The organism is Streptomyces sp. NPDC045955, from assembly GCF_056430805.1.
Map to the genome: position 1 here is coordinate 16,345 of NZ_JBWKKY010000004.1, position 57,550 is coordinate 73,894.

Sequence of the window (57,550 nt, forward strand, 5' to 3'; positions counted from 1 at the left end):
GCGTGGTGGGAGGTCCGGCTGTCCGGCTGATCGACGAGGTCTGGCGTGGTGGGAGGTCCGGCTGTCCGGCTGATCGACGAGGTCTGGCGTGGTGGGAGGTCCGGCTGTCCGGCTGATCGACGAGGTCTGGCGTGGTGGGAGGACCGGCCGGCCTGTCGATCAACGAGCCCTGGCGCGGCGGGAGGTGAAGCCGTCCAGCAGCGGCATCAGCGACCCGTACCCCGTCGCCGACCACACGCTCCGCCCGGACGGGAGCTCGAAGTAGGGGACGATACGCCCGTTCCCGGCCCGGTCGGTGAGCACCTCCGGGGCGCGGCGGCCTCGCAGCGCGTCCGCGCAGTCCTGGCACAGCGCCACGTCGAGCCGGTCCCGGCGGCCCAGCGGACGCCAGCCGGTGCGGAGGGCGGCACGGCCGTGCAGGGGGTTGAAGAAGCACAGGGGCAGGCCCGGGGCGCCGGCGAGGGCGTCGCGGCCCTCCTGCGCCAGGGCCAGGGCGCCCGCCAGGTCCGGCACCCCCCGGGCCTCGTCGAGGACCCTGCCTGCGGCGGCGTAGGCGTCGAGGGCGTGCTGGAGACGGGGTGTCGTGGAGAGGTCGGCCGCCTGGGTCGCCTCGCCGAGGGCCAGCACCTCCGTCTCGGCCCGGCGCCGCAGCTCCGCCTCCTCGGCCGCACGGGCTGTGGCGAACACCAGCTGGGGAACGGCCGGAGCGGTCCTGCGAGAGCGGGAGCGGACGAGGGTGCGGGTCGCGAGCACGGTCAGGGCCAGGGCCGGTACGGCGGCCAGGTACCACAGCCATCCGTGCGAGTCGCCGGGCTCCGGCTCGGACACCGAAGGGCCGTCCAGGTCCTTCGTCGCTTCGGCGTACCGCTGCGTGCCCTTCCCCTCCGCCACCAGATCCACCGCCTTGGCGGTCAGGTCGGCCAGCCCCGCGTCCCGCGTCTCGTCCAGCAGACCGGCGGCGGCCACGGCGTCCCGCGTCTGGTGGGTGTCGGCGGGCCACTCGTAGCCGTTCAGGGAGTCCGGGAAGTCGCCGTCCGTCGTGATGAGGATGAGTCCACGCCGGTCCGCGAGCCGGTCGCGGACGATTCCGGCCAGGACATCGGAGTCGCCGTCGAAGGCGTCGCCCTTGGTGAGCGGCGTGAGAACGACCTTGATGGGCAGGCCGGTCCGGCGGATCCGATCCGCCAACTGCCGCTGCCGGGACGGCGGTACGGCATCGGCGTACGCCTCGTCGACGTAGACGGGCGAGGTGCGCAGGGCCTCGGTGATGCGCTGACCGGCGCTCGGGGTGTCGCCGTCCGCCGCACGCACCGGCGTGGTGGTGAGCGCCGCCAGCAGCAGGGCCGCCAGGAGCGTGATCACACGCTTGACGTCAGTGGACACCTGCGGTCTCCCTCACCTTGTCGACGAGCCGGGCGATGCCGCCGGGCAGGGCGGACAGCGGGCCGTCGGTCGCGTCGTAGTACGGCGGCCGGCCGCCGTCACCGGACGCGGAGCCGGGCAGCCTCAGCAACCTGCCCGGGATGCCGCTCGGTTGGGCGATGGCCGTGTCGCGGCAGGGCTCGCAGACGGGGAGCAGGCGCCTGCGGTTGCTCCCCGCCTCCGTCGACACGCGCACGTGGTGGCGGCTGACGGCGGGCCCGTGCAGGGGGTTGACGCCGCAGCACAGGTCGTTGGTGTCGCCCGTGAGCGCGGCCCGGCCCGCCCGGGCGAGTACGACGACGGCGGTGAGGGTCGCGGGATCCGTGTCGGGCCTGCGCGCGCGGTCCGGGTCGCCGTCCAGGAGGAGCATCGCCGCGTCGAGGCGGTCCCAGGCGCGCGGATGCCCGTCCGCGGTGGTGAACTCCCGTGTGAGGGCGCTGAGCTCCGCGTGTGCGGTGCGCCGGAGGTAGGACGCCGAGGGCTCGGTCGGGGAGGTGACGGGCAGGAGGCCGGCCGGCTCGGGCTCGGGGGAGCGCCACCGCCGCAGGCCGGTCACGATCCACGTCACCCCGGCCACGAGACCGGACAGCAGGAGCGCCAGGAGGGCGCCCACGAACAGGCCGGGCCAGAAGTCGGTGGCGAACAGGGGCGGGAGGGCCTTCTCGCCGGCGGCGCTCGGGGCGGCGGCCGGCGCGGGTTCCGATCCGGGCCGGTCCGTGCGCCGGGACTTGTCGAGGAAGGTCATCAGCTGGTCGAGGCGCTCGCCGAGGAGGTGGTCGTCGGCCTCGTCGGCCCTGCTGTCGCCGATGCTGACGGAGTCCGGCAGATCGAAGGACAGGCGGTCGGTGTCCCGGCGCAGACCGTGGTTGTAGAAGTCGATCGTGCCGTCGTCGGGATCGGCGATCACGTACAGCCCGTCCTGGCGCACCTTCGCGTGCACCGCCGCGGCGAACAGCATCGAGTCACCGGCCGACTCGCTCTCCGGGGTCTGCGGCACGAGCGCGACATACACCGGGCCGCCCCCGGCGGAGCGCCGGAAGTCCCGGATCCGGTCGTGCAGCCGGTCCAGTTGGCGGGCGTCGAGCACCCGCGGGCTCTCCGGGTCGGCGTAGACGGGGTCCTGCTTCAGGCCCGCCGCCACCCGTTCGACGCGGGCGGACAGGTCGGCGGGGGTGGGCGCGGGCGCCGCGCTCGACCTGGTCTGGTCGAAGACGGTGGGGGCGGTGAGGACGATGGCGGTGGCGGTGAGGACGGCCGCGCCGGGGGCGACCCAGCGGGGGACGCGCCGCTCGGCCCCGGAACGCCGGCGGCGGCGCCCCGCGTACCCGGCCGTCAGCAGGATCAGCAGGGGGACGCCGGTGAGCAGGATCCCCGTGAGGAACGACTGGTTCTTGCGGTCGGACGGGCCGATGTACATCTCGGCGGGTTCGTCGTCCTGGTACTTCTCACGCGCCGCCTCGGCACGGGCCGTCGCCTTCTCGCCGCCGAGGGAGACGACGTCGACGAACCGCTCGAAGCTGCGCAAGGGGCCCGCGTCGTAGGGCAGTTCGTACAGGGTGACGGTCGAGGCGGCGTCGGCCGGGGCGCCCACCCCATAGGCCGTGGCCTCCGCGACCGCCATGTCGTCGACCAGGACGTACAGCCCGTCCCGGCCGAGCCGGTCGTGCACCGCGCCGAGCAACTGCCTGCCGTCGACACTGCTCTGGGCGGGCAGGACCAGGACGTAGGTCGGGACGCCGGCCTTCTTGGCGAGCCGCTCGAAGTCGGGGGCCGTGGACCGGGGGATCTCGCGCGGGAGCTGGTCGGTGACGTAGACCGGGTTCTCGCGGAGGCGGTCGGCCAGGTAGGCGGCCTGGGTGGCGGGGGCGCTGTCCGCCGCTCGGGCCGGCGTGGCGGTTGCGAAGAGGGCCGTCAGTGAGCAGAGGGCGAGGAGAAGCAGAGGGAGGACGCGGGTCCGGTGGGGGCTCGATGCCCCCAATACCTCTGCCTTTACCGCGCGTTCCTCGCTCGCCGTGACTGCTCTCACCGGTGTGCCCCCCGACGGTCCGATCGCTTTCCGGGCGGCACTCTACTCGGGGCTTCGCGAGTGCTACAGATCACCGGTTGCGCATCGGGCACCCCGCGGTTCAGCCCAGCTTCTTGTTCTGGGCCTTCACCACCGCCGGCGGGAGCTTCGCGTCGCCCGGCCGGTCCTGGACCATGGCCATGCCGTCCACGGAGACGTAGACGGCGACGACATCGCCCTTGCGGACGGCCTGGGCGTGCAGGGTGTGGGTGAGGCCCTGGAACGGCATCGTGGCGCGGAAGGCGAGTGACTCGTCACCGGCCTTCGCCACCGGCTCCTCGGCGGTGACCGAGTCGTACGTCGTCGTGCCGTTCGCCTTCGCCGTGAAGCCGCCGCCGCACACGTCGACGCCCTCGGCCAGCCCGGCGAACGCGGATGCGGCCTTGCCGGGTGCGTACGTCGTGAGCGTGATGTACGTGAACTTGCTGTTCTGCGGGACGTAGTGGGTCAGGTCGCCCTGCGGCTCGCCGAGGGGCAGTTGGTTCAGCGCGTAGGCCGGCGGGGCACAGGCCGGCTTGTCGACCGTGACGTCGTCCGGGGACTTGGCGAAGACGTACTTGTCGTCCCCCTTGTCCCTGGAGGTGGCCTTCACGTCCAGCCCCGGCACGTCCGCCTTCGTGATCATGAGCTTCGCGAGCCGCTCGGCCGGGGTCGCCTGCTTCGCCCGGGTCGCGGTGGGCCGGGGCTCCCCGGTCGCCGAGTCCGGGTCGGCGCTGCCGCCGCACGCGGTGAGGGACAGCAGGGACAGGGTGGAGACGGCGAGCGCGGCTCGCTTCATGGGGGCACTCCTCGTGGGGGGACAAAACGAAGATCATGGCACGGCGATTCCCGCTGTCACGTGACTGAATGGTGTGGGCCTCGTGGCCGATGCGTGACGAAGACCTCGGTCGCCGGACTCCCGTCCACCCGTGCCGGATTCGCTCCCGCACAGCCAAAGGCCTGTCCACGTGCCGCTGGCAACGGGTGTGTCCAGCCCGGAAGTTGCAGATGGATAACGGTGCGCGGGGTGAGGTGCGTGACGCCGGACGCGCCTTGAGGGGCTTATGTGCGGCTGATACGGTGCGATGGCTTGACACTCACCCCCAGCGCTGGCTATTCGCCCAGGTCGGGCGGGTGCGTCCGGCCCGTCCTGTGTCTCTTCGTACGGGAAGGCTCGGGTGAAGTGTCCATATTTGAAGGCAAATTGACAGACATAATCTTGGGTGTACGGGGAGCGGTTGCGTGAAGATCCAAGAGCGTACGGGGGCGGGCGCCGGTCGTTCCGCCGCTCCGGCTCAGCCGTCGGTCGGTGACCGGCTTCCCACACCACCTCGCGAGCGCAAACCGGCACTGGCGGCGCTCGCCGTGCTGCTCATCCTGGTGGGTGCGCTGGGGGCGACGATGCTCGTGCTCCAGGCCGGTGACCGGATCGAGGTCGTCAAGGTGACGGACGAGATCCAGGCCGGGGAGTCCGTCGGTGACAACGTGACCTCGGTGATGGTCGCGGCCGACGACAACATCAACTACATCAAGTGGTCGCAGCTGGCCACGCTGAAGACCCTCAAGGCCAAGTCCACGATCTACAAGGACACGGTCGTGATGGGCCAGATGTTCGCCAAGAAGGCCAGTCTCCCCGCCGGCAAGGCCGCAGTCGGCCTCGCCCTCAAGGAGGGCCAGTACCCGTCGGACATCAAGGCCGGTGACGTCGTCTCCGCCTACCGCGTCGGCACCACCGGCTCCAGCTCGAACAACTCCGACGACAGCACCGGCTCGAGCAGCACTTCGTCCTCCGGCGGCGGCATCGTCGACAACGCCCGCGTGAACACCGTCGAGGACGACAGCGACGCCACCGTGAGCACGGGCAACCTCTCGCTCACCCTCCTCGTCGACCAGGCCGACGCGGCCGCGCTCGCCTCCGCGGCGGCCGCGAACGAGGTCGCCATCGTGCACGTCCCCGGCAACTAGAAGGCGGCACCCGACCCATGGCGCTCATCGCTCTCGCCGCCGACAAGGGTTCCCCCGGCGTCACCACCGCGGCCGTCGCCCTCGCGGCGGTCTGGCCGCGGCGCGTCCTGCTCGCCGAGACGGACCCGGCGGGCGGTGACCTCGTCTACCGCAGTGCCGCCGCGCACGGCGGACCGCTCAACCCCAACACCGGCATGCTGTCCATCGCCGCCACCGCGCGCCGCGGACTCGTACCGGACCAGCTCTGGGACCATGTCCAGCCGCTCAGCGGGGGACTTGAGGTGCTCGTCGGGCTCGGCATCGCCGAGCAGGCCGCCGGGCTCGCGGGGCTGTGGCCCACCCTCGGGCACGCCTTCGCCTCCCTCGCCGACTCCCCGAACGCCGCCGCCGACGTCATCGCCGACTGCGGACGCATCAGCGGGGACACCCCCGCCGTCGAGCTGTTCCCGCACGCCTCCCTCGTGCTGCTGCTCTCCCGCACCGAGCCGGAGGCGATCGCACGGGTGCGTGACCGTGCCGCGGCGCTCGCCGGCAAGCTGCACGGCGGACCGCGGGGTGCCGCGAGCCTCGCCAACCCGGTGATCGGCGTCGTCCTGATCGCCGACACCGGCAACGCCGGCAAGCTCGCCTCGCAGGTCAACGACATGCTCGTGCACGCCCAGACCGGCGCCCGCGTGGTCGGCACCATCGCCGACGACCCGGCCGGCGCCGACCAGCTGGCCGGCCGCAGGCGCGGCCGTCTCGACAAGTCGCTGCTGATCCGCTCGGCCCGCAAGGTCGCCGCCGACCTCTACCAGCAGTACGGCGCCGCCTGGGCCGCCTCCGCCCAGGCGAACCAGGCCCACCACGTTCAGCAGGCCCACCACGTCCAGCACGACCACCCGGGCCAGATGCAGGGCCACGCGGGGGCCGGCACATGACCGCTGTCGACCACCAGTTGGTCAAGCGGTTCCGCCAGGACGCCGGCGACCGCATCGCCGAACAGCGCCGACAGGACCAGATCAACAACGTCACTCCGATGTCCACGGAGGACGAACGGCAGTACGCCCGCGCCGTCATAGCCCAGATCCTGGAGGAGTACGCCCGCGCCGAGATCAACGCGGGCCGTACGCCGCTGGACGCCGAGACCGAGGAGCAGTACGCGGCCGCCGTGCACGCGGCGCTGTTCGGCGTCGGCCGGCTCCAGCCGCTGCTGGACAACCCCGAGGTCGAGAACATCGACATCAACGGCTGCGACCAGGTGTTCGTCGGCTACGCCGACGGGCGCGAGGTCAAGGGCGACCCCGTCGCCGAGACCGACGAGGAGCTCATCGAGCTCATCCAGGTCCTCGGCGCCTACTCGGGTCTGTCCTCGCGTCCCTTCGACTCCGCCAACCCGCAGCTCGACCTGCGGTTGCCCGACGGTTCGCGACTGTCGGCCGTCATGGACGTGGCGAGGCGCCCCGCGTTGTCCATCCGCCGCGCGCGCATGGGCAAGGTCTTCATCTCGGACCTCGTCGGCAACGGCACGCTGACCCCCGAGGTCGCCCACTTCCTGGCCTGCGCGGTCCGCGCCCGCAAGAACATCATGATCGCCGGCGCCACCAACGCCGGTAAGACGACGCTGCTGCGCGCCCTCGCCAACGAGATCCCGCCGCACGAGCGCCTCATCACCGTCGAGCGCGCCCTGGAGCTCGGGCTCGACACCTTCCCCGACCTGCACCCCAACGTCGTCGCCTTCGAGGAGCGCCTGCCCAACTCCGAGGGCCAAGGCGCCATCTCCATGGCGGAACTGGTACGCCGCTCGCTGCGTATGAACCCCTCCCGCGTCATCGTCGGTGAGGTCCTCGGCGACGAGATCGTCACCATGCTCAACGCGATGTCGCAGGGCAACGACGGCTCGCTGTCCACGATCCACGCCAACAGCTCCAGCGAGGTCTTCAACCGTATTTCCACCTACGCGTTGCAGGCCTCCGAGCGGCTGCCCATCGAGGCCAGCCAGATGCTGATCGCCGGCGCGGTGAACTTCGTCGTCTTCATCCAGCGGCGCAACAACTTCGGCAACGGCGGCCGCCTCCAGCGCATGGTCACCTCCGTCCGCGAGGTCAACGGCGTCGACGGGCGCGTCCTGTCCAGCGAGGTGTTCGCGGAGGCCCCCGACGGCCGGGTCGTGCCGCACGCCCCCCTAGCCTGCCTGGAGGAACTGATGGCACACGGCTACCGGCCGTCCGGGACCTGGGGGTGAGCCGGGGATGAACACCACTCTCGCAGCAATCGGCTCCCTCGGTTCCATGGGCGGCCTGTTCTCCACCACCGTCCTGTACTCGATCGGAAGCGGCGTCGCCGTCGGCGGCGGCCTCGCCCTCCTCCTCGTCGCCGTACGCGGACTGCCCGTCAAGCCCGACCACGAGAAGCAGAAGGCCGCTCAGCGGGCGAGCGAACTCATCCGCTTCGCCGGCCAGCGCGGCTCGCTCGCCGCCATCGTCGGCCTGGTCGTCCTCGTCCTCACCCGCTGGGCCGTCGCGGGCATCGCGGCCGGCGTCCTCGTCTTCTTCTGGGACCGCCTGTTCGGCGGCGCCGGTGAGGAGCGGGCCGCCATGCGCCGCGTGGAGGCCCTGGCCTCCTGGACCGAGTCCCTGCGCGACACCATCGCCGGCGCGGTGGGCCTGGAACAGGCCATCCCGGCCTCCGCCCGCGCCGCCGCCCCGGTCCTGCGCCCTCACCTCGACGCCCTCGTCGACCGCCTGCGCGCCCGCACCCCGCTGCCGGAGGCGCTCCAGCACCTCGCCGACGAGATCGACGACGCCTCCGCCGACATCATCGTCGCGGCCCTGATCCTCAACGCCCGTCTGCGCGGACCCGGTCTGCGCCAGGTGCTGGGCGCGCTGGCCAAGTCGGCCCGCGAGGAAGTGGACATGCGCCAGCGGGTCATGGCCCAGCGCGCGTCGACCCGCCGCTCGGTGCAGATCGTCGTGGCGGTCTCCATCGCCTTCGTCCTCGGCCTGTCGATCTTCAACCGTGACTTCGTCGAGCCGTACGGCACCGCCGTCGGCCAGCTCGTCCTGGCCTGTGTCTGCGGCCTGTTCGCGCTCGGCTTCTGGTGGCTGCGCAAGCTGTCCACCATCGAGACGCCCGAACGCTTCCTGGTCCGCGACGAGGCAGCCGTCCAGTTCGTGCGTCCCAGGACGCCGTCGCAGCAGCAGCCCCAGCAGCAGCTGCCGCAGGAAGAGGGGGCACGCCGGTGAACCTCACGATGCCGCTCGTCGTCGGCGCCGTCATCGGCCTCGGCGTCTACGCTCTCGTACGCGCCCTCATGCCCAGCAAGCGCAGCCCGATCTCGCAGGTCGCGCGGATCGACGCGATGCGGGCCCGAGGCTCGGCCTACGAGTCGGCGCGCACCACACGGGACAAGGGCCGCTTCGGCTCGCTGCGGGCCGAAGTCGGCCTGCGCGTCTCCGAGTTCTACCTCCAGCAGGGCTGGGAGCAGCGCTCGCTGCGCGCCGACCTGGCGGTCCTGGACCGCAGCTGGGAGAAGTTCCTGGCGACGAAGGTGCTGCTGGGTGTGGCCGGCCTGTTCTTCGGCCCGTTCCTGTTCGCCATCGTCTACACGCTCGGTGTCGGCCGAAGCCCGATCATCCCGGTGTGGCTGGCGCTGCTCTTCGCGGTGATCTTCTTCTTCCTGCCCGACCTGGAGGTACGGCGGGACGCGGCCGAGAAGCGGCGCGATCTGCGGCGTGTGATCGGCGCGTACCTCGACCTGGTGTCGATGAGCCTGGCCGGCGGACGCGGTCTGCCCGAGGCCCTGATGGCGGCGGCCGAGATCTCCGACGGCTGGGCCAACCAGCGCATCCGCAACGCCCTCTCCGACGCCCGCATCACCGGCCTCAGCCAATGGCAGGCGCTCGGCCAGCTCGGCGAGGAGATCGGCGTCGAGGAACTCAAGGACCTCTCCGCGTCCTTGGCCCTGGTCGCGGACGACGGTGCGAAGGTGCGCGAGTCCCTCGCGTCCCGGGCCGAGACCATGCGGCACCGGGAGCTCGCGGAGATCGAGGGCAGCGCGGGCGAGAAGTCCCAGTCGATGCTCGTGGCGCAGCTGCTGCTGTGCGCCGGGTTCCTGGTGTTCCTGATCTTTCCGGCAGCGATGCGGGTGTTCCAGGTGCAGTGAGCCGTGCAGTGAGCGGTGCAGTGCGCCGTGCAGTGAGCCGACCTTCACAACTCCAGAACTTCCCGGACTGATTCGACCGGACTGATTTCGAAAGGACAAGTCGTCATGATCGGACGCAACTTCCACACGGGCATCCCGGCGGTGGACTTCCTGGTCACCTTCCTCCAGGCCCGTACCGAGCGCGCCCGCTCCGGCGAGCTGGACCGCGGTGCCTCAGCGGTCGAGTGGGTCATCATCTCGGCGGTCGTCGTGGCGATCGTCGGTGTCGTGGCCGCCATCATCAACGCCGCGCTGAGCGAGGGCGCCAACAAGGTCGGCGACTGCATCAAGGGCGCGGACGCGGGCAAGACCTGCTGATCCGTCAAAGGGACGGTCGCAGGGGCCCTGCTGATCCGTCACAGAGGCGGTCGCAGGGGCAGTCACAGGGACAGTCGTACGGACAACGGGATTCACGGGGATGCCGGCAGACGTGAGCAGACGGATACGCCGCAGGGTGCGGGCCGCGCGGAGAGCGGCGGCCGCCCGCGGTGACTCCGGCATGACAGCTATCGAGTTCGTGCTGCTCACTCCCGTACTGTTCTTCATGATCTTCGCGACCGTGCAGTTCGCCCTGTACTTCTTCGCGGACCACGTCGCCCAGGCCGCGGCTCAGGCGGGAGCGCGCAAGGCGCGTGCCACGGCCGACGAACAGCCGGGCGCGTGGCGGGGTGAGGCCCAGGACGTGGTGGACAGCTACATCCAGCAGCTGGGCCCGCAACTGGTGCTTGGGCCGGACGTGAAGATGCTCCAGCCGGACCAGAACACGGTCGGTGTGGAGATCGCGGCGCGGGTGCCGACGGTGTTCCCGGGCCTGGACCTGACGGTGCACGCGCAGTCGGCCGGCCCGGTGGAGCGGTTCGTGCAGGAGGAGAACTGATGACTCTCTCTCCTCCGGCTTGCCGGAAGGACAACCGGCCTTCCTGGAAGGACAACTGGCCTTCCTGGAAGGACAACCAGCCTTCCTGGATGGACAACCGACGGGCGGACGACCGGGGCCTGTCCACGATCGAGGTCGTGATCCTCGCCCCGGTGATGATCCTGTTCATCCTCGTCCTGGTGGCCTTCGGCCAGCTCGTCGACGGCCGCGGGGCGCTCGACGGAGCGGCCCGGGACGCGGCCCGCGCGGGCTCGATCCAGAAGGACCACGCCACCGCCATGGCCGAGGCCAAGAAGGCCGCCGAGGCGAACCTGGGGGACGTCTGCTCCGGCCCCGTGTCGGTCGTCCAGACGAGCCAGGGCTTCGAGCCCGACACCATCTTCACGGTCGAGGTGAGCTGCCAGGTGCGGGGCCTCGCCACGCTCGGCCTCGACGTCCCGACGACGCTGTCGTCGAGCTTCAGCTCCCCGCTCGACCCGTTCAGGAGGTCGGCGTGAGACACCTCCTGCCCTACGGGCGGTCGTGGTGGGCGTCCCGTCGCGCACACCTGGACGACCGGGGCTCCGGCGCCGGCGCGGTCATCATCTTCGCGCTGGTCTTCCTCTCCCTCTCCGCGTTCGTGATCGACGGCGGCCTGTCCATCTCCAAGCGGGAACGGGCGGCCGACATCGCGGAACAGGCGGCCCGCTACGCCGCGCAGGACATCGACCGCGAAGCCCTCTACGACAACGAGGGCGGCCCCGCCCCGATCAACTACGAGAACTGCAACGCCCGCGTGAAGACCTTCGCCCGCGAGATGGACATGACGGGCGCGGACATCGCGGCGACCCACTGCGTGGCGGCGGACGCCCAGCAGGTGCAGGTCGAGGTGCAGCTCACCTACTCCCCGGTCTTCACGGGGATGTTCTACGGCGGCGACGTGGTGGTCCACGGGCAGGCGGTGGCGGAGAACGAGGTCGGGTGATGCCCGCCGCCCGCCGCCCGTCGGTAAATCGGTGACCCGGTGACCCGGTGATCCGGAACATTCGAGGGATCTGCACACGGTTCACCGCGAGGTCGTGAGAAAGCGCGGCGGGTGCCGAACATCCGGCACTCACCCCGCCGCGCATTGCACTCGGGTACCGCACCGTGGCAGAACCTGTGAAGACGACGGGTGTTGAGGTGACCGAATGGCCACACCCGTGAATTCGCCCGTCGAAATCCGTCGCACGCCGTCGACCGCTGACTGGCCGCCCCTTCTTCCGACGTGCTTTGATCGGTCGCGCTCCAGCACTTCGAATAAATGAAACGAAGGGAACCGCCTTCCATGGCCTTCACCCCGCAGATCGACACCGCCCACATGTCCGACGCCGAGCTGGACACCATCGCCGGCGGCCAGGCGGGCGGCACCGCGGGTGCCGGCGCCGCGGCCGGTCTCTACGTCGAGACGTCGGCCGCCGGTGTCACCACCGGTGTCGGCGGCGGCGTGGGCCTCGCCGTCTCGCCCGAGGGCATCGCGGCGGACCTGCACCTCAACGCCGCGGTCGCTTCCTGACCCCAGGCGCACGAAAGGCCCCGGATCTCCGTATCCGGGGCATTTCCACGTCTCAGGGGGTCGCGGCCTTACTTACCCCCGCCCCCGCCCCCTTTACCGCCTTTCCCGCCCCGCTTGTCCTCCGTCTTCATGGCATCGTTGACCTTCTTGGCGAGCTCGTCATCAAGCTTCTTGAACTCACGGACGACGGCATCGGACATACTCGCCAGCGCATCGAGCTGCTGCGTGATGTCCTCGCGCCCGTCCTCCCAGTTGGACTCGAAATCCCCGAGCGCGTCATTGACACTGCCGTCGCCGATGTCATCCTGGTAGGACTCGAAGAGCTTCTTGGTGTGATTCAGCCGGGTCTTGATGGAGCGAAGCCGGCGCCCGTAGCTCTCCAACTCGGTCAGCGGGAGCGCGAGGTCGCTCTTGCCCTTGCCCATATGGAGTCCCCCAGCAGGTTCAGACGGTGCAATGAAACGTAACGTACTCCGTACTCGTCACACCGTCGAAGGTGTCATGGCGTCGTCTTCGGCGCCTACCAGCCCATGTCCTTGGCCACCTCTTCCTGGGCCGCGGCGATCTCTTGCTCGGACTTCGATGACGATGATCAAGCTTCACTGCCACAGGACGTCGGACAGGCGTCCCGGTAGCGGTCCCGGATCTCGGGGAGTTGCTGGAAGCCAGCTGACTTGTACGTAGCGACGGCGCCGGCATTGGAGCTCGGGGTGCAGACTATCGCGCTGGACGCCCCCAGCTCCTGGAGCGTGGCCGCCGCGGCGACGCTGATGGCCTTGCCGTAGCCGTGACCGCGATGCTTCCGGTGCACGCCCATCGGTTCGAGCAACCCGGGCTTACCCGGACCGGCGGACCACACCGTCACCGCCGCCACCGCGTTGCCCTGGCCGTCGTACGCGACCAGACACCGTGCGTCGGCGTACGGCAGTCCGGCCGCCATCGCGTGCCAGCGCTCGCTGGTGAGCCTCGACCCGTCCCACGCTGCCCGATGGACGGCCACAAACTCGTGCGCCTGCTTCGGCCCGACCGCCACGATCCGCACGCCTGGGTCCTGCACCGGCTCCGTGAGGTCACGGCGTAGAGGCGTCCAGGGCTCGTCGGTGTTCCAGCCGTCCTCGGACAGCAGATCCTGGAGCAGCGCACCCATCGGCGCCTCGATGTTCACGTTCCCCTCGGGCAGTACGCCGCGCTCCGGTTCGGTCACGTCTCGAACCAACTGCCGCGCCAGTTCCTCGTCCTGCTGAGCGTCCGGCGCGATCGTCAGCCGCAACAGCCCTGGACCGTCCAGCAGTCCCACGGCGAGGATCCGTCCGTCCCGGCTCCACGTCCGCACCGCGGCGGCGGTCGCTTCCGCACCGGACCGCCAGAACCAGCCCAGGTCCCCCGGATGCAGTTGCGTCGGCGCCCCCTCGTACTGCCAGTCGCGCAGCACGCCCACGGCCTCGCTCAGACCGTCAACTCCCGGCTTGCCCAACACAATCGCCATGCCCTGATCACACAGCACCGCAGAGACAGTCCGCATCCGGGTTTCGGCCGGCGGGTGGTCACCTGGAGCATGCCCCTCGCTCGGAGTGCACCGACGCGTTCTGCCACACGCCCTGCTCGTTCTTCGCCAGGGAGACCGAGTAGAGGACGTAGGGGTCCGTGCCTGCCGGGTTCCCCTCGACCTTGCCGGTCTTGCGGCTCCTGGTCTTCGCCGCGCTCTCGTCCGTGCAGTAACTGAGCGATGCGCCCTTGCCGTTCTTCGCCAGGTCGACCTTGGGGTTGAACGCGGGCAGTTTGCCGATGACGGTGACGTTCTTGTCCGTGTAGGACTTGATCCACTCCTTGGTCAGCCCGCGCACCCCTTCTGTGTCGTAGAAGGCGACGGCCTCGCTGTCGGGGGCGTTCTCGATGATCGCCGCGTACCCGGCCCGGATTTCCTCCCTGCCGTCGCTGAGCACGGCCTGCTCGACGGGGTCGCTGCTCGTCCAGTTCTCGAAGGTCAGCTGGAAGCTGCTGGGAAGTTTGATCACGGGGCGCTTGACCTCGGGTGCCGCAGACGACAACGAAGCGCGGGCCGACGGGCTGCTCGACCCGCTGCCCGCTCCCTTGATGTCGTGCGATGGCGAATCGCCACCACCGCATGCGGTGAGAAGCAGCGCCGCCGTCACGGTCAGCATGGCGGCGGTGGTGGTCAGAGCGCGGCGTGCCACGGTTCGTCTTCCCCAGTGTTCGATCGTTTCGGATGCGTGCGGTGCGGCGGCGCGTCAGCGGTTGATGGACTGGATCTCCTGGACGTTCATGTCCTGGGTGGTCTCGAAGGTGCCGTCGGGGAGGTCGCCGCCGGTGCCGTCGGAGCCTTCCCAGGTGATCTGCCAGGTGACGCTGGCGGAGAGTTGGTAGGGGGTGCCGTTGGTGGCGCGGAGGTAGCGGATGCCGCAGGGTGGTGTCTTGTCGGCGTCGCCCTTGGTGTAGGGCGTGCCGATGGATCCGTCGTCGTTGATCTCGCAGTCGCCGGAGGCGGGGAAGGTCTCGGCATCGTCCGTGCCCGGTTCCAGGTGGAGGGCGACCGGCTTGGCCGTCGTCTCGGCCCACAGGCCCGTGTTGGGAAGCTCGGCGCGGACCTTGACGTCCTTGAAGGTGCCCTTGTCCAGCCAGACCCAGGTCGGCAGGTTCACCGTGGACTTGGTCTCCGGCTTCAGGCCGATCTCCGTGTCCGGCACCTTGACCTTGTCGTAGGCGTACTCGGCGAGCGTCTTCGGAGTGGGCGTGTTCGGGTCGTCCGGGACCTTTCCGGCGTCCACCCAGAACATGATGCGGCCGCAGTCCCAGGACTCCGAGTCGTTGGGGTCGGGGGCTACACCTCGCCAGAAATAGCCGTCCTTGCCGAGGTTGTAGTTCTTGTAGCCCTCGGCGGTGCTGTTCGTCGGCGCGTGCATGTCGAAGTTGTCCGCCGGCTTGCCGTCTCGGTAGTGGTCGGTCCAGAGCCCTTTGCCCCACCAGGACTCGTGGATTCCGACGTCACCGCCGCTGTCCGTGTCCACGAAGTGCTTCAACTGCTCAGGAGTGAAGGCGGGTTCGTACCAACAGGCGGGCGGCTTCCAGTTGGGATCGACCGTGCCGAGGTTGCCCTCCTTGCCATCGCCGCCTCCATCGCTCGGATACGTGAGCTGGATGTTGGAGACGGAAGCCGACAGGCCGCCTTTGCCGTCGGCTCCGCCTTGCGCGCCGGGGGGCGTCGCCTGGCCGGAGACCGGTTTGTCGGCGTAAGCCGGGCCGGCGGTGCAGACGAGGGATCCCGCGACCAGGGCCACGATCAGCTGCGTTCGCCTGGTGCCGGTCAGCCTCGGCATTCCTCCGCCTTCCCCTCGACGGTGACCTGCTGGGCGCGCCACACCGGATTGCCCTTCACGGACGCCATGAGGATGGTGAACTTCTGGAAGCTGGCCAGACTTTCCTTCGTGCGGTGGACCTTCTCGGTCTTGACTTCCTTTCCGTAGACCTTGGACTGGTCCTCACAGAAGGTGACGCTGACCGTCTTGACCTTCTCCGACGCGTCGCCCGGGCTGGTTTCGGCCTGGTAGTACCGGTCCTTGCCCGTGAGCGTCCAGCCGCCGTCCACGTACTCCTTGATCTGCGAGTGCGCGTACTGGGCAGCCTGGCCCGACGAGTAGAACTGGAAGGCAGGGTCTCCCGGATCTTGCTTCGTGATGCCGTGGTTCAGCGCTCGGATGTAGTTGGCGGCGTCATCGAGGGCTGCAGCACTGTCCTGATCCGACGGCTTCTCGAAGTCGAAGACCACGTCGAGGTCCTTCGGAAGACTCACGTCAGGCCGGTCGACGTCCGTCGACGCCGAGCCGGAGGCGGAAGCGGAAGGACTGCTCGCTCCCTTGTCGGCTCCCTTGATGTCCGACGAGTCGTCTCCACCCCCGCCGCATGCGGTGAGCAGCAGTGCCGCCGTCACGGTCAGTGTGGCGGCTGTCGTTTTCAGAGCGCGGCGGGCCACTGGCCTTCTCCCCCGGGGTTCGATCGTCGTTCGATGTGTGCGGCAGAGAACGAAGCTATCAGGGGCGGGTAATGGGCCCTTGAGAAGTAGTGGTGGATTGTGTGGGGGAGGTGAGGAGTGTGGCGTGGCGATTGCGAACGACGTGGGAGCGCGTCAGCGGTTGATCGACTGGATCTCCTGGACGTTCATGTCCTGGGTGGTCTCGAAGGTGCCGTCGGGGAGGTCGCCACCGGAGCCGTCGGAGCCTTCCCAGGTGATCTGCCAGGTGACGCTGGCGGAGAGTTGGTAGGGGGTGCCGTTGGTGGCGCGGAGGTAGCGGATGCCGCAGGGTGGTGTCTTGTCGGCGTCGCCCTTGGTGTAGGGCGTGCCGATGGATCCGTCGTCGTTGATCTCGCAGTCGCCGGAGGCGGGGAAGGTCTCGGCATCGTCCGTGCCCGGTTCCAGGTGGAGGGCGACCGGCTTGGCCGTCGTCTCGGCCCACAGGCCCGTGTTGGGAAGCTCGGCGCGGACCTTGACGTCCTTGAAGGTGCCCTTGTCCAGCCAGACCCAGGTCGGCAGGTTCACCGTGGACTTGGTCTCCGGCTTCAGGCCGATCTCCGTGTCCGGCACCTTGACCTTGTCGTAGGCGTACTCGGCGAGCGTCTTCGGAGTGGGGGCGTTCAGTACGTCGGGGATCTCGCCGGCGTCCTGCCAGAACATCACGCGTTCACAGCCGTACGAGTTCGGGTCGTCGGGATTGCGGGCCACGCCGCGCCAGAAGTAGCCGTCCTTGCTGAGGTTGTAGTTCTTGTAGCCCTCGCGGGGGATCAGGGACTGTTCCTTGTCGTTGTAGTTGTAGGCGTCCTTACCGTCCCGGTAGTGATCCGTCCACAGCTTCTGGCCGCCCCAGGACGCGTGGGGGCTGACATACCCGAGGGCGAGACCCGTCTCCGAGAACTTCTTGAGCTGCTCCGGCGTGTAGACGGGCTCGTACCAGCAGGGCGGGGGCTCCCAGTTCACGTCCGTCGAAGAGAGGTTGCCGCTGTTGCCGCCGGTGGGGCCACTCTCCTGGGTGACCTTGATCCGGGACTGCGTGACGGAAGCTGACAGCTCTCCGTTGTTCGCGTTGCCCGAAGGACTGGAGGAAGCCGGGGGTGCGGTCGTGTTTGCCAAAGGAGCCGTCGGCATGAGCCACGCCACCCGTCCACAGCACCCCGCCGACGGCGACGGCAGCGCTCCAGCGCATCAACCGTCGTGAGATCACCGCCGGCACTCCTTCGCCTCGCCGATGACCTCGATGTTCCAGGTCTTCAAGACCTTGGAGGAGCCGGAGGACGGGTGGACCATGCGCAGCCTGAATTTCTGGTAGCTGCTCAGGCTCTCCTTGGTGTAGAGGATCTTCTCCGTCTTGATTTCCTTGCTGAAGAACTTGGCTTGGTTCCTGCAGAACGAGACGAGGATGCCCTGGCCGTCGTTCAGCGTGGTGACGTCTTCGTCGTAGTACTTGTCCGTCCCGGTGACGGTCAGCCCTCGCTTCGTCCAGCCCTCGATCTGCGACTTGGCGTACTGCGCGGCCTGTCCACCGGGAATGGAATAGAACTGGTAGGCCGGGTCGTTCGGGTCCTGCTTGGCGATGCCATGGTCCAGCGCCCGGATGTAGTTCTGTGCGCCGGTGAGCGCGGCTGCGTGCTTCGCGTCGGACGGCTTGTCGAAGTCGAAGACCAGGTGAAGATCCGTCGGCACGCCGATGTCGGGACCGGCACCCCCTTCAGGCGCAGACGCCGAAGCCGACGGACTTGTTGCCCCTGTCTCCGCCCCCTTGATGTCCTCCGGCGATTTGTCGTCACCTCCGCCACAGGCTGTGAGGAGCAGAGCAGCCGCCGTGGTGAGTGCGGCGGCGGTGGTGGTCAGAGCGCGGCGGGTCACGGGCGTTCTCCCCCGGTGATCGATCGACGTCGTGCGCGTGTGCGGCAGGGAACGAAGCTATCAGGGGCTGATCACGCCCCCCGGGGCCACCATGGTGGATTGCGTGCCCAACGTGAGGAGTCTGCGTGGCAGTTGCGAAGGACGTCATTCCGTTGGCTTGGCCGCACGGCCGGGTGCATGCGACTGGCGGGGCAAAACGGACGTCAACGCCGTTCATTCCCCGTCCCCTTCGACGACCCCAATGAGAGTCCATAAGATCTCTGTAGGCTCAGCACATCTCTCGGCCCGCAGTTCGCCTCACCGCGCTCACACACGACCCCAGGACACCCGCCATGCCGCGACGCCGCATCTCCAGCTCGTCAAGCTCGACGGGAAGTACGACGGGAACGACGGCCCCGACGACGACTCCGAGGAACCGGACGCCGCAGCCGGTGAGGGTGCGGCGGCGGTCGTTCGGGGACTTCGTCAAGGCGTTCCTCGCCTTCGTCGCCCTGGCCGTGCTCCTCGTCGGCGTGCCCGGCGCGCTGGCCACGCAGATCGGGTGGCCGTTGCCGAGCGGGGTGCCGAGCCTCGACTGGCTTCAGCAAGAGATCACCGTCGACACGTTCCTGAACATCCTCACCGTCGTGGTGTGGCTGGCGTGGGCCCAGTTCACCGCCTGCGTGCTGGTGGAGATGAAGGCCGCGCTGTCCGGTGTCGGGGTGCCGGGGCGGGTGCCCGGCGCCGGGCCCAGTCAGTTGCTCGCCCGGCAGCTCGTCGCCGCGCTGCTGCTCGTCGGCGCCACCGCGGCCAGCTTCACGCCCGGCCTGTCGCAGCTCGGGCAGAGCGGCTACGACGCCCACCAGAAGCCGACCGTCGCCTCGGCCCAGCAGACCCCCGGTTTCTTCGCCCAGCAGCAGGAGCAGGCCGCCGACACCGCGGCCGCCCTCGCCGAGCAGGCCTCGCACGCCGCCTCGCACGCCGACGCCGGCGGCAGCACCGCCCAGCAGGGCGACACGAAGTACTACCGGATCCAGCCGCCCGAGGGACGTCACCACGACTCCCTGTGGGAGATAGCGGAACGGCACCTCGGTGACGGGCGCCGCTACAAGGAGATCTTCGAGCTCAACAAGGACCGCATCCAGCCGGACGGTTCCAAGCTCTCCGAAGCCAGTCTCATCCGGCCCGGATGGATCATGGAGATGCCGGGCGACGCGCGCGGCGGCGAACTCGTCGAGATGCCCGACGAGGCTCCCAACGTGTCGCCGGACGTGCAGCAGCAGATCGCCGACTACGCCCAGACAGGGGACCACGCCCAAGGCGGAGGCAGCGGTGCCCAGGGCGGCGGGCACGAGCACGCCGGTGGTGCTCCCGCCACCTCCCAGGTCTCCCTGCCCGAGCAGCGGCCCGCCCCCGACTCCGGTCACCAGCAGGCCACCGGCGTCGACGCCGAGTCCGGTAGCTCCTTCGGGTTGCCCGAGGCCCTACTCACCGCACCCCTCCTCGCCGCCGGTCTCCTCGGCGCCCTGGGGCGGCGGCGCCGGCAGGCCTTGTGGCAGTCGGCGTTCGGGGCTGTCGGTGGGCGGCGCGGCATGGAACCGCCCACGCCGAGCGGGGACGCGCAGGACGTCCAGGACGCGCTGCTCGTCGGCGCCGACCCCGAGGGCGTGCGGCTGCTCGACCGGAGCCTGCGCGGTCTCGCCGCCTCCCTCGCCGAGGAGTCGCGCGCGCTGCCCGTCGTGTACGCCGCCTGGCTGAGCAACGGCGATCTGCACCTCCAACTCGCCCAGCCCGCCGGGAAGCCGCCCGCCCCCTGGCGGCAGGGGCAGGACCAGACCTTCTGGATGCTGGCCCGGACCGACGCCGAGCGCTACGAGGACGTCGACACGGCCGCGCCCTACCCGGGGCTCGTCAGCCTCGGCACCATGGACGACTCGCGGCTGCTGCTCAACCTGGAGGCTGTGCCCGGCATCGTGTCGCTGAGCGGCCGCGAGGCCGACCGGGCCGCCGTCTTCGCGTCCGTCGCCGCCGAGCTGGCGACCAACGGCTGGTCCGACCGTATGACCATCACGCTCGTCGGCTTCGGGCAGGACCTCACCCCCCTCGCCCCGAACCGGATCCGGCACCTGGAGGACGTCGAGGCGCTCGTCGAGACCATGGAGGCCGAGACACGGCAGCGGCGGGGCGCTCTGGGCGCCGCCGGGCACGACTCCGTCCTCACCGGGCGCACCGGGCCCGCCCAGCACACCCGTTGGGCCCCGCACCTGGTCCTGCTCGCCGCCCAGCCGTCCGCCGAGGACGCCGTCAAGCTCGCCGAACTCGCCGCCGACGCCAGCCGGCTCGGCATCGGCTACCTCGTCGGCACCGAGACCGGCGACCTGCCGGGCGCCGCCTGGGAGATGGAGATCACCGCTCAGGGCAAGCTGCTGGCGCCCCTCCTCGGGCTCGAACTCGACGCCCAGCTGCTGCCCGCCGCCCAACAGCAGGCCGTCGTCGAGCTGTTCGTCGACGCGGACCCGGAGAACCGGCCCGAGGGCGACCCGGCCAACAGGCCGCCGTTCCTCGTCGACATCAGCGAGCAGGGCCGGCCGGCCGTCTACGCCCGGCTCGTGGGGCCCTACGAGATCATCGGCCTCGACACCCCGGACGGGGAGCGCAGCGCCCTCCTGCACGAGGCGCTCGCCCTGCTGCTCCTGCACCGCGAGGGCGTGCACCCGCGCGTGCTGTCCTCGGCGCTGTGGCCGCGCGGCGTCACCGACGACGTGCGCAACGCGCTGCTGGACCGGCTGCGCGACTGGCTCGGTGCCGACCCCGACGGCACTCCCCGCCTCGGCACCGACGGCAGCGGCCGGCTCACCCTCGCCAAGTCCGTCGTCTCCGACCTGGACGTGCTGCGGTCCCTCTACCACGAGGCCACGCAGGGCAAGGGCGTCGGCAGCCGGGCCGTGCGCGGGCGGCTGCTCACCGACGCGCTCGTGCTGGTGCGCGGGCCGCTGCTCGCCGACCGGCCCGAGGGCCGCTACCGGTGGCTCACCCACGAGATCGTCGACGCCCAGCTGCCGCTGCTCGTCGCGGACACCGGGCTCGCGCTGTGCGAGTTCCACATGGAGAAGAACCGCGCCGAGAAGGCCATCGAGGCCCTCAACGCGGCCCTGCGCACCGCCCCGGCCGACGAGCGACTGTGGCACGAGCTGCTGCGCGCCACCCACGCCACCGGCGACACGTCCCGGCTGACCTCGCTGGCCACCGATCTCATCGGCCGCAGCGGGGCCCGCGGCCTGCCGCCGCGTACCGAGGCACTGCTCGACGAGCTGCTGCCGACGTGGCGCGACGCGATCGCCGCGGTGGGATGAACACCGGGGTCCTGGTCATCGCCGCCGCGCTGTGGGGCGCGGCGGCGGGCGCGTTCCTGCCGCGCGCGGCCTACCGGTTCTCGGCCCCCTCGGGGGAGCCGTGGCGGGAGCGGTGCCCCGGCGGGCACGCCCTCAAGGGCCGGATCACGGGCTGGCTGGGACGGGCCGCGTGCCCGGAGTGCCCGGAGTCCGACGAGGCCGGATACGGGCCGCGTACGACACCCCTGGTGATCGCCACCGCCCTCGTCTGCGCCGCCCTCGCCGCCGCCACCGGCACCCGGCCCGAGCTCGGCGTCTGGCTGCTGCTCGCGCCCGTCGGGGTGCTGCTGACGACCGTCGACTTCCGGGTGCGGCGGCTGCCCGACCCGCTCACGCTGCCGTTCGCCGCGGCCGCGCTCGTGCTGCTCGGCCTCACCGCGCTCGTGCCCGAGCACGCGGGGGAGTGGACGAACGCCCTGCTCGGCTCTCTCGCGCTGGGCGGCGGCTACTTCGTGCTGTTCCTCATCAACCCCGCGGGGATGGGCTTCGGCGACGTCAAGCTCGCCCTGGGCGCGGGGGCGGTGCTCGGCTGGTACGGCTGGCCGACGGTGATGCTCGGCACCTTCGCCGGGTTCCTGCTGGGCGCGCTGTACGGCGCGGCCCTCGTGGTCGCGCGGCGGGCCGGGCGCAAGACGGCCATCCCCTTCGGGCCGTTCCTGATCTCCGGCGCCTTCCTCGGACTCCTGGCCGGGGCCTACGCGGCCTGACGACATCAAGGTACGAATGCCCGCAGGCCCGAAGCCTGACGTCCAGCGGCCCGAACGGCTGGCGTACGCTGGGCTGGTCCGTCCACAACCCTTACGAAAGGGACGCCCGGTGACCGAGAAGGCCGACCTTCAGCCCATCCTCGACCGTGCAGCCGCCGGTGGGCGGATCACCCCCGACGAGGCGCTCGCGCTGTACCGGGACGCCCCGCTGCACGCGCTGGGCGCCGCGGCGGACACCGTACGCCGCCGCAGGTACGCCGGCACCGAGCACATCGCGACGTACATCATCGAGCGCAACATCAACTACACGAACGTCTGCGTCACGGCGTGCCGCTTCTGCGCCTTCTACGCCGCCCCCAAGGACACCGCCAAGGGCTGGACCCGCGACCTGGACGACATCCTGCGCCGGTGCGCCGAGACGGTCGAGCTGGGCGGCACTCAGATCATGTTCCAGGGCGGACACCACCCGGACTACGGCGTCGAGTACTACGAGAAGCACTTCGCGGCGATCAAGAAGGAGTTCCCGCAGCTGGTCATCCACAGCCTGGGGGCGTCCGAGGTCGAGCACATGGCCCGGATCTCCAAGGTGAGCGTCGAGGAGGCCATCCGGCGCATCCACGCCGCCGGGCTCGACTCCTTCGCCGGTGCCGGTGCCGAACTGCTGCCCGAGCGGCCCCGCAAGGCCATCGCCCCGCTGAAGGAGTCCGGCGAGCGCTGGCTGGAGATCATGGAGATCGCGCACAACCTGGGCGTCGAGTCCACCTCCACCATGCTCATGGGGACCGGCGAGACCAACGCCGAGCGCATCGAGCACCTGCGGATGATCCGGGACGTCCAGGACCGCACGGGCGGCTTCCGCGCCTTCATCCCGTACACCTACCAGCCCGAGAACAACCACCTGAAGGGCCGGACGCAGGCGACCCTGTTCGAGTACCTGCGGATGATCGCGATCGCCCGGCTGTTCATGGACAACATCGCCCACATCCAGGGCTCGTGGCTGACCACGGGCAAGGAGGTCGGGCAGCTCTCCCTGCACTACGGCGCCGACGACCTCGGCTCGATCATGCTGGAGGAGAACGTCGTCTCCTCCGCGGGCGCCAAGCACCGGTCCAACCGGATGGAGATCATCGACCTGATCCGCAAGGCCGGGCGGGTGCCGGCGCAGCGGTCGACCACGTACGAGCACCTCGTCGTGCACGACGACCCGGCGAACGACCCCGTCGACGACCGCGTGGTCTCGCACATCTCGTCCACGGCCATCGAGGGCGGCACGGCTCACCCCGAGCTGAAGCTGCTCGCCTCCAACTGAGCGGCGCCGGAGAGGTAGTTGGAAACCATTCACACGGCCGACGCCGTCCGCGTCACCTGGGACTCCGAGCCCGTCAAGGGCGGTGCCGTGGCCGTCGGGCGGGGCCGGATCGGTGCCGTCGGCACACTCGACGACGTACGTGAGGCGTTCCCCCGGGCCCGGGTCCGCAGGTGGCCCGGGACCCTCGGCCCCGCCCGGGTCCACGAGGGCCCGCTCCCGGACGCCCCGAGCCCGCGTGAACGCGTCCACGAGGTGCTGAAGCTCGGCGCGGTCGCGGTCCTGGAGGAGTACGTCGACTCGCCGGAACTGCGGTCCGCCGCCGAGCGCAACGACGTCGTCGTCCTGCCGCGTGCGCGCAACACCGCGATCGTCCCGACCGGCCGCGCCGACCTCGCCGTCTTCGACGACGCGGGGGAGTGCGTCGCGACGGTGTGCGCGGGGCGGCTCGTACACCGCCGGCGCTGATCAGCGCCCTTGCTGATCAGCGCTCCCCTTTGCTGATCAGACCCTTTGATCCGTCAGCCCCTTTGATCGTCAGCCTCTTTGATCCGTCAGCCCGCGAACGCTTCCGCGAACGCCCCAGAACTCTGCCGGACACCACTGCAATCGGTCGCCGGCCGGTCCGGCTTCGAGTCGTCCGCGCACTGCCGGTCCCGCGCGGCCGACCACATGGACACCCAGCCGATGCCCTTCTCCTCGGCGAAGGCCCGGACCTCGGCCGCGTCCGCGAGCGTGAAGGTCTCGCCGTCGACGTCATTGACGCCGATCATCGAGGTGAGCGCCATGCCCTGCCAGGCCGCCGCGTCCGAGGTGCCGAAGACCTTCTTCAGCTGGGTGTGCGCCGCCCTGGCGGCCGTGAGCGCGTAGCCGCCCATGTCGCCGTCGAACGACGTGCCGTAGTTCATCGTCATCAGGTTGACCGTGGCGACCTGGACGCCGTCGTCGTCGGCGGAGCCGAGCAGCGCCAGGCTGTCCTTGCCCAGGCCCGAGGGCATGACGGGGAGCGTGAACGAGACCTCCAGATTCGTACGTTCCTTCTGGAGCAGCGCGATCGCCTTCGAACGCAGGGCGACGGAAGCGGAGTCGGCCAGCTCGTCGCCCTCGACGTCGAAGTCGGCCCGGGTGGCACCGGCCGCGTCGAGGGCCGCGCCGTACGCCGCCGCCAGTTCCGTCGCGCTGTCGCACACGGCCGCCAGCTCCTTGCCGGAAGCGCCGCCGAAGGAGACCCGGACCTGGCCGCCGTTCTTCGTCAGCCGCGCTATCCGGGACTTCACCGCGGAATCGCCGATCGCGTGGCCGCCGTCCCAGCGTGGGGTGCAGTCGTCGCCGTCGGCCAGGACGAAGGCCAGGTTGTACGTCGTCGGGGAGCCGGCCGAGTCGGTGCCGGCGGCATCCGTGGCGCTGACGTACGGCGCGTACGCGGTGCCGGCCTCGGCAGGGGGCGAGGTGCCGGGAGTGGCTGTCGCCGAGGGGGCCGGGCGTGCCCGGTCGACCGGTTCGGCCTGTTCGGAGCACCCCGTGGTGACCAGGGCGATCAGGCAGCCCAGACCGACCGCCGCAGGCTTCCGGTAACTCCTCATGACGCGTGCTCCCGTTCTCGTGAGACCTCAGGGGTACACACACTCAGTACGTTTCCCGGCGGCGAACGTCTCCCGAGGCAGGGAACACCGTGTCACGGCCGAAGCCGCGCCTTCTCCCGGGCGGGCGTACTGCAACAATGGGCCCGTGACCCGCGCATCCCTGGACAAGCAGCCGCACGAAGTCGCCTCGATGTTCGACGACGTGGCGGAACGGTACGACCTGACCAACGACGTGCTGTCCCTCGGCCAGGACCGGCGATGGCGCAAGGAGGTCGCCAAAGCGGTCGACGCGCGCCCCGCGCAGAAGGTCCTCGACCTGGCGGCGGGCACGGGCACGTCCTCGCTGCCCTTCGCCCGCACCGGCGCGTACGTCGTCCCGTGCGACTTCTCCCAGGGCATGCTCCGGGTCGGCAAGCAGCGGCAGCCCTGGCTGCCCTACACCGCCGGGGACGCGACCCGGCTCCCCTTCAAGGACGACACCTTCGACGCCGTCACCATCTCCTTCGGGCTGCGCAACGTGCAGGACACGAACGCCGCCCTGCGTGAGATGTACCGGGTGACCCGGCCCGGCGGGCGGGTCGTGATCTGCGAGTTCTCGCACCCCACCTGGGCACCGCTGCGCACCGTCTACACCGAGTACCTGATGCGCGCCCTGCCGCCGGTGGCGCGGGCCGTGTCCTCCAGCCCCGACGCCTACGTCTACCTCGCCGAGTCCATCCGGGCCTGGCCCGACCAGCCCGCGCTGGCCGAGCGGCTGGGCAAGGCCGGCTGGTCGCGGGTGGCCTGGCGCAACCTCAGCGGCGGCATCGTCGCCCTGCACCGGGGCTTCAAGGAGAGCTGATCCCTACGGGGAGATGAGGGTCATGCTCGGGTCGCCGGGCTCGTCCAGTTCGCGCTGGAGCCCGCCCCTGGGCGGCCTCGGGATCCGCGGCTCGTGCACGCCCCCGCCGCCCTCGCCGGGGCCGAAGTCGAACCACACGTAGATCATCGAGTCCCGCGGCACCTCGGCACCGGGCTGCGGGTACTGGCGTACGACGTAGTCGACGACGGCGAGGGCGAGGTCCGGCCGGTCCGGTGCGTTGAGCAGCAAACCCTGCGCCCGGGCCGTCTCCCGCGCGTCCACGGCCATGAGGCCCACCAGACGCGGCACTACACGCTCTCCGGGTGTTTTGCGGGACATGTACACAGATGTCACCCCCAGCGGTAGAGGAAGGGTAACTCCCGCTCCATACCGACCGGAAGCGCCAGGTGTCTTTCTGTGACAGTCGACTACGGAACGTCACTGATCGAGTGGCGGCGTGGCAGCCCTTCAGCCGGGTGATCAAGAGCGCTGAATAGACTGCCCCTGTCCAGTGCCGGTCGGCACGCAGATTTCGAACCTTGGGGAGATCCCGCCGTGACCGAGCCCCTCTCCGAAAACACCGCCGATGTCATCGTCGTCGGCGCGGGGCCAGCCGGCTCCACCACCGCGTACCACCTCGCCAAGGCCGGACTCGACGTACTGCTCCTGGAGAAGACCGAGTTCCCGCGCGAGAAGGTCTGCGGCGACGGCCTCACCCCCCGTGCCGTCAAGCAGCTGGTGGCGATGGGCATCGACATCTCGGAGGAGGCGGGCTGGCTGCGCAACAAGGGCCTGCGCATCATCGGCGGCGGGGTGCGGCTCCAGCTCGACTGGCCGGATCTCGCCTCCTTCCCCGACTACGGCCTCGTCCGCAAGCGTGACGACTTCGACGAGCAGCTCGCCCGGCAGGCACAGAAGGCGGGCGCCCGGCTGTTCGAGCGCTGCAACGTGGGCGCGCCGATCCTGGACGACCGCACGGGCCGGATCACCGGCGTACACGCCAAGCTCGGCGAGGAGAAGCGCGAGGTCACCTTCCGCGCCCCGCTCGTCGTGGCCGCCGACGGCAACTCCACGCGCCTGTCCCTCGCCATGGGCCTGCACCGCCGCGAGGACCGCCCGATGGGCGTGGCCGTACGGACGTACTTCACCAGCCCGCGCCACGAGGACGACTACCTGGAGTCCTGGCTGGAACTGTGGGACCGCCGCGGCCCCGTGGACCGTCTCCTGCCCGGCTACGGCTGGATCTTCGGCATGGGCGACGGCACGTCCAACGTCGGTCTGGGCGTCCTCAACACCTCCGACTCCTTCAAGGAGCTGGACTGGCGCGAGGTCCTGAAGGCCTGGTGCGCGTCCATGCCGGAGGACTGGGGCTACACCCCCGACAACATGACCGGGCCCATCCGCGGCGCAGCCCTCCCCATGGCCTTCAACCGCCAGCCCCATTACACCAAGGGGCTGTTGCTGGTGGGCGACGCCGGCGGCCTGGTGAACCCCTTCAACGGCGAGGGCATCGCCTACGCCATGGAGTCCGGCCAGCTCGCCGCCGACGTCATCGTGCAGGCGCACGCGCGGGCGACGCCGGCCGGCCGTGAGATGGCCCTCCAGCGCTACCCGCGCGTCCTCAAGGACACCTACGGCGGCTACTACACGCTCGGCCGGGCCTTCGTGAAGCTCATCGGCAACCCGAAGGTCATGCAGATCGCGGCCCAGCGCGGACTCACGCACCCGATGCTGATGAGGTTCACGCTGAAGCTCCTCGCGAACCTCACCGACCCGACCGGCGGCGACGCGATGGACCGCATCATCAACGGCCTGAGCAAGGTGGCGCCGAAGGCCTGATCGGGCGCCCGGGCACCCCGGGTGCCCGAGCGCCGGTGCACCCGGGCCTTCGGCACCGAAGGCTCGGTCAGCCTCTCAGCCTCTCAGCCTCTCAGCCGCTCAGCGCCGCGATGTTGGCGGCCCGGCGCGCGAACACCGCCTCGCGCCGGTCCGCCATCTGCCGCAGCGCGTCCTTGCGTTCCCGCCCGGACAGCCGGTCCAGGTACACCTGTCCGTTCACATGGTCGGTCTCGTGCGCCAGGCAGCGGGCGAAGTAGCCCGTGCCCTCGATCACGAGCGGTTCGCCCTCCCGGTCGTACCCGCGCACCACGGCCCGGTCCGGACGCGGTACGGCCATCGTGGCGCCCGGCACCGACAGGCACCCCTCGCCCTCGTCGAGCAGCCTGCGGTGCGCGGCGTCCAGCGGCTCCAGCACCGGGTTGACGATGTGCCCGACGTGCCGCACCCCCTCGTCGTCCGGGCAGTCGTACACGAACAGCCGCAGGTCGACCCCGACCTGGTTCGCCGCGAGTCCGGCACCGTCCGCGGTGTACATCGTCAGGAACATGTCGTCGATCAGCGCGGCGAGGTCCGGACCGAACTCGGTGACGTCCCGGCACGGCTTGTGCAGGACCCCCTCACCGACCTCGGTGATCCGCCGGACCTGCCCGCGCCGGGCCTCGGGCGCGAGCCTCGGGTACGAGTCGACGGGCCGTCCTTGCACGAAGACGCTTGGCATCTGTCTCTCCCTGTCTGCATGAGGATGCTGGGCGGCAGGAAGGGGCGTCCGGCCTCGGACGCCCCTTCCTGCTCTCAGGGAGTCATCACAGCAGATCTGCCGCAGCGGTCCCAGGCGTCATCCGGCCGCACCCGCAGACGCCTCTCACGGCCACCAGGCCCGCAGACGCCTCTCACGGCCACCAGGAGAGCCGCCGGGGCCGGTGCCCAGGGGCCGGGGCTTCGCGAGGGCCGCGGCGGCCTCCTGGGGCCTCCAGGCGCGTCGCTTCTCCTTCCGGACATGCCGGGAGGGCCGCTGCCCCCGAGTGGCAGCGGCCCTCAAGCCCGTATGCGTGCGGTCAGAGGACGCGCACGGCGCCCGACGCCGGGTAGCCCGACAGGTCCTGGATGACGACACCCTTGGACGGGTTGGCCGCGTCCAGGTACTGGCCGTCGCCGATGTAGACACCCACGTGGTACGCGGAGCCCTTGCCGCCCCAGTACAGGATGTCGCCGACCTGGACGTCGGACAGCGGCACGTCCGTGCCGGCCATCGACTGGTCCTGCGAGACGCGCGGCAGGTCCACACCAACCTGCTTGTAAGCGGCCTGCACGAGGGAGGAGCAGTCCCAGGCGTTGGGACCGGTGGCGCCCATGACGTAGGCGTCGCCCACCTGAGCCTTCAGGAAGGCGATGACGGTCGCGACGCTGCCGCTGGAGGGCGCCGACACCGACGTGGAGGCGGACGCGGAGGTGGAGAGCGTGGCGCGCTCGGCGCTGCGCGCGGCGCGCTCGGCGGCGGCCTTGCGGGCGGCCTCGGCGGCCTTCTTCTTGGCCTCCGCCTTCTTCTTGGCCTCGGCGAGGTCCTTCTTGGCCTCCGCGGCGGCCTTGGCCGCGGCGGCGTCACGCTCGGCGCGCAGTTCGTAGTTCGCGGCCGCCTGCTGGGTGGCGGCGGCGGACTGGGCGACCTGAGCGGACATATCGGCCGTCAGGGTGGGCAGTTCGATGGTCTGGGTGACCGGCTCGGCGGCGTTCGCCGAGGCCGACGCACCCGCCGCTGCCATGCTGAGAACGCCACCGGCAACTCCGGCACGCAGGGCGATCGAAGAGGTCGCGCTGCGGCGGGGCTTCCGGTGGCTGCGTATGTGAGCGGTGTGGGACATGGGAACAACCGGTACCAGGGGCTCCTTCATATCTTCAAGAAACGTGTGCTGCGCCACAGTTGTTCAATCAGGCCCCCAGAACCCCCTCACGGGGCCCTTTATTGACGCCGTAACGGACATTGCGGGCGCACCGTAACCGGCCTGTGATCACGGCCTTTGATCAATACGCCCGAATTGCCCCGCACCTACCATCGGTTGGGCTGATTGGCCAAGCCCCGTTCTCGTGGATCTCTCACGTGTGTGATGGAGGTCACGGAACGGCTGCCGGGACGGGCGCGTCCGACGCGGAAGATCACGACCGGATCACGGCCCCGCGAAGATCGTGAACGGATGCACGCGTCCACACCCCGCCCCGGACGCCCTCAGATGTGTGAACGCGCCTCTATCAAGAGATCGACTCCCTCGCCAATTTGCATGCAAGGGAACTCTCTTGATATTGAGACGCCCCCTCCGGCCTGCGCTGACGAGCCAAAATGTCACCTCTCGTGATCACTCGGACGCTTCGGGTGTGAAGATCACCGCTCATCCGACTTCATGATCGAACGTCAGGTGGTGGAGATCACAAAGCTTGTGCAATACCCCGTGTCGCAGATCACAGAGCGTCGGGCATAAGATGCACGCGGTTGGGCTTGTGACCTGCTTCACATGTTCCCGATCTTCGCCGGGGCAGGCGGGGTTCGAGGGATCGCTGGGGCGGATGTGAGCCCGATGCAAACCGCCAGCAGTCAGTGCCGACTGAGAGGAGCGAGGAGCGGTGAACGCTTATGCGCCCATCCTCGTACTGGGAGCCCTCGGGGCAGGCTTTGCGATCTTCTCCGTGGTCATGGCCACGTTGATCGGGCCCAAGCGGTACAACCGGGCCAAGCTCGAGGCCTACGAATGCGGGATCGAGCCGACCCCCACGCCGGCCGGCGGCGGGCGCTTCCCGATCAAGTACTACCTGACGGCGATGCTCTTCATCATTTTCGATATCGAGATCGTCTTCCTCTACCCCTGGGCCGTCACCTTCGACGCCCTGGGGATTTTCGGGCTCGTGGAGATGCTGCTCTTCGTGCTCACCGTCTTCGTCGCGTACGCGTACGTATGGCGGCGCGGCGGCCTGGAATGGGACTGAGGGGCCACAAGTCATGGGACTCGAAGAAAAGCTGCCGAGCGGCTTCCTGCTGACCACCGTCGAGCAGGCCGCGGGCTGGGTGCGCAAGTCGTCCGTCTTCCCCGCCACGTTCGGCCTCGCCTGCTGCGCCATCGAGATGATGACCACCGGCGCCGGCCGCTACGACCTTGCGCGCTTCGGCATGGAGGTCTTCCGGGGCTCGCCGCGCCAGGCGGACCTGATGATCGTCGCCGGCCGGGTGAGCCAGAAGATGGCGCCGGTGCTGCGGCAGGTCTACGACCAGATGCCGAACCCCAAGTGGGTGATCTCCATGGGGGTCTGCGCCTCCTCCGGCGGCATGTTCAACAACTACGCCATCGTCCAGGGCGTCGACCACATCGTGCCGGTCGACATCTATCTCCCCGGCTGCCCGCCACGGCCGGAGATGCTGATGGACGCCATCCTCAAGCTCCACCAGAAGATCCAGAGCTCCAAGCTCGGGGTGAACGCCGAGGAGGCGGCCCGCGAGGCCGAGGAGGCGGCGCTCAGGGCCCTGCCCACGATCGAGATGAAGGGGCTGCTGCGGTGAGCGACGTCAGCGACAACGGGGTCAACCCCGAGAAGGACCTCAGCGCGTCGAACCTCCCGGGCCAGCGCGGCCAGGGCGGCGAGGAGATCCGCGTCCAGCGCGGCATGTTCGGCGCGAACAACGGCGGCGACACCTCCGGCTACGGCGGCCTGGTCCGCTCGGTCCGTCTCCCGGGACCGGCGACCCGCCCCTACGGCGGCTGGTTCGACGAGGTCGCCGACGAGCTGGAGGGCGCCCTGGAGGAGCAGGGCCTGCTTCCCGAGAACGCGATCGAGAAGACGGTCGTCGACCGCGACGAGCTGACCTTCCACATCGAGCGCGAGCACCTGGTCCGCGTCGCCCGCACCCTGCGCGACGACCCGGCCCTGCGCTTCGAGCTGTGCACCGGCGTCAGCGGCGTCCACTACCCGAACGACAAGGGCCGTGAGCTGCACGCCGTCTACCACCTGCGGTCGATCACCCACAACCGGCTGATCCGCCTGGAGGTCAGCTGCCCCGACAGCGACCCGCACATCCCCTCGCTGTACTCGGTCTATCCGACGAACGACTGGCACGAGCGCGAGACGTACGACTTCTTCGGCATCGTCTTCGACGGTCACCCGGCCCTGACGCGGATCATGATGCCGGACGACTGGCAGGGCTTTCCGCAGCGCAAGGACTATCCCCTCGGCGGCATCCCCGTCGAGTACAAGGGCGCCCAGATCCCGGCTCCGGACCAGCGGAGGTCGTACTCATGAGCACTTCGCACGCCTCTCCTCGGGAGACCACTGAGGGCACCGTATATACGGTCACCGGCGGCGACTGGGACGAGGTCGTCCAGTCCGCGGCCCGCGCCGACGACGAGCGCATCGTCGTCAACATGGGGCCGCAGCACCCGTCCACGCACGGCGTGCTCCGCCTGATCCTGGAGATCGAGGGCGAGACCGTCACCGAGGCCCGCTGCGGAATCGGTTATCTGCACACCGGCATCGAGAAGAACCTCGAGTACCGGACGTGGACGCAGGGCACCACGTTCGTGACGCGCATGGACTACCTGACGCCGTTCTTCAACGAGACGGCGTACTGCCTCGGCGTCGAGAAGCTCCTCGGCATCGAGGACCAGATCCCGGACCGGGCCTCGATCGTCCGCGTGCTCCTGATGGAGCTGAACCGGCTCTCCTCGCACCTGGTGTGCATCGCCACCGGCGGCATGGAGCTCGGCGCCACCACGATCATGATCTACGGATTCCGTGATCGTGAACTCATTCTCGATATCTACGAGCTGATCACCGGCCTGCGGATGAACCACGCGTACATCCGCCCCGGCGGACTCGCCCAGGACCTGCCGCCCGGCGCGGTGGACCAGATCCGCGAGTTCGTGAAGAAGATGAAGAAGAACCTCCCGGAGTACGACAAGCTCGCCACCGGGAACCCCATCTTCAAGGCCCGCATGCAGGACGTCGGCTACCTCGACCTGGCCGGCTGCATGGCCCTCGGCGCCACCGGCCCGATCCTGCGCTCCACCGGCCTGCCCCACGACCTGCGCAAGGCGCAGCCGTACTGCGGCTACGAGACGTACGACTTCGACATCCCGACCGCGGACACCTGCGACTCCTACGGCCGCTTCCTGATCCGGCTGGAGGAGATGCGCCAGTCGCTGAGGATCATCGAGCAGTGCCTGGACCGGCTCCAGCCCGGCCCGGTCATGGTCGCCGACAAGAAGATCGCCTGGCCGGCCCAGCTCGCCCTGGGGCCCGACGGGCTCGGCAACTCCCTCGACCACATCAAGAAGATCATGGGCACCTCCATGGAGGCCCTGATCCACCACTTCAAGCTGGTCACCGAGGGCTTCCGCGTCCCGCCGGGCCAGGCGTACGCGGCGGTCGAGTCGCCCAAGGGCGAACTCGGGGTGCACGTCGTGTCCGACGGCGGCACGCGCCCCTACCGGGTCCACTTCCGCGACCCGTCCTTCACCAACCTGCAGGCCATGGCGGCGATGTGCGAGGGCGGCCAGGTCGCCGACGTCATCGTCGCCGTCGCGTCCATCGACCCCGTGATGGGAGGCGTCGACCGGTGACCACCTCTTCTTCCGAGCGGGGCGTCAGCCTGGGCATGCCCGAACTGCCCGCACCCGCCTACCCGGACGACGTCCGGGCCCGCCTGGAGACCGACGCGCGCGAGATCATCGCCCGCTACCCGGACTCCCGGTCCGCCCTCCTGCCGCTGCTGCACCTCGTGCAGTCCGAGGAAGGCCACGTCACGCGCACGGGCATGCGGTTCTGCGCGGACATGCTCGGCCTCACCACGGCGGAGGTCACCGCGGTCGCCACCTTCTACACCATGTACCGGCGCAAGCCGAGCGGTGACTACCAGGTCGGGGTGTGCACCAACACCCTGTGCGCCGTCATGGGCGGGGACGCGATCTTCGAGGAGCTCCAGGAACACCTGGGCGTCGGCAACGGCGAGACCACCGACGACGGCAAGGTCACCCTGGAGCACATCGAGTGCAACGCCGCCTGCGACTTCGCGCCGGTCGTGATGGTCAACTGGGAGTTCTTCGACAACCAGACCCCGGCGAGCGCCAAACGCCTCGTCGACGACCTGCGCGCGGGCCGGCCGGTCACCCCCACACGCGGGGCACCGATGTGCACCTTCAAGGAGACCGCCCGGGTCCTGGCCGGTTTCACCGACGAGCGGGACGGGGCCGTCGAGTCCGGGGGAAGCGCGGGACCCGCCTCCCTGGTCGGCCTGAAGCTCGCCAAGGGCGAGTCCGCCCCCGCGCGCGTCGTGCATCCGCGCGGCGAGGCGCCCCGGGACGACAAGCCGCACGAGCCGTCACCGACGGAGCACTTGAGCTCGCACGACGCGCCGCAGGACACGTCGGCCTCCGACCCGGCCCACCCGGCCGGGCCCACCGCCGAGGAGGGGGAGTGATGACCTTGGCACCCGAGCTGAAAGACATGAGCCCCGAGAAGCTGCTCGCACCGGTGCTGTCGGCCTTCTGGGACGAGGACAGGTCCTGGACGCTGGACGTGTACCGGCGGCACGACGGCTACGAAGGGCTTCGCAAGGCGCTCGCCATGTCGCCGGACGACGTGATCGCGTACGTCAAGGACTCCGGCCTGCGCGGGCGCGGCGGCGCGGGCTTCCCCACGGGCATGAAGTGGCAGTTCATTCCCCAGGGGGATGGAAAGCCGCACTATCTGGTGGTCAACGCCGACGAGTCGGAGCCCGGGACGTGCAAGGACATCCCGCTCCTCTTCGCGAACCCGCACAGCCTCATCGAGGGCATGATCATCGCGTGTTACGCCATCAGGTCTTCGCATGCGTTCATCTATCTGCGTGGTGAAGTCGTACCAGTGCTGCGGCGGTTGCACTCGGCCGTCCGCGAGGCCTACGAGGCGGGCTTCCTCGGCGAGAACATCCTGGGCAGCGGACTCGACCTCGACATCACCGTGCACGCGGGCGCGGGCGCGTACATCTGCGGTGAGGAGACCGCACTGCTGGACTCGCTCGAAGGCCGCCGGGGTCAACCGCGGCTTCGTCCCCCCTTCCCTGCCGTCGCGGGCCTCTATGCCTGCCCGACTGTGGTGAACAACGTCGAGTCGATCGCGTCGGTTCCCGCGATCATGCATCGGGGCAAGGAATGGTTCCGGTCGATGGGGAGCGAGAAGTCGCCCGGCTTCACGCTCTACTCCCTGTCCGGCCATGTCGCCAGCCCCGGCCAGTACGAGGCGCCGCTCGGGATCACGCTCCGCCAGCTCCTCGACATGAGCGGCGGAATGCGCCCCGGGCACCGCCTCAAGTTCTGGACGCCGGGCGGTTCCTCGACCCCGATGTTCACCGACGAGCATCTCGACGTCCCTCTTGATTACGAAGGAGTGGGCGCCGCGGGTTCCATGCTCGGCACCAAAGCCCTCCAGTGCTTCGACGAGACGACCTGCGTGGTGCGGGCCGTGACGCGCTGGACGGAGTTCTACGCCCACGAGTCCTGCGGCAAGTGCACGCCCTGCCGCGAAGGGACCTACTGGCTCGTGCAGTTGCTGCGCGACATCGAGGCCGGCAAGGGACGGATGTCCGACCTCGACAAGCTGAACGACATCGCCGACAACATCAACGGCAAGTCCTTCTGCGCCCTCGGCGACGGCGCCGCCTCGCCGATCTTCTCCTCGCTCAAGTACTTCCGCGAGGAGTACGAGCAGCACATCACGGGCCGGGGCTGCCCCTTCGACCCGGCCAAGTCGACGGCCTGGGCCGACCGCACGGAGGTGAACGCATGACCGTGACCACCAACGCTCCCTCAGGCGGGGGAGAGGCGGCGGTCCCGCCGGAGGACCTCGTGTCGCTGACGATCGACGGCGTGGAGATCAGCGTGCCCAAGGGCACCCTGGTCATCCGGGCCGCCGAACAGCTCGGCATCGAGATCCCCCGGTTCTGCGACCACCCCCTCCTCGACCCGGCCGGCGCCTGCCGCCAGTGCATCGTCGAAGTCGAGGGCCAGCGCAAGCCCATGGCGTCATGCACCATCACCTGCACCGACGGGATGGTGGTGAAGACCCACCTCACCTCGCCGGTCGCCGAGAAGGCCCAGAAGGGTGTGATGGAGCTCCTGCTCATCAACCACCCGCTGGACTGCCCGGTCTGCGACAAGGGCGGCGAGTGCCCGCTGCAGAACCAGGCCATGTCGCACGGCGACGCCGAGTCCCGCTTCGAGGGCCGCAAGCGGACCTACGAGAAGCCCGTCCCGATCTCCACGCAGGTGCTGCTCGACCGCGAGCGGTGCGTGCTGTGCGCCCGTTGCACCCGGTTCTCCAACCAGGTCGCGGGCGACCCGATGATCGAGCTGATCGAGCGGGGCGCGCTCCAGCAGGTCGGCACCGGCGAGGGCGACCCGTTCGAGTCGTACTTCTCCGGCAACACCATCCAGATCTGCCCGGTCGGCGCGCTGACCTCGGCGGCGTACCGATTCCGCTCCCGCCCCTTCGACCTGGTCTCGTCCCCGTCGGTGTGCGAACACTGCTCCGGCGGCTGTGCCACGCGCACCGACCACCGGCGCGGCAAGGTCATGCGGCGGCTCGCCGCGAACGACCCCGAGGTCAACGAGGAGTGGATCTGCGACAAGGGGCGGTTCGCGTTCCGGTATGCGCAGCAGCGGGACCGTCTGGACACGCCCCTGGTGCGCAACGCCGAGGGCGAACTGGAACCGGCCTCGTGGCCGGAGGCGCTCCAGATCGCGGCCCAGGGGCTGCTGGCCTCCCGGGGCCGCACCGGCGTCCTGACCGGCGGCCGGCTCACCATCGAGGACGCCTACGCGTACAGCAAGTTCGCGCGCGTGGCGCTCGACACCAACGACATCGACTTCCGCGCGCGCGTGCACAGCGGCGAGGAGGCCGACTTCCTCGCCGCCCAGGTCGCCGGACGCGGCCGGGACCTCGACGGCACGGGCGTCACGTACACCGCTCTGGAGAAGGCCCCGGCCGTCCTGCTGGTCGGTTTCGAGGCGGAGGAGGAGGCGCCCGGCGTCTTCCTGCGGCTGCGCAAGGCCTGGCGCACACACGGGCAGAAGGTCTTCGCCCTGGCCACGCACGCCACGCGCGGTCTGGAGAAGGCCGGCGGGACGCTGCTGCCGGCCGCCCCCGGCACCGAGACCGAGTGGCTGGACGCACTCGCGAGCAACGTCGGCCTGGAGGGCGACGGCGCAGCGGCCGCCGAGGCGCTGCGCGCCGAGGGCGCCGTGATCGTCGTCGGTGAGCGGCTGGCCGCGGTGGCCGGCGGTCTCACCGCGGCCGTGCGCATCTCCTCCGCGACCGGTGCCCGGCTGGCGTGGATCCCGCGCCGGGCCGGGGAACGCGGCGCCGTCGAGGCGGGCGCGCTGCCGTCGCTGCTGCCGGGCGGACGTCCGGCCACCGATCCACGCGCGCGTGACGAGGTCGCCACCGTCTGGGGCGTGGCAGGCCTTCCGCACCGCTACGGCCGTGACACCGGCCAGATCGTGGAGGCCGCCGCGACCGGCGAACTTCAGGCCCTGCTGGTGGCGGGCGTCGAGATCGCCGACCTGCCCGACCCGGCACGCGCGCGTGCGGCACTCGACGAGGCCGGCTTCGTGGTCTCGCTCGAACTGCGGCCCAGCGAGATCACCCGCAAGGCCGATGTCGTCCTGCCGGTCGCCGCGGTCGCCGAGAAGGCCGGCACCTTCCTCAACTGGGAAGGCCGGGTCCGCTTCTTCGAGGCCGCGCTCAAGCCCGACCACATGACCCGCCGCCTCGCGCCCACCGACGCGCGCGTGCTGCAGATGCTGGCCGACGCCATGGACGTCCACCTCGGACTGCCCGATCTGCGCACCGTACGGGCCGAGATCGACCGGCTCGGCGCCTGGGACGGCCCGCGGGCCACCGAACCCCTGGAGACCGCGGGCGCCCTGCCCCGTCCGGCCGCCGGGGAGGCCGTGCTCGCCGGACACCGGCTGCTGCTCGACCAGGGCGTCCTCCAGCAGGGCGACGAGGCACTCGCCGGCACCCGGCACGCCGCACGCGCGCGTGTGTCGGCCGCGACGGCCGCCGAGGCGGGCGTCGAGGACGGCGACCTCCTCGCGGTCACCGGCCCCCGGGGAGTCGTCGAACTTCCGCTCCAGATCAGTGAGATGCCCGACCGGGTGGTGTGGCTCCCGCTGAACTCCGCCGGCGGCGGAGTCGCCTCCGACACCGGGGCGCGGCCCGGATCCCTCGTCCGCATCGGACCGGCGACGCTCGCCGGCGAGGCCCCCAAGGAGGTGGAGGCATGAGCCCGTACTTCGCCGCTGAAGACCTCTCGATGTTCGGCCACGACCCGTGGTGGCTGGTCGTCATCAAGGCGGTGTTCTGCTTCGCCTTCCTGATGGTGACCGTGCTGATCTCCATCGTCATGGAGCGCAAGGTCGTCGCCTGGATGCAGCTGCGCATCGGCCCCAACCGGCACGGCCCCTGGGGCATGCTCCAGTCGCTCGCCGACGGCATCAAGCTGATGCTCAAGGAAGACGTCATCGTCAAGCGCGCGGACAAGGTGGTGTACGTCCTCGCGCCGATCGTCGCGGCCATCCCGGCCTTCATGGCGATCGCCGTGATCCCCTTCGGCCCGGCGGGCAACGAGATCTCGATCTTCGGCCACCGCACCACGATGCAGCTCACCGACCTGCCGATCGCGATGCTCTACATCCTCGCGGTCGCCTCCGTCGGCATCTACGGCATCGTGCTGGCGGGCTGGAGCTCCGGATCCACCTACCCGCTGCTGGGCGGTCTGCGCTCCTGCGCGCAGATGATCTCGTACGAGATCGCGATGGGCGCCGCCTTCGCCTCCGTGTTCCTCTACTCGGGGTCGATGTCGACGTCGGCGATCGTCGAGCAGCAGACCGACCGCTGGTACATCCTGCTGCTGCCGCTCTCCTTCGTCCTCTACATCGTGACGATGGTCGGCGAGACCAACCGCGCCCCGTTCGACATGCCGGAGTCCGAGGGCGACCTGGTCGGCGGCTTCAACACCGAGTACTCGTCGATCAAGTTCGCGATGTTCATGCTCGCCGAGTACGTCAACATGGTGACCGTCTCGGCCGTCGCCACGACGCTGTTCCTCGGCGGCTGGCGGGCTCCCTGGCCGATCAGCACCTTCTGGGAGGGCGCGAACCACGGCTGGTGGCCGATGCTCTGGTTCACGGTCAAGGTCCAGTTGCTGCTGTTCATGTTCGTCTGGATCCGCGGCACGCTCCCACGCGTCCGCTACGACCAGTTGATGAAGCTCGGCTGGAAGGTCCTCATCCCGGTCTCGCTGGTGTGGCTGATGCTCGTCGCGACCGTGCGGGCCTTCAGGAACGAGGGCTACGACTTCGCCGACATCGCCCTCTACGTCGGCGGCGGCGTGCTGGCCCTGCTGGTGCTCTCCTTCGTCGTCGACATGTTCCGCGAGAAGGCGAAGGGGGCCGAGCAGCCGGCCGAGACCCCGGCCGCCTTCGACCCGATGGCGGGCGGATTCCCCGTACCGCCCTTGCCGGGGCAGGAACTCCCACCGGTCCCGCGGCGCCGCTCGCGCGGTGAGCGGGAGCTGATTGTCAGTGGTGGGCCCGATACTCAGAGTGACGGATCTCTGGGCGGAACTACGGATGGAAAGGAGGCGTCCGATGGCTGAGGAACCGAAGGACACCAAGCCCGGGTTCCAGAACCCGGTGGCCGGCTTCGGCGTGACCTTCAAGGCCATGTTCAAGAAGCGGCTGACCGAGCAGTACCCGGAGCAGCAGAAGACCACGGCTCCGCGCTTCCACGGACGGCACCAGCTCAACCGCCATCCCGACGGCCTGGAGAAGTGCGTCGGCTGCGAACTGTGCGCGTGGGCCTGCCCCGCCGACGCGATCTACGTGGAGGGCGCGGACAACACCGACGAGGAGCGCTACTCGCCGGGTGAGCGGTACGGCCGCGTCTACCAGATCAACTACGCCCGCTGCATCCTGTGCGGCCTGTGCATCGAGGCGTGCCCCACGCGCGCGCTGACGATGACGAACGAGTTCGAGCTCGCCGACTCCAGCCGGGCCAACCTCATCTACACCAAGGAGCAGCTGCTCGCCGGTCTGGAGGAGGGCATGGTCGACACGCCTCACGCGATCTACCCGGGGACGGACGAACAGGACTACTACCGGGGCCTGGTCACCGAGGCCGCGCCCGGTACGGAGCGGCAGGTCGCCCACTCCAAGGGCGAGGTCGTCCAGGAGGCCGACTCGACCTTCGGCGGGACGGAACCGGCGTCGAAGAAGGTGATCGGCCGATGACCACCCAGCTCGCCGCCTACTCCACCTCCATGGGAGAGGCCGTCCAGTTCTGGGTCCTCGGCACGATCGCGGTGATCGGCGCCCTGTGCACCATCCTCATGAAGAGGGCCGTGCACAGCGCGCTCTGCCTCGCCGGGACCATGATCATCCTGGCGGTGTTCTACCTCGCCAACGGCGCCTACTTCCTGGGCGTCGTGCAGATCGTCGTCTACACCGGCGCGATCATGATGCTGTTCCTGTTCGTGGTGATGCTCGTCGGCGTCACCGCGGCGGACTCCCTGAAGGAGACCATCAAGGGCCAGCGCTGGCTGGCCCTGCTGTGCGGGCTCGGCTTCGGCGTCCTGCTGATCGCCGGCATCGGCAACGCCTCTCTCAGCGAGTTCAGCGGCATCGGCCAGGCGAACGCCGGGGGCAATGTGGAGGGCATCGCCGCCCTCCTGTTCACCCGGTACGTGTTCGCGTTCGAGATCACCGGCGCCCTGCTCATCACGGCCGCCGTCGGCGCCATGGTGCTCACGCACCGCGAGCGCACCGAGCGTGCCAAGACGCAGCGCGAACTCTCCGAGGAGCGGGTCCGCGAAGGCCGGCAGCTGCCGCCCCTGCCGGCCCCCGGTGTGTACGCCCGGCACAACGCGGTCGACATCGCGGGCCTGCTGCCCGACGGCACACCGTCCGAACTCACCGTCAGCAAGACGCTGCGTGAGCGGGGCCAGATCCGGGACGTGTCGCAGGAGGCGCTCAACGACCTGCGGGCCCTGGAGCAGCGTGCCGAGGAGCGCCTGGAGCGGAAGGCCATCGAACCGGCCACGTTCAAGCGGCCCGAGGAGGCATCGAAGTGAACCCGGTCAACTATCTCTATCTCGCGGCCCTGTTGTTCACGATCGGTGCCACCGGCGTGCTGATCCGGCGCAACGCGATCGTGGTGTTCATGTGCATCGAGCTCATGCTCAACGCCTGCAACCTCGCGTTCGTCGCCTTCTCCCGGATGCACGGCAACCTCGACGGCCAGATCATCGCCTTCTTCACGATGGTCGTCGCCGCCGCGGAGGTCGTGGTCGGGCTCGCGATCATCGTGTCCCTGTTCCGCGCCCGCCACTCGGCCTCGGTCGACGACGCCAGCCTGATGAAGCTGTAAGGGGTCGGAAGAATCGTGGAGAACCTCATTGCGCTGCTGGTGGCGGCGCCCCTGCTCGGAGCGGCGGTCCTGCTGTGTGGCGGACGCCGGCTGGACGCCGTGGGCCACTGGCTCGGCACGCTGCTCGCGGCCGCCTCCTTCGTGCTCGGCCTGGTGCTGTTCAGCGACATGCTGGGTCAAGACCCCGAGCACCGCGTCATGTCCCAGCACCTGTTCAGCTGGATCCCGGTCGAGGGCTTCCAGGCGGACGTCGCCTTCCAGCTCGACCAGCTGTCCATGACGTTCGTGCTGCTGATCACGGGCGTCGGATCGCTGATCCACCTCTACTCCGTCGGGTACATGGAGCACGACGAGCGGCGTCGCCGCTTCTTCGGCTACCTGAACCTGTTCCTCGCGGCGATGCTGCTGCTCGTCCTCGCCGACAACTACCTGCTGCTGTACGTCGGCTGGGAGGGTGTCGGTCTGGCCTCCTACCTGCTGATCGGCTTCTGGCAGCACAAGCCCAGCGCCGCGACGGCCGCGAAGAAGGCCTTCCTGGTCAACCGCGTCGGCGACATGGGCCTGTCGATCGCGATCATGCTGATGTTCCTGTGGTTCGGCACCTTCGCCTTCGGGCCGGTGCTCGGCGACCACGCGGAGGCCGGGCTCGCCGGTGCCGCCGGTGAGGACAAGCTGACCGCGATCGCGCTGATGCTGCTGCTCGCCGCCTGCGGCAAGTCCGCCCAGGTGCCGCTGCAGTCCTGGCTCGGGGACGCGATGGAGGGCCCGACCCCGGTCTCCGCCCTCATCCACGCCGCGACCATGGTGACGGCGGGCGTCTACCTGATCGTCCGCTCCGGGGCCGTCTTCAACGGCGCTCCGGACGCGCAGCTCGTCGTCACGATCGTCGGCGCGGTCACGCTCCTCTTCGGTGCGATCGTCGGTTGCGCGAAGGACGACATCAAGAAGGCCCTGGCCGGTTCGACCATGTCGCAGATCGGCTACATGATCCTCGCCGCGGGCCTCGGCCCCATCGGCTACGTCTTCGCGATCATGCACCTGGTGACGCACGGCTTCTTCAAGGCCGGGCTGTTCCTCGGCGCCGGTTCGGTCATGCACGGCATGAACGACGAGGTGGACATGAGGAGGTACGGCGGCCTGAGGAAGTACATGCCGGTCACCTTCGTCACCTTCGGCCTCGGCTACCTGGCCATCATCGGCTTCCCAGGCCTGTCCGGCTTCTTCTCCAAGGACAAGATCATTGAGGCGGCGTTCGCCAAGGGCGGCACCGAGGGGTGGATCCTCGGCGCCTGCGCCCTGCTCGGCGCCGCCATCACCGCGTACTACATGACGCGCGTGATGCTGATGACGTTCTTCGGCGAGGAGCGCTGGCGCAACGCCCCGACGCCGTCGCCGGCCGAACCGGACGTGGAGCCCGCCGCCGAGACCCGCGGCGAGTACACCCCGCCGCACCCGCACGAGTCGCCCAAGGTCATGACGATCCCCATGATCGTGCTGGCTGTCGGGTCGGTGGCCGGCGGAGCGTTCTTCAGCATCGGCGACCGCTTCCTGCACTGGCTGGAGCCGATCACCGGGCACAGTCACGGCAACCCGCCGATCAGCGCGGGTGTGGTCACCGGTGCGACCGTCGCGTGCATGATCATCGGTGTCGCCCTCGCGTGGGCGCAGTACGGCCGCCGCCCGGTCCCGGCCGTCGCCCCGCGGGGCTCGCTACTCACCCGGGCCGCCCGGCGCGACCTGCTCCAGGACGACTTCAACCACGTCGTCCTGGTCCGCGGCGGCGAGCACCTCACGCGGTCCCTGGTCTACGTCGACCACACCCTGGTCGACGGTGTCGTCAACGGCACGGCGGCCTCGTTCGGCGGCCTCTCCGGGCGGATGCGCAGGCTGCAGAACGGCTTCGCCCGCTCCTACGCGGTCTCGATGTTCGGCGGCGCGGCGGTCATCGTCGCCGCGACCCTGCTGATGAGGGCGGTCTGATACCGATGTCCTTTCCTCTGCTGACAGTGACAGCGGCGCTCCCGGCCGTCGGGGCGATCGCCACGGCCGCCGTACCGGCCGCGAAGCGCACCGCCGCCAAGTGGCTGGCGCTGCTCTTCTCGCTCGCCACACTCGTCCTGGCGATCACCGTCCTGGTGCGCTTCGACCCGGACGGCGACCGCTACCAGCTCACCGAGTCCCACGCCTGGATCGCGGACTTCGGTGTCCGCTACGAGCTGGGCGTGGACGGCATCGCGGTGGCGCTGATCGCGCTGACCGCCCTGCTGATCCCGTTCATCATCCTCGCGGGCTGGCACGACGCCGACCCGCTGGAGACCGGCAGCACCCGGTGGCGGCCGACGCAGGGCTTCTTCGCCCTGATCCTGGCCGTCGAGGCGATGGTGATCCTCTCCTTCGAGGCCACCGACGTCTTCCTGTTCTACATTTTCTTCGAAGCCATGCTGATCCCGATGTACTTCCTCATCGGCGGCTTCGGGGACCGTGCCCACGAGCACGGCGAGAAGACGGCGGCGACGCAGCGGTCGTACGCGGCCGTGAAGTTCCTCCTCTACAACCTGGTCGGCGGTCTGATCATGCTGGCCGCGGTGATCGGCCTGTACGTGGTCGCCGGGAACTTCTCCCTCCAGGAGATCGCCGCCGCCCGCGCCGACGGCTCGCTCGACATGGCGACCAACACCGAACGCTGGCTGTTCCTGGGCTTCTTCTTCGCCTTCGCGGTGAAGGCGCCGCTGTGGCCGCTGCACACCTGGCTGCCCAACGCGATGCAGGAGTCCACCGCCCCGGTCGCCGTACTGATCACGGCGGTCGTCGACAAGGTCGGCACCTTCGCGATGCTCCGCTTCTGCCTCCAGCTGTTCCCGGAGGCCAGCAAGTGGGCGACGCCCGCGATCCTCGTCCTGGCCCTGATCAGCATCATCTACGGGGCGCTGCTCGCGGTCGGCCAGCGGGACATCAAGCGGCTGATCGCCTACGCGTCGATCTCCCACTTCGGCTTCATCATCATGGGCATCTTCGCGATGACCAGCCAGGGCCAGTCCGGCGCGACGCTCTACATGGTCAACCACGGCATCTCGACCGCCGCGCTGATGCTGGTGGCGGGCTTCCTGATCTCCCGGCGCGGCTCGCGGCTCATCGCCGACTACGGCGGAGTGCAGAAGGTCGCTCCGGTGCTGGCCGGCACATTCCTGATCGGCAGCCTCGCGACCCTCTCCCTGCCGGGACTGGCGCCGTTCGTGAGCGAGTTCCTGGTCCTGGTCGGCACGTTCACGCGCTACCCGGTGATCGGCGTCATCGCCACCTTCGGCATCGTCCTCGCCGCGCTCTACACCCTAGTCCTCTACCAGCGGACGATGACCGGGCCGGTGAAACCCGAGGTCAGCGCGATGCCGGACCTCAGGGTGCGGGAACTCGTGGTCGTCGCCCCGCTGGTCGTACTGCTGATCTTCCTGGGCGTCTACCCGAAGCCCGTCACGGACATCGTCAACCCTGCGGTGAAACAGACCATGTCCGACGTACAGAAGAAGGACCCCCAGCCCGAGGTGGAGGCGGCCAAGTGAACGCAACAGCCGTCCACAGCCTGTGGACAACCGCGGCCGAGCCGATCACCAAGATCGACGCGCCGAAGTTCGAGTACGGACAGTTGGCGCCCACCCTGATCGTCGTCGGAGCGGCGATCGTCGGGATCCTGGTCGAGGCGTTCGTACCGCGCACATCGCGTTATTACGTCCAGATGTTCGTGTCCGTCGTCGCGCTCGCGGCCGCCTTCGCCGCGGTCGTCGCGCTCGCAGCCGACGGATACGGCACGACCAAGGCGCGCATCGCGGCGATGGGCGCGATCGCCGTCGACGGACCGGCCCTCTTCCTCCAGGGCACGATCCTGCTGGCGGCCCTGGTGGGCCTGTTCACCTTCGCCGAGCGGCGGCTCGACCCAGTGGTGCACGGCAACCGGGTCGACTCCTTCGCCGCGCAGGCGGCGTCCGTGCCGGGCAGCGAGAGCGAGAAGGCGGCGGTCAAGGCCGGGTTCACCACCACCGAGGTTTTCCCGCTGCTGCTGTTCGCCGTCGCCGGCATGCTGATCTTCCCGGCGGCCAACGACCTGCTGACGCTTTTCGTGGCGCTGGAGGTCCTCTCGCTCCCGCTGTACCTGCTGTGCGCGCTGGCCCGCCGCAAGCGGCTGATGTCGCAGGAGGCGGCGGTCAAGTACTTCCTGCTCGGCGCGTTCGCCTCGGCGTTCACCCTGTTCGGCATCGCCCTGCTGTACGGCTACGCGGGCTCGATGTCGTACGCGACGATCGCGCAGGTCGTCGACGGTACGGTCGCGGACGTCACCCCGGCGCTCGCGGACACCATGGGCAACGACGCGCTGCTGCTGATCGGTGCCGCGCTGGTGGTGATGGGCCTGCTGTTCAAGGTGGGCGCGGTGCCGTTCCACATGTGGACGCCGGACGTGTACCAGGGCGCGCCGACGCCGGTGACCGGCTTCATGGCGGCGGCGACGAAGGTGGCGGCGTTCGGCGCGCTGCTGCGGTTGCTGTACGTCGTCCTGCCGGGCCTGCGCTGGGACTGGCGGCCGGTGATGTGGGCCGTGGCGATCGTCACCATGCTGGGCGGCGCCATCGTCGCGATCACACAGACCGACATCAAGCGGCTCCTGGCGTACTCGTCGATCGCGCACGCCGGATTCATCCTGGCGGGTGTCATCGCGACCACGCCCGACGGTGTGTCGTCCGTCCTCTTCTACCTGGCCGCGTACTCGTTCGTGACGATCGGCGCCTTCGCGGTGGTCACGCTCGTGCGCGACGCGGGCGGCGAGGCCACGCACCTGTCGAAGTGGGCGGGGCTCGGCCGGCGTTCGCCGCTGGTGGCGGCCGTGTTCGCGGTGTTCCTGCTGGCCTTCGCGGGCATTCCGCTGACCTCCGGCTTCGCCGGGAAGTTCGCCGTGTTCAAGGCGGCGGCGGAGGGCGGGGCCGCCCCGCTCGTCGTGATCGGTGTGATCTCCTCGGCGATCGCGGCGTTCTTCTACATCCGCGTCATCGTCCTGATGTTCTTCAGCGAGCCGCGGCCGGAGGGCCCGACGGTGGCCGTGCCGTCGCCGCTGACGATGACGGCGATCGGGGTGGGTGTGGCGGTCACGCTGGTGCTGGGTGTGGCGCCGCAGTACTTCCTGGATCTGGCGGGGCAGGCGGGGGTGTTCGTGCGCTGACGCTCCGCTTGGTGCGGGGCTGCGGCCCGGTTCCCCTGACGGGGAGCCGGGCCGCTGTCTGGCATGGGGCCGGGTTACTCGCTCTGCTCGTGCCGCGTTTTGATCTTGGTCAGGTCCAGGTCCAGCGGGAAGGGGGCGTCGACCTTCATCCGTTCGCGGAAGATGCCCACGCTGGTGTAGGCGCCCGTGGTCGGTTCCAGCTCGAAGGCGTGGACCGCAGCGCGCCCCTTCTCGCTCTCGACGCGCCAGTAGTGCGGGATCTTGGCTCGCGCGTACTTGAGGGGCTTGGTCTCGCGGTCACGCGACACGGAGTCGTCCGATACGACCTCGATGGCCAGAAGAACGGCCTCCGCCGGGAACCGGGTCTGGTCCGGCTCCTTCACCACGTTCCCGCGCACCACGACCACGTCCGGCTCGGGCCTGTTCTGGCGGTCGATGTCGATGGTGAACTCCCGGAAGACCTCGAATTCCGTTGGTGCCAGAGATTGGAGCTGCCACTTGAAGAAGTCAATGGCGCGCTCGTGAAAGATGGTCTGCGGACTCACGAAGACCAGGCTCCCGTCGATCAGTTCCGTGTGCGGAGGCAGATTCGGGAGGCGGTCCAGGTCGTCGGCGGTCCAGCCGCCTTCCGGCGGGGTCGGCCAGGTGGGCTTGGACGCCTTCGGTGCGACGCTCATCAGTGCTCCCATGGGGACGGAGTCTCGCCGGTGCATTCAGACTATCCGCCGGAAACGGGCAGGTCTCCCGCGAACGTGTGAACGACGATCGTGTCCTGACTCAGGCGTTCGGGGCGGCCTGTGGATAACTCCGGGGCTGTCGGTGCGGGCGCCTATGGTGGACGCAGTGGTCGAGGGGCGACGTACGGGGGACGGAACGATGGGCGCTACGGGCGGGACGGGTGTGATGACGGAACTGGACGCGGTGACCGGGGGCGGGAGCGGTGCGGGCAGCGGCCCCGCCGGGCCCCTCGGCGCCGACGCGAGCGAGGCGCTGGCCGCGCTGCACCGGGTCTTCGGCTACGGGGCCTTCCGCGGTGAGCAGGAAGCCGTCATCGACCACGTCGTGGCGGGCGGCGACGCTGTCGTGCTCATGCCGACCGGCGGCGGCAAGTCGTTGTGCTACCAGATCCCGTCCCTGGTCAGGCCGGGTACGGGTGTGGTCGTCTCCCCGCTCATCGCCCTGATGCAGGACCAGGTGAACGCGCTGCGGGCGCTCGGCGTGCGGGCTGGCTTCATGAACTCCACGCAGGACTTCGACGAGCGGCGGATGGTCGAGGCCGAGTTCCTCGCCGGCGAGCTGGACCTGCTGTATCTGGCACCGGAGCGGCTGCGGCTGGAGAACACGCTCGACCTGCTCTCACGCGGGAAGATCTCCGTCTTCGCGATCGACGAGGCGCACTGCGTGTCCCAGTGGGGCCACGACTTCCGGCCGGACTACCTGACGCTGTCGCTGCTCGGGGAGCGCTGGCCGGACGTACCGCGGATCGCGCTCACGGCGACGGCCACGCGGGCGACGCACCGGGAGATCACCGAGCGGCTGAACATGCCGGCGGCCCGGCACTTCGTGGCCAGTTTCGACCGGCCCAACATCCAGTACCGGATCGTGCCGAAGGCGGACCCGAAGAAGCAGCTGCTGAGCTTCCTGCGCGAGGAGCACGCGGGCGACGCGGGCATCGTCTACTGCCTGTCGCGCAACTCGGTCGACAAGACCGCCGAGTTCCTCAGCCGCAACGGCATCGAGGCGGTGCCGTACCACGCGGGGCTGGACGCGGGTACGCGCGCGGCCCACCAGTCCCGCTTCCTGCGGGAGGACGGCCTGGTCGTGGTGGCGACCATCGCCTTCGGAATGGGCATCGACAAGCCGGACGTCCGCTTCGTCGCCCACCTCGACCTGCCGAAGTCGGTCGAGGGCTACTACCAGGAGACGGGCCGGGCCGGGCGTGACGGGCTGCCGTCGACGGCCTGGATGGCGTACGGGCTGAACGACGTCATACAGCAGCGCAAGCTGATCCAGTCGGGCGAGGGTGACGAGGCGTTCCGGCGACGGGCCCAGGCCCATCTGGACTCGATGCTGGCGCTGTGCGAGACGGCCCAGTGCCGCCGGGGCCAGCTCCTCGCCTACTTCGGCCAGGACCCGGACCAGCCTGCCTGCGGCAACTGCGACACGTGCCTGACCCCGCCGGAGACCTGGGACGGCACGGTCGCGGCGCAGAAGGTGCTGTCGACGGTGGTGCGGCTGCAGCGGGAGCGCGGGCAGAAGTTCGGCGCGGTGCAGATCGTCGACATCCTGCTGGGGAAGCGGACCGGCAAGGTCATCCAGTTCGACCACGACCAGCTGTCGGTGTTCGGCATCGGTGACGATCTGAGCGAGGGCGAATGGCGCGGCGTCATCCGGCAGTTGCTGGCTCAGGGGCTCCTCGCGGTGGAGGGCGAGTACGGCACGCTGGTGCTGACCGAGGCGAGCGGGGCGGTGCTGCGGCGGGAGCGGGAGGTGCCGCTGCGCAAGGAGCCGAAGAAGCCGGTGACCTCCCGGTCGGGGACGTCGGGGTCGTCGGGCTCCGGGCGGGGCGAGCGCAAGGGCAAGGCGGTTGCCGCCGAGCTGCCCGAGGAACTGCTGCCGGCCTTCGAGGCACTGCGCGCCTGGCGGGCCGAGCAGGCTCGCGAGCAGGGCGTCCCGGCGTACGTCATCTTCCACGACGCCACGCTGAGGGAGATCGCCACGGTGTGGCCGGGCTCGGTGGCCGAACTGGGCGGGATCAGCGGCGTGGGCGAGAAGAAGCTCGCGACGTACGGGGAGGGTGTGCTGGAGGTCCTCGCGTCGCTGGGCGGCCCGCCCGGCCCGGCTCCGGCTGAGGCCTCCGACCCGGCTCCGGGACATGCCCCCGGCCCCGGCCAGGACGCCGGTGAGCCGCACGAGTGGCCGGAGCTGCATGGGGAGCCGGAGCCCGACTGGATATAGGGCCGAGCTCCGATAGGGGCAGGGGCAGGTCGTCGGCAGAGCTGGGCGTCGGAAAGGCTGGGTGCCGGCCCGGCACGGGCGTCCGTCTGCGCTCCCCGGCAGCGCCGCGCAGCGCGCCCCCGGCAGCATGACGGAGCGGAGGATCGTCACCGCCCGCCCAGGGCCCGTACGGCTACGACAGGGCGGTCAGACCCGGCGCGAACAGGATCAGCAGGGGCAGCAGCGGCACCAGCGCGGCCGTGGTGGTCGTCAGGGCCCGGTGCCGGCGGCCCAGCCGGGGCGGCGGTTCCAGGAGCCGGTCGACCCGCTCGCCCAGCAGGCGGTGGCTGGAGGCGCAGGACAGGACGCCGCGGTGCTGGTTGAGCTCGATCAGTGCCAGGGCCGTGGTCAGGTGGCCGCAGCGGCGGGATGCGGTGTCGTCGGCGGCCAGTTCGATCAGGCGGTGGGTCTGGTCGCAGAAGTGGGCGAACAGCGGGATGCGGGGGAAGCCGGTGGCCAGGGCGGTGGACAGGTGCAGCAGCCAGTCGTGGCGGGCGCGGGCGTGACCGCGCTCGTGGGTGAGGACGGCGTCGAGCTGATGGTCCGTGAGGCGGTGCAGGGCGCCCGTGGTGACGATCAGCTGGGGCGGGTTGCCGGGCATCCACCAGGCGTCGGGGTACTCGTCCTCCAGGACCAGGAGCGGGCCGCGGGCGGCGGGCAGTCCGGCCGGCAGGTCTGGGGCGCGTTCGCGGAGGTGGGCGCGGGCCTGCGCGCGCCGCCGGCGCGCCTCGACGAGTTCCCGCGCGAGCATGGCGGTCGTCCAGGCGGCGCCGCAGGCCAGCAGCAGGGTGAGGGTGGCGGCCCACGACGGGGCGGTGGACAGGTCGTACGCGGCCGTCACCGCGGGCGGAGCCGGGGCGAAGAGCTGGGCGCGGACCGTGCCGAACACGGCGGCGGTGCCCAGGGCGAGTGCCGTCACGCAGCACAGCAGGACGGTGGCGACCAGGCACTGCCACACCCACAGCCCGACCACCGGTTCCCGCTCCGGCCAGGCGGCCCGGGTCAGCGCACGGGGAACGGGTACGGCGGCCGTCACGGCGACAACGCTCAGCAGGAGCAGGCAGACGGTCATGGCCACGGGCTCCGGTTGGTCGGAAGAGGGGCGGCTACGGATCGTGCGGGGGAGGGCGGCTGCCGAGCGCACCGGTGACGCGGCTCAAGTGCACAGCGGCGAGCGCCCCGAACGTGCCGTGCACCGCGCACGTGCGGGCACACCGCCCGAGACCAGTATGACGGTGCCGGGCGTTGTGAGTCAGGAGCCGAGCGGCATCACAAGCGCCGGGAGGGGCGACTGTCGGCCAGATCCGGGCGGCCTCGCGGGCGCACGACGGGACGTCGCGGACGCCCCCTGGAACGCCGTCAGGCCGGTACCACCCGCCCCGTCACCTCGCCCAGCCCCACCCGCACCCCGTCCGGCCCCGGAGCCCAGGCGGACAGGGTCACCACGTCGCCGTCGTCCAGGAACGTCCGCTTGCCGTCGGGCAGTTCGAGCGGGTCGCGGCCGTTCCAGGTCAGTTCGAGGAGGGAGCCGCGCTCGCGGTCCGCCGGGCCGCTGACCGTGCCCGAGCCGTACAGGTCGCCGGTGCGCAGGGAGGCGCCGTTGACGGTCATGTGGGCCAGTTGCTGGGCGGCCGTCCAGTACATCGTGGAGAAGGGCGGCTCGGAGACGACGTGGCCATTGACGGCGACGCTGATCCGCAGGTCGTAGCCGCCGGGTTCCTCGTCGCTGTCGTCCAGGTAGGGCAGCAGCTCGTGCGTCCGGGCCGGCGGGGTCACCCGGGCCTCCTCCAGGGCGTCCAGCGGGGTGATCCACGCCGACACCGACGTGGCGAAGGACTTGCCGAGGAACGGGCCGAGCGGGACGTACTCCCAGGCCTGGATGTCGCGCGCGGACCAGTCGTTGAGGAGGCAGAGGCCGAAGACGTGCTCACGGAAGCCGTCGAGGGACACCGGCGCGCCCATCCGGGACGGCACGCCGACCACGAAGCCGACCTCCGCCTCGATGTCCAGGCGCAGGGACGGGCCGAAGACCGGAGCCGGGTCCGCCGGCGCCTTGCGCTGGCCCGAGGGGCGTACGACGTCCGTGCCCGAGACGACGACCGTGCCGGAGCGGCCGTGGTAGCCGATCGGCAGGTGCTTCCAGTTGGGAGTCAGGGAGTCCTCGGCGTCGGGGCGGAAGATCCGGCCGACGTTCCGGGCGTGGTTCTCGGACGCGTAGAAGTCGACGTAGTCCGCGACCTCGAAGGGAAGGTGCAGCGTCACCGAGGACAGGGGGTGGAACATCGGTGCGACGGTCTCGCGGTGGGACGGCACGGTCACCCACGCCGTCAGCGCCCGGCGGACGTCCGACCAGGCCGTGCGGCCCGCGGCCAGCAGCGCGTTGAGGTTCGGCCGCGCGAGCAGGGAGGCGTACGGGGAGCCGAGCGCGTGGGCCGCCGCGCCGGCGTCCAGGACGTGATCGCCGAGCCGGACGCCCACGGTCCGGTGGGAGGAGCCGGGGAGGGAGAACACGCCGTACGGCAGGTTGTGCGGGCCGAAGGGGTCGCCCTCGGGGACATCGAAGGGGGGCATCGGGTGCTGCCTCGCTTTCGGGTGTGCCGTGTCGTCGCCACGTGTTCGTGGTCCTGCCACACGTTACGGGTGGCAGGCCCGTCCTGGGCAGTGCCCAAGGAGGCGGATACGGGCAAACGGGGCAGGTGGGCCCGGGTGGGGCCGGGCGGCGCGACTCGGGCGCGGCGGACGGGACGTCACATCCGTACGAGCCGGAAGTTATCCACAGGACGCGACGCAATCTTGACGGAGCGGTGCGAACGGGGCGACTCTGGGCGGGTGCCGGAAGGCCTCGGGGAGGGGGCGTTCCGATGGCACACCAGGGGGGCGGATGGCCATTGGGGAGGCCGGTCCGGGCTCGGTGCGGCATGGCGTGCAGCCGAAGCGGCTGGAAGCGGCCATGCGCGTGCGGCTCGGCCGGGAATGCGTGTACGTACCGTCGTGCCGTTTCGGGCTGTATGTGGCCCTGCGCCACTGGTGTCCGCCCGGCGGACGGGTGCTGATGTCGCCGGTCAACGACGACGTCATCTTCTTCGTCGTGCTCGCGGCCGGACTGCGCCCGGTGCAGGCGCCGTTGAACCCGCTCGACGCGTCCATCGACATCGATGCCGTGCCGGACGAGACGTGGAGATCGGTGTCCGCCGTGCTCACGACGAACCTGTACGGAAACCCTGACCCGGCACCGGGCCTCAGGCAGAAGTGCGACGCGCTGGGGATCCCGCTGTTCGAGGACGCGGCGCACGCCATCGGCAGCCGGGTGGGGGGCCGACCGGTCGGGGCCTGGGGCGAGGCCTCCGCGTTCAGCCTGTCCAAGCATGTCGGGGCCAAGGCCGGGGGCATGCTCTCCCTGGCCGACCCGGGGCTGCGGGACGCGGTGGAGAAGACCTGCGCGGGGCTGCTCACGCCGCGCCGGCCGAGCTCCGAACTGGCCTATGCGATCCGGCCGTACGCGGAGGCGGCGGTGCGCGGGCTGCGGCTGCGTCGCGCCGCCTGGGCCGCGATCCGGCTGCTGGGGCTGGCGGACCGCGAGGAGATCCGGATGCCGCTGCGCCCGGACGAACTCGCGCGGGCCGCCCGCCACGCGCCGGGGCTCGAGGCCCACCACCCCTGGGTACGCGTCGACATGCACGACTACCGCCAGGAGTCCGGCCGGCTGCGGCTGCGGCGCGTCGGGCGCAAGCTCGACCGGCTGGACGAGGTGCTGGAGGCCTGCCGGGTGGGCACGGAGCTGCTGCTGTCCACACCCTGGGCCAGGCCCCGTGACGGGCACGGCACCCAGCCGCTGTTCCGCGTCCCGTTGTTCGTGGCGGACCGCGACGCGGCGATCGCGGCACTGGCACGGCAGGGCATCGTCGTCGGCTACCTCTACGACCCGCCCCTGGACGACTACGCCGGCGAGCGGTTCACCGACCTCTCACCGGCCCCCGAGGCGGCCCGCTGGTTCGCGCGGCACGCGCTGCCCGTGGACCCGCTGCGGGCCCGGACGGTCGTGGAGGTGCTGGAGCGGTCCGGGGCACGGCCGGCCGAAGCACCGGGAGAACCACCCCACGGCAGGCCGGCACCGGGAGGGCTGGGTCAATTCCGTGGCTGAGATCCAGGTGCACGAGCCCGCCACCACGCGTGCCGACGGCGGCGGACCGAAGCCTGCCGCCGACGAGCACACGCACGACTCGCTGTTCAAGAACGCCTACTTCCTCATGCTCAGCACCGGCGTGTCCGCCGTCCTGGGTCTGGGCTTCTGGCTGGTGGCCGCCCGCTACTACTCCGAGGAGGCCGTCGGCCAGGGCTCCGCCGCCATCGCCGCGATGCGGCTGCTCGCCAGCATCACGGCGACGACGATGATCGGCGCCGTGGTGCGTTTCGTCCCGCGCGCGGGCCGGGAGACCGGGCGCCTGGTGTGGGGCACGTACGCGGCCAGTTCGCTGGTCGTGGCGCTCGCCGCCGCCGTCTTCCTGCTCACCATCGACGCGTGGGGAGCGTCGTACGCCCCGCTGGGCACGCCCCTGGCGGGCGCGGTGTTCGTCGCGGCGTCCGTGGCCTGGGCGCTGCTCACCCTCCAGGACGGGGTGCTCACCGGCTTGCGCAAGGCGGAGTGGGTGCCGGCCGGGAACGCGGTGTTCTCGGTCGGGAAACTGGGCCTGCTGGCCGTCTTCGCCGGCACGCTGCCCGTCCTCGGCATCTTCGTCTCCTGGGCGGTGGCGATCGCGTTCTCCACCCTGCCGCTGGGCTGGCTGATCTTTCGCCGGCTCATCCCGCGCCAGGCCGAGCTCGACCGCGAGAAGGAGCCCCCGAAACTCCGCGACATGGGCCGCTTCCTGGCCGGGGACTCGCTGGGCGCGCTGTTCAGCCTGGCGATGATCAACCTGCTGCCGGTGATGGTCGCGGTCCGCTTCAGCGCCGCGGAGAACGGCTACTTCTACGTGGCGTACACCGTCGGCGGCACGATGGAGTTCATGGCCATCAACATGGCCTCCTCCCTCACCGCGCACGCCTCCCACGACCCCCGGCAGCTCGCCGACGGCGTCCGCGGTGCCCTGCGGCGCATGACGCTGCTGCTGGTCCCGGTCGTGCTGGTGCTGGTCCTCTTCGCCCCGTACATCCTCACGCCGTTCAGCCCGGACTACGCCGAGCACGGCTCGACCGTGCTGCGGCTGCTCGCCCTCGGCGCGCTGCCGCGGGTCGTGGTGGAGCTGTACATCGGCGTACTGCGCGTGCAGGGGCGCACGGGTGTGCTCGCCGCGCTCCAAGGCGCCATGTGCGCCCTGGTGCTGGGCAGCGCGGCCATGCTGTTCACCCCGGCCGGCATCGCGGGCGCGGGCTGGGCCGTGCTGCTGAGCATGACGCTGATCGCCGTCGTCTCCACGGTCGGGCTGCGAGCGGCACTGCGCCACAACGACGGCGCACCCGCGGCCCGTACGCCCGCCGACCCCTCCCACCCCTCCTACGGCACCCGTTGGGCGAAGCTGAACGCCACCGCCGGATACGGCACGACCTGGGCCCGCCGGGCCGCCTACCAGCCCCAGGACGGCGACCAGGACACGGTCACGCTGTTCATAGGGCGTCCCGGATACGAACGGGAGGCGCTCCAGGCGGACACGCTGGCGCTGATCGTGCGGCCGGAAGGGCCGACCAGGGAACCACCGCGCCAGGAGTGCGCGGAGCCGGACCGGGAGCCGCGGGAGCGGCGGCTGAGAGGAGCCCTCTGGAGCCTGCTCGGCGTCGCCACCGTCTTCTTCTGGGTGCCGTTGCGCGATCTGCCCTGGCTCGACCACGCCACCGAAGCGGCACTGACAGGGCGCCAGTTGCTGGAGGGCCTGCCGCTGCCGTCGCTCACCGCGGGAGGCCTGCTGCTCGTGGTGTTCGCCGCCGCCGTGACGCTGTGCGCCCGGCGCGACCCGTGGCTGCCCGGTACGGCGCTGTACGCCGCCCTGCTCGCCCTGTACACCGCACCGGCCGCCCTCGGGCGGGAACCGCGGCCGGTGGACGGGGCGTTGTATGAGAAGACGGGCGGCTTCCTCGCGGACGCGGTCGGGCTCGACGGGCCCGAGCCCCTGCTTCGCTGGGCGCCGCCGATCTGCCAGCTGCTGTGTCTCGTGCCTCTGTGGCTGCTGCTCGCGAGCGCGGGCGGACGGCTGCCGTGGCCGGGGCGCTGGGGGGTTTTGTATCTCGTCGCGGTCGGCGGCTGGGTGTGGCGTGAGGCGCTCGCACCGGTCGCGCCGCCCCTGCTCGCCGTACTCGTCGTACTCGTCCTGCTCCTGCCGCTCTGCCGTGCCGCGTCGGCCCTGGGGCCACCCCGCAGAAGTCCGAACGGCCGGCCCAGCGCCTGATCAAGCTCAAGAGCCGAACAGAGCCGAACCGCCAGGGGGGAACCACCGTGCGTCCGCCAGTCACTCCGAGGGAGAGATCCACGCCAGAACCCACACCGGCACGGGACGGCGCGCGCACCCCCGGCAGCGGCCCCGAGACCGCCGGCCAGTCCTCCGGCTCCTCGTCCTCGGAGTCGTCGAGCCCGGCCCATGAGCCCGTGACGGACCTGTCCGACCTGCCCCCCGCCTGGTCCGGGCGGCGCGCACTGGCCTGGCCCGGCGTTCCGCTGCTCGTCGCGCTCGCCCTGTGGGCGTACGCCGTGCGGCACACCGACGTCTCGCGGCTCGACGACTACGGGCTGGTCACGGCGCTGCACCCGGCCTTCTGGGCCGGCCTCGTGGTGCTCACCACCGGCTTCTGGTTCACGGTCCGCGATCCGCGCCGGCCGGGGGCCTGGGCGTTGGCGTACGTCCTCGGGCTGCTGGTGATGGAGCGGGTCACGCAGGCCGTGGTCTACCCGACCCCGCTGTACGCGTGGGCGTGGAAACACGAGGCGGTCATCGACCACCTGCTGACGGCGGGCGGTCTGCAGACGGCCGACCAGGTCGGAGACATGGCGGTGTACGACCAGTGGCCCGGCTTCTTCGCCGCACAGGCCGCCCTGATGCGGCTGCTGGGCGTGGACTCGGCGGCGATGTTCATGGCCTGGTGGCCCGTGGTCTCCAGCCTGATGCTGTTGCTCCCGCTGCTGCTGATCTACCGCACCTTCACGGAGGACCGGCGGCTGATCTGGACCGCGGTCTGGCTCTTCTACGTCGCCAACTGGGTCGGGCAGGACTACTTCTCCCCCCAGTCCGTGGCCTACGCGCTGCATGTCGGCGTCCTGGCCCTGGTCCTGCGCCGCTTCGGCCGGTCCGCCGTGCGGGGCGGGCGGCCCCGGCAGGCCGTGTGGACGGTGATGCTCGTCGTCATGGTCGTGGCGATCGTCATCTCCCACCAGCTCACACCGGGCATGCTGGTCGTCTGCCTGCTCGCCCTGTGCCTGAGCCGCCGCTACCGCGACTGGGTCCCGGTGGTCACGACCGTCGTGATCTTCCTGGCCTGGTGTCTCACGGCGGCGCTGCCCTTCCTGTCCGCGGCGATGCCGGACATGATCCGCTCCGTCGGCGACATCGGCGCCAACGTGGAGACCGGGTACGGCGCCACCCCGACCGGCACCGGAGCGATCGCCACCTCCTGGGCGGCCCGGCTGCTGTCCGCCTCCGTCCTGCTGCTCGCGGCCGTCGGCGTCCTGCGCCAGCGTGTGCTGCGGCACCGGGCCCGGCCCCTGCTGCTGCTCGCGGCGGCCCCGCTGCCGATGTTCGCGGCGAGCAGCTACGGCAGCGAGATGATCTTCCGGGTGCTGCTGTTCATGCTGCCCGGCGCCGCGTTCTTCGCGGCCGCCGCGCTGCTGCCCAAGGTCCGCACGCTGGCCGCCGACGCCGCCGCGAAGGAGGCCGGCAACCGGCAGGCCGCCCCCGTGCGGGCCCGCAGACGTGGAATCGGCACGTGGGTGGGGCTGGTCGCACTGCTCGGCGGGACCCTGGCGTTCGTCCCGGCCTACTCGGGCAAGGACCGGATCAACTACTTCCCCCCGCAGGAAGTGGCCCTGGTACGGCAGCTCTTCGACCAGGCGCCCGACGGCTCGCTCGTCGTGGCCGCCAACCGCAACTACCCGCTCGCGTACGCCTCCTACTGGAGCGTCGACCACTACTGGTTCCTGGACGACGCCCGCAGCCACGTCGACCGGATCGTCGAGAACCCGGCCGGCACCCTCGCCGGTGACATGGCCGGGGTGGAGCGGCCGGCCCGGGCCTACTTCCTGCTCACCCAGGGGCAGCTGGCCAACTCCGAGATGAACGGACAGCTCGACGAGGCGCAGCTGGACCGGATCCAGAGGTCCGTCGCCGCCTCACCACGTTTCCAGCTCGTGGCGGAGAACAGCG

At 70.4% G+C, this 57,550-nt stretch carries 51 protein-coding genes (1 of these 51 cut by a window edge); 34 read left to right on the top strand and 17 right to left on the bottom strand.

The genetic code is table 11. From position 1 onward, the window contains the following. Positions 1 to 159 precede the first annotated feature (159 nt). The 3 genes from AC07F0_RS09170 to AC07F0_RS09180 form a co-directional block, all read right to left on the bottom strand. A complete protein-coding gene (locus tag AC07F0_RS09170) occupies positions 160 to 1,383 on the bottom strand; it encodes a PIN domain-containing protein (protein WP_478976326.1) in 1,224 nt (407 codons plus the stop codon). After that, the gene (locus tag AC07F0_RS09175; protein ID WP_478976329.1) at positions 1,373 to 3,400 is read right to left on the bottom strand and encodes a hypothetical protein; all 2,028 of its coding nucleotides are present in this window, start codon (positions 3,398 to 3,400) and stop codon (positions 1,373 to 1,375) included. The genes AC07F0_RS09170 and AC07F0_RS09175 overlap by 11 nt, the downstream gene beginning before the upstream one ends. Before the next feature lie 148 nt (positions 3,401 to 3,548). Next, positions 3,549 to 4,265, bottom strand: a complete 717-nt coding sequence (locus AC07F0_RS09180; protein WP_478976332.1) for a hypothetical protein — start codon at positions 4,263 to 4,265, stop codon at positions 3,549 to 3,551. A 443-nt stretch (positions 4,266 to 4,708) separates the two neighbouring features. Between AC07F0_RS09180 and AC07F0_RS09185 the strand changes: the two genes are divergently transcribed. From AC07F0_RS09185 to AC07F0_RS09230, 10 genes are all read left to right on the top strand, one after another. After that, the gene (locus tag AC07F0_RS09185; RefSeq protein WP_436731157.1) at positions 4,709 to 5,431 is read left to right on the top strand and encodes a hypothetical protein; all 723 of its coding nucleotides are present in this window, start codon (positions 4,709 to 4,711) and stop codon (positions 5,429 to 5,431) included. Positions 5,432 to 5,448: 17 nt separating this feature from the next. Then, complete coding sequence (locus AC07F0_RS09190) at positions 5,449 to 6,351, top strand: hypothetical protein (RefSeq protein ID WP_478976335.1); 903 nt, start codon at positions 5,449 to 5,451, stop codon at positions 6,349 to 6,351. Beyond that, complete coding sequence (locus AC07F0_RS09195) at positions 6,348 to 7,655, top strand: TadA family conjugal transfer-associated ATPase (RefSeq protein ID WP_010041612.1); 1,308 nt, start codon at positions 6,348 to 6,350, stop codon at positions 7,653 to 7,655. The genes AC07F0_RS09190 and AC07F0_RS09195 overlap by 4 nt, the downstream gene beginning before the upstream one ends. 46 nt (positions 7,656 to 7,701) lie before the next feature. Then, positions 7,702 to 8,655, top strand: a complete 954-nt coding sequence (locus tag AC07F0_RS09200) for a type II secretion system F family protein (protein WP_436731163.1) — start codon at positions 7,702 to 7,704, stop codon at positions 8,653 to 8,655. Beyond that, positions 8,652 to 9,575 (top strand): type II secretion system F family protein, encoded by a 924-nt coding sequence (locus tag AC07F0_RS09205; protein WP_478976338.1) that lies wholly within the window; start codon positions 8,652 to 8,654, stop codon positions 9,573 to 9,575. The genes AC07F0_RS09200 and AC07F0_RS09205 overlap by 4 nt, the downstream gene beginning before the upstream one ends. 105 nt (positions 9,576 to 9,680) lie before the next feature. Next, the gene (locus tag AC07F0_RS09210) at positions 9,681 to 9,932 is read left to right on the top strand and encodes a hypothetical protein (RefSeq protein ID WP_020272654.1); all 252 of its coding nucleotides are present in this window, start codon (positions 9,681 to 9,683) and stop codon (positions 9,930 to 9,932) included. 100 nt (positions 9,933 to 10,032) lie between these two features. Next, complete coding sequence (locus AC07F0_RS09215; protein WP_086564000.1) at positions 10,033 to 10,491, top strand: TadE family protein; 459 nt, start codon at positions 10,033 to 10,035, stop codon at positions 10,489 to 10,491. 89 nt (positions 10,492 to 10,580) lie between these two features. Beyond that, entirely contained in the window at positions 10,581 to 10,988 is a 408-nt protein-coding gene (locus AC07F0_RS09220) for a TadE/TadG family type IV pilus assembly protein (RefSeq protein WP_478976341.1), read from the top strand. Further along, a complete protein-coding gene (locus AC07F0_RS09225) occupies positions 10,985 to 11,455 on the top strand; it encodes a TadE/TadG family type IV pilus assembly protein (protein WP_478976344.1) in 471 nt (156 codons plus the stop codon). Before AC07F0_RS09220 ends, AC07F0_RS09225 begins: the two co-directional genes overlap by 4 nt. 342 nt (positions 11,456 to 11,797) lie before the next feature. After that, a complete protein-coding gene (locus tag AC07F0_RS09230) occupies positions 11,798 to 12,025 on the top strand; it encodes a hypothetical protein (protein WP_478976346.1) in 228 nt (75 codons plus the stop codon). Positions 12,026 to 12,093: 68 nt separating this feature from the next. Here the strand turns inward: AC07F0_RS09230 and AC07F0_RS09235 are convergent, their stop codons facing one another. The 7 genes from AC07F0_RS09235 to AC07F0_RS09265 form a co-directional block, all read right to left on the bottom strand. Continuing rightward, complete coding sequence (locus AC07F0_RS09235; RefSeq protein WP_478976349.1) at positions 12,094 to 12,450, bottom strand: hypothetical protein; 357 nt, start codon at positions 12,448 to 12,450, stop codon at positions 12,094 to 12,096. A gap of 167 nt (positions 12,451 to 12,617) precedes the next feature. Further along, positions 12,618 to 13,511, bottom strand: a complete 894-nt coding sequence (locus tag AC07F0_RS09240) for a GNAT family N-acetyltransferase (protein WP_478976352.1) — start codon at positions 13,509 to 13,511, stop codon at positions 12,618 to 12,620. A gap of 58 nt (positions 13,512 to 13,569) precedes the next feature. After that, the gene (locus tag AC07F0_RS09245; RefSeq protein WP_478976355.1) at positions 13,570 to 14,220 is read right to left on the bottom strand and encodes a hypothetical protein; all 651 of its coding nucleotides are present in this window, start codon (positions 14,218 to 14,220) and stop codon (positions 13,570 to 13,572) included. A gap of 54 nt (positions 14,221 to 14,274) precedes the next feature. After that, entirely contained in the window at positions 14,275 to 15,360 is a 1,086-nt protein-coding gene (locus AC07F0_RS09250; RefSeq protein WP_478976358.1) for a hypothetical protein, read from the bottom strand. Beyond that, the gene (locus tag AC07F0_RS09255) at positions 15,348 to 16,013 is read right to left on the bottom strand and encodes a hypothetical protein (protein ID WP_478976361.1); all 666 of its coding nucleotides are present in this window, start codon (positions 16,011 to 16,013) and stop codon (positions 15,348 to 15,350) included. Before AC07F0_RS09255 ends, AC07F0_RS09250 begins: the two co-directional genes overlap by 13 nt. Before the next feature lie 153 nt (positions 16,014 to 16,166). After that, positions 16,167 to 17,180, bottom strand: a complete 1,014-nt coding sequence (locus tag AC07F0_RS09260; protein ID WP_478976364.1) for a hypothetical protein — start codon at positions 17,178 to 17,180, stop codon at positions 16,167 to 16,169. Positions 17,181 to 17,252: 72 nt separating this feature from the next. Further along, on the bottom strand, positions 17,253 to 17,735 hold the full coding sequence (locus AC07F0_RS09265) for a hypothetical protein (protein WP_478976367.1): 483 nt from the start codon (positions 17,733 to 17,735) through the stop codon (positions 17,253 to 17,255). A gap of 614 nt (positions 17,736 to 18,349) precedes the next feature. Between AC07F0_RS09265 and AC07F0_RS09270 the strand changes: the two genes are divergently transcribed. The 4 genes from AC07F0_RS09270 (at position 18,350) to AC07F0_RS09285 (ending at position 23,770) form a co-directional block, all read left to right on the top strand. Then, a complete protein-coding gene (locus AC07F0_RS09270; RefSeq protein ID WP_478976370.1) occupies positions 18,350 to 21,250 on the top strand; it encodes a BTAD domain-containing putative transcriptional regulator in 2,901 nt (966 codons plus the stop codon). After that, positions 21,247 to 21,996 (top strand): prepilin peptidase, encoded by a 750-nt coding sequence (locus AC07F0_RS09275; RefSeq protein ID WP_478976373.1) that lies wholly within the window; start codon positions 21,247 to 21,249, stop codon positions 21,994 to 21,996. Before AC07F0_RS09270 ends, AC07F0_RS09275 begins: the two co-directional genes overlap by 4 nt. 109 nt (positions 21,997 to 22,105) lie before the next feature. Next, positions 22,106 to 23,305 carry a cyclic dehypoxanthinyl futalosine synthase gene (gene mqnC / locus AC07F0_RS09280; RefSeq protein WP_436725809.1) on the top strand — a complete coding sequence of 400 codons (1,200 nt, stop codon included), beginning with the start codon at positions 22,106 to 22,108 and terminating at the stop codon, positions 23,303 to 23,305. 18 nt (positions 23,306 to 23,323) lie between these two features. Beyond that, entirely contained in the window at positions 23,324 to 23,770 is a 447-nt protein-coding gene (locus AC07F0_RS09285; RefSeq protein ID WP_478976376.1) for a hypothetical protein, read from the top strand. An 86-nt stretch (positions 23,771 to 23,856) separates the two neighbouring features. Here the strand turns inward: AC07F0_RS09285 and AC07F0_RS09290 are convergent, their stop codons facing one another. Then, the gene (locus AC07F0_RS09290) at positions 23,857 to 24,885 is read right to left on the bottom strand and encodes a chitinase (protein ID WP_478976379.1); all 1,029 of its coding nucleotides are present in this window, start codon (positions 24,883 to 24,885) and stop codon (positions 23,857 to 23,859) included. 145 nt (positions 24,886 to 25,030) lie between these two features. Here AC07F0_RS09290 and AC07F0_RS09295 point away from each other — a divergent pair, with 145 nt between their 5' ends. Beyond that, positions 25,031 to 25,726 (top strand): demethylmenaquinone methyltransferase, encoded by a 696-nt coding sequence (locus AC07F0_RS09295; RefSeq protein ID WP_478976382.1) that lies wholly within the window; start codon positions 25,031 to 25,033, stop codon positions 25,724 to 25,726. 3 nt (positions 25,727 to 25,729) lie between these two features. Here the strand turns inward: AC07F0_RS09295 and AC07F0_RS09300 are convergent, their stop codons facing one another. Beyond that, a complete protein-coding gene (locus AC07F0_RS09300; RefSeq protein ID WP_478976385.1) occupies positions 25,730 to 26,065 on the bottom strand; it encodes a PASTA domain-containing protein in 336 nt (111 codons plus the stop codon). A gap of 216 nt (positions 26,066 to 26,281) precedes the next feature. Here AC07F0_RS09300 and AC07F0_RS09305 point away from each other — a divergent pair, with 216 nt between their 5' ends. Beyond that, the gene (locus AC07F0_RS09305; protein ID WP_478976388.1) at positions 26,282 to 27,565 is read left to right on the top strand and encodes a geranylgeranyl reductase family protein; all 1,284 of its coding nucleotides are present in this window, start codon (positions 26,282 to 26,284) and stop codon (positions 27,563 to 27,565) included. A 91-nt stretch (positions 27,566 to 27,656) separates the two neighbouring features. Here AC07F0_RS09305 and def read toward each other — a convergent pair whose 3' ends face one another. Beyond that, positions 27,657 to 28,283, bottom strand: a complete 627-nt coding sequence (gene def / locus AC07F0_RS09310; RefSeq protein ID WP_478976391.1) for a peptide deformylase — start codon at positions 28,281 to 28,283, stop codon at positions 27,657 to 27,659. A 337-nt stretch (positions 28,284 to 28,620) separates the two neighbouring features. Beyond that, positions 28,621 to 29,454, bottom strand: a complete 834-nt coding sequence (locus AC07F0_RS09315) for a C40 family peptidase (protein WP_436725801.1) — start codon at positions 29,452 to 29,454, stop codon at positions 28,621 to 28,623. Positions 29,455 to 30,178: 724 nt separating this feature from the next. Here AC07F0_RS09315 and AC07F0_RS09320 point away from each other — a divergent pair. Genes AC07F0_RS09320 through nuoN form a run of 14 tightly spaced genes read left to right on the top strand, consistent with a single transcriptional unit; the run spans position 30,179 to position 46,211 of the window. Further along, positions 30,179 to 30,538, top strand: coding sequence for an NADH-quinone oxidoreductase subunit A (locus tag AC07F0_RS09320; RefSeq protein WP_003974383.1), 360 nt, complete (start codon positions 30,179 to 30,181; stop codon positions 30,536 to 30,538). Positions 30,539 to 30,551: 13 nt separating this feature from the next. Continuing rightward, positions 30,552 to 31,106 carry a NuoB/complex I 20 kDa subunit family protein gene (locus AC07F0_RS09325; protein ID WP_451619530.1) on the top strand — a complete coding sequence of 185 codons (555 nt, stop codon included), beginning with the start codon at positions 30,552 to 30,554 and terminating at the stop codon, positions 31,104 to 31,106. Next, complete coding sequence (locus AC07F0_RS09330) at positions 31,103 to 31,843, top strand: NADH-quinone oxidoreductase subunit C (RefSeq protein WP_436725800.1); 741 nt, start codon at positions 31,103 to 31,105, stop codon at positions 31,841 to 31,843. The genes AC07F0_RS09325 and AC07F0_RS09330 overlap by 4 nt, the downstream gene beginning before the upstream one ends. Continuing rightward, a complete protein-coding gene (locus tag AC07F0_RS09335) occupies positions 31,840 to 33,162 on the top strand; it encodes an NADH-quinone oxidoreductase subunit D (RefSeq protein ID WP_478976394.1) in 1,323 nt (440 codons plus the stop codon). Before AC07F0_RS09330 ends, AC07F0_RS09335 begins: the two co-directional genes overlap by 4 nt. Next, positions 33,159 to 34,019, top strand: a complete 861-nt coding sequence (nuoE, locus tag AC07F0_RS09340; protein ID WP_478976397.1) for an NADH-quinone oxidoreductase subunit NuoE — start codon at positions 33,159 to 33,161, stop codon at positions 34,017 to 34,019. Before AC07F0_RS09335 ends, nuoE begins: the two co-directional genes overlap by 4 nt. Next, positions 34,019 to 35,365: an NADH-quinone oxidoreductase subunit NuoF gene (nuoF, locus tag AC07F0_RS09345; RefSeq protein WP_356925223.1), complete on the top strand. Its 1,347-nt coding sequence runs from the start codon at positions 34,019 to 34,021 to the stop codon at positions 35,363 to 35,365. Before nuoE ends, nuoF begins: the two co-directional genes overlap by 1 nt. Then, positions 35,362 to 37,866: an NADH-quinone oxidoreductase subunit G gene (locus tag AC07F0_RS09350; protein ID WP_478976399.1), complete on the top strand. Its 2,505-nt coding sequence runs from the start codon at positions 35,362 to 35,364 to the stop codon at positions 37,864 to 37,866. Before nuoF ends, AC07F0_RS09350 begins: the two co-directional genes overlap by 4 nt. After that, positions 37,863 to 39,239, top strand: a complete 1,377-nt coding sequence (gene nuoH, locus AC07F0_RS09355) for an NADH-quinone oxidoreductase subunit NuoH (protein WP_478976402.1) — start codon at positions 37,863 to 37,865, stop codon at positions 39,237 to 39,239. Before AC07F0_RS09350 ends, nuoH begins: the two co-directional genes overlap by 4 nt. Next, positions 39,232 to 39,873 carry an NADH-quinone oxidoreductase subunit NuoI gene (gene nuoI, locus AC07F0_RS09360; protein WP_307176882.1) on the top strand — a complete coding sequence of 214 codons (642 nt, stop codon included), beginning with the start codon at positions 39,232 to 39,234 and terminating at the stop codon, positions 39,871 to 39,873. Before nuoH ends, nuoI begins: the two co-directional genes overlap by 8 nt. Next, complete coding sequence (locus AC07F0_RS09365) at positions 39,870 to 40,712, top strand: NADH-quinone oxidoreductase subunit J (protein ID WP_478976405.1); 843 nt, start codon at positions 39,870 to 39,872, stop codon at positions 40,710 to 40,712. Before nuoI ends, AC07F0_RS09365 begins: the two co-directional genes overlap by 4 nt. After that, entirely contained in the window at positions 40,709 to 41,008 is a 300-nt protein-coding gene (gene nuoK, locus AC07F0_RS09370) for an NADH-quinone oxidoreductase subunit NuoK (protein WP_003992252.1), read from the top strand. The genes AC07F0_RS09365 and nuoK overlap by 4 nt, the downstream gene beginning before the upstream one ends. Positions 41,009 to 41,023: 15 nt before the next feature. Further along, entirely contained in the window at positions 41,024 to 42,988 is a 1,965-nt protein-coding gene (gene nuoL, locus AC07F0_RS09375; protein WP_478976407.1) for an NADH-quinone oxidoreductase subunit L, read from the top strand. 5 nt (positions 42,989 to 42,993) lie between these two features. Next, entirely contained in the window at positions 42,994 to 44,565 is a 1,572-nt protein-coding gene (locus AC07F0_RS09380; protein ID WP_478976410.1) for an NADH-quinone oxidoreductase subunit M, read from the top strand. Beyond that, positions 44,562 to 46,211 (top strand): NADH-quinone oxidoreductase subunit NuoN, encoded by a 1,650-nt coding sequence (gene nuoN, locus AC07F0_RS09385; protein ID WP_478976413.1) that lies wholly within the window; start codon positions 44,562 to 44,564, stop codon positions 46,209 to 46,211. Before AC07F0_RS09380 ends, nuoN begins: the two co-directional genes overlap by 4 nt. Positions 46,212 to 46,285: 74 nt before the next feature. Here nuoN and AC07F0_RS09390 read toward each other — a convergent pair whose 3' ends face one another. After that, positions 46,286 to 46,888 (bottom strand): Uma2 family endonuclease, encoded by a 603-nt coding sequence (locus AC07F0_RS09390; protein WP_478976416.1) that lies wholly within the window; start codon positions 46,886 to 46,888, stop codon positions 46,286 to 46,288. Positions 46,889 to 47,114: 226 nt separating this feature from the next. Here AC07F0_RS09390 and recQ point away from each other — a divergent pair, with 226 nt between their 5' ends. After that, entirely contained in the window at positions 47,115 to 49,169 is a 2,055-nt protein-coding gene (gene recQ, locus AC07F0_RS09395; RefSeq protein ID WP_478976418.1) for a DNA helicase RecQ, read from the top strand. Between the two features lie 172 nt (positions 49,170 to 49,341). Here recQ and AC07F0_RS09400 read toward each other — a convergent pair whose 3' ends face one another. Together AC07F0_RS09400 and fahA are read right to left on the bottom strand one after the other, a co-directional pair. Next, positions 49,342 to 50,280 carry a M56 family metallopeptidase gene (locus tag AC07F0_RS09400; RefSeq protein WP_478976421.1) on the bottom strand — a complete coding sequence of 313 codons (939 nt, stop codon included), beginning with the start codon at positions 50,278 to 50,280 and terminating at the stop codon, positions 49,342 to 49,344. 287 nt (positions 50,281 to 50,567) lie between these two features. After that, complete coding sequence (gene fahA / locus AC07F0_RS09405) at positions 50,568 to 51,779, bottom strand: fumarylacetoacetase (RefSeq protein WP_478976424.1); 1,212 nt, start codon at positions 51,777 to 51,779, stop codon at positions 50,568 to 50,570. 310 nt (positions 51,780 to 52,089) lie between these two features. Here fahA and AC07F0_RS09410 point away from each other — a divergent pair, with 310 nt between their 5' ends. The 3 genes from AC07F0_RS09410 to AC07F0_RS09420 all read left to right on the top strand — a co-directional run. Next, positions 52,090 to 53,349: a DegT/DnrJ/EryC1/StrS family aminotransferase gene (locus tag AC07F0_RS09410; protein ID WP_478976427.1), complete on the top strand. Its 1,260-nt coding sequence runs from the start codon at positions 52,090 to 52,092 to the stop codon at positions 53,347 to 53,349. Beyond that, entirely contained in the window at positions 53,342 to 55,585 is a 2,244-nt protein-coding gene (locus tag AC07F0_RS09415; RefSeq protein WP_478976429.1) for a lipopolysaccharide biosynthesis protein, read from the top strand. Before AC07F0_RS09410 ends, AC07F0_RS09415 begins: the two co-directional genes overlap by 8 nt. Positions 55,586 to 55,782: 197 nt before the next feature. Continuing rightward, a protein-coding gene (locus AC07F0_RS09420; protein ID WP_478976431.1) for a glycosyltransferase crosses the window boundary here: on the top strand, positions 55,783 to 57,550 show its 5' portion. Its footprint extends 47 nt past the window's final position; the window shows 1,768 of its 1,815 coding nt (coding positions 1-1,768); the start codon lies at positions 55,783 to 55,785; the stop codon falls past the right edge of the window.

What these genes read in the sequence shown, in the direction of transcription:
- AC07F0_RS09180 (WP_478976332.1), bottom strand. Translation starts at nt 4,265, where the DNA reads ATGAAGCGAGCCGCGCTCGCCGTCTCCACCCTGTCCCTGCTGTCCCTC.
- AC07F0_RS09190 (WP_478976335.1), top strand. Translation starts at nt 5,449, where the DNA reads ATGGCGCTCATCGCTCTCGCCGCCGACAAGGGTTCCCCCGGCGTCACC.
- AC07F0_RS09195 (WP_010041612.1), top strand. Translation starts at nt 6,348, where the DNA reads ATGACCGCTGTCGACCACCAGTTGGTCAAGCGGTTCCGCCAGGACGCC.
- AC07F0_RS09200 (WP_436731163.1), top strand. Translation starts at nt 7,702, where the DNA reads ATGGGCGGCCTGTTCTCCACCACCGTCCTGTACTCGATCGGAAGCGGC.
- AC07F0_RS09210 (WP_020272654.1), top strand. Translation starts at nt 9,681, where the DNA reads ATGATCGGACGCAACTTCCACACGGGCATCCCGGCGGTGGACTTCCTG.
- AC07F0_RS09215 (WP_086564000.1), top strand. Translation starts at nt 10,033, where the DNA reads ATGCCGGCAGACGTGAGCAGACGGATACGCCGCAGGGTGCGGGCCGCG.
- AC07F0_RS09220 (WP_478976341.1), top strand. Translation starts at nt 10,581, where the DNA reads ATGGACAACCGACGGGCGGACGACCGGGGCCTGTCCACGATCGAGGTC.
- AC07F0_RS09230 (WP_478976346.1), top strand. Translation starts at nt 11,798, where the DNA reads ATGGCCTTCACCCCGCAGATCGACACCGCCCACATGTCCGACGCCGAG.
- AC07F0_RS09235 (WP_478976349.1), bottom strand. Translation starts at nt 12,450, where the DNA reads ATGGGCAAGGGCAAGAGCGACCTCGCGCTCCCGCTGACCGAGTTGGAG.
- AC07F0_RS09240 (WP_478976352.1), bottom strand. Translation starts at nt 13,511, where the DNA reads ATGGCGATTGTGTTGGGCAAGCCGGGAGTTGACGGTCTGAGCGAGGCC.
- AC07F0_RS09250 (WP_478976358.1), bottom strand. Translation starts at nt 15,360, where the DNA reads ATGCCGAGGCTGACCGGCACCAGGCGAACGCAGCTGATCGTGGCCCTG.
- AC07F0_RS09260 (WP_478976364.1), bottom strand. Translation starts at nt 17,180, where the DNA reads ATGCCGACGGCTCCTTTGGCAAACACGACCGCACCCCCGGCTTCCTCC.
- AC07F0_RS09275 (WP_478976373.1), top strand. Translation starts at nt 21,247, where the DNA reads ATGAACACCGGGGTCCTGGTCATCGCCGCCGCGCTGTGGGGCGCGGCG.
- AC07F0_RS09290 (WP_478976379.1), bottom strand. Translation starts at nt 24,885, where the DNA reads ATGAGGAGTTACCGGAAGCCTGCGGCGGTCGGTCTGGGCTGCCTGATC.
- AC07F0_RS09300 (WP_478976385.1), bottom strand. Translation starts at nt 26,065, where the DNA reads ATGTCCCGCAAAACACCCGGAGAGCGTGTAGTGCCGCGTCTGGTGGGC.
- def (WP_478976391.1), bottom strand. Translation starts at nt 28,283, where the DNA reads ATGCCAAGCGTCTTCGTGCAAGGACGGCCCGTCGACTCGTACCCGAGG.
- AC07F0_RS09315 (WP_436725801.1), bottom strand. Translation starts at nt 29,454, where the DNA reads ATGAAGGAGCCCCTGGTACCGGTTGTTCCCATGTCCCACACCGCTCAC.
- AC07F0_RS09325 (WP_451619530.1), top strand. Translation starts at nt 30,552, where the DNA reads ATGGGACTCGAAGAAAAGCTGCCGAGCGGCTTCCTGCTGACCACCGTC.
- AC07F0_RS09335 (WP_478976394.1), top strand. Translation starts at nt 31,840, where the DNA reads ATGAGCACTTCGCACGCCTCTCCTCGGGAGACCACTGAGGGCACCGTA.
- nuoF (WP_356925223.1), top strand. Translation starts at nt 34,019, where the DNA reads ATGACCTTGGCACCCGAGCTGAAAGACATGAGCCCCGAGAAGCTGCTC.
- AC07F0_RS09350 (WP_478976399.1), top strand. Translation starts at nt 35,362, where the DNA reads ATGACCGTGACCACCAACGCTCCCTCAGGCGGGGGAGAGGCGGCGGTC.
- nuoH (WP_478976402.1), top strand. Translation starts at nt 37,863, where the DNA reads ATGAGCCCGTACTTCGCCGCTGAAGACCTCTCGATGTTCGGCCACGAC.
- nuoI (WP_307176882.1), top strand. Translation starts at nt 39,232, where the DNA reads ATGGCTGAGGAACCGAAGGACACCAAGCCCGGGTTCCAGAACCCGGTG.
- AC07F0_RS09365 (WP_478976405.1), top strand. Translation starts at nt 39,870, where the DNA reads ATGACCACCCAGCTCGCCGCCTACTCCACCTCCATGGGAGAGGCCGTC.
- AC07F0_RS09380 (WP_478976410.1), top strand. Translation starts at nt 42,994, where the DNA reads ATGTCCTTTCCTCTGCTGACAGTGACAGCGGCGCTCCCGGCCGTCGGG.
- AC07F0_RS09390 (WP_478976416.1), bottom strand. Translation starts at nt 46,888, where the DNA reads ATGAGCGTCGCACCGAAGGCGTCCAAGCCCACCTGGCCGACCCCGCCG.
- recQ (WP_478976418.1), top strand. Translation starts at nt 47,115, where the DNA reads ATGACGGAACTGGACGCGGTGACCGGGGGCGGGAGCGGTGCGGGCAGC.
- AC07F0_RS09400 (WP_478976421.1), bottom strand. Translation starts at nt 50,280, where the DNA reads ATGACCGTCTGCCTGCTCCTGCTGAGCGTTGTCGCCGTGACGGCCGCC.
- fahA (WP_478976424.1), bottom strand. Translation starts at nt 51,779, where the DNA reads ATGCCCCCCTTCGATGTCCCCGAGGGCGACCCCTTCGGCCCGCACAAC.
- AC07F0_RS09410 (WP_478976427.1), top strand. Translation starts at nt 52,090, where the DNA reads ATGGCCATTGGGGAGGCCGGTCCGGGCTCGGTGCGGCATGGCGTGCAG.